The 52283-nt window shown below is 70.4% G+C and carries 68 protein-coding genes and 1 pseudogene (1 of these 69 running past the window's edge); 47 read left to right on the plus strand and 22 right to left on the minus strand.

Annotation, left to right across the window (positions count from 1 at the left end; genetic code table 11):
- Positions 1-83 precede the first annotated feature (83 nt).
- Both ACLQ2N_RS26135 and ACLQ2N_RS26140 read right to left on the minus strand, forming a co-directional pair.
- A complete protein-coding gene (locus tag ACLQ2N_RS26135) occupies positions 84-434 on the minus strand; it encodes a hypothetical protein (RefSeq protein ID WP_425816589.1) in 351 nt (116 codons plus the stop codon).
- 33 nt (positions 435-467) lie between these two features.
- On the minus strand, positions 468-1040 hold the full coding sequence (locus ACLQ2N_RS26140) for a TetR/AcrR family transcriptional regulator (protein WP_425816590.1): 573 nt from the start codon (positions 1038-1040) through the stop codon (positions 468-470).
- An 87-nt stretch (positions 1041-1127) separates the two neighbouring features.
- Here ACLQ2N_RS26140 and ACLQ2N_RS26145 point away from each other — a divergent pair, with 87 nt between their 5' ends.
- The 3 genes from ACLQ2N_RS26145 (at position 1128) to ACLQ2N_RS26155 (ending at position 3609) form a co-directional block, all read left to right on the plus strand.
- Entirely contained in the window at positions 1128-1553 is a 426-nt protein-coding gene (locus ACLQ2N_RS26145) for a nuclear transport factor 2 family protein (protein WP_425816591.1), read from the plus strand.
- 176 nt (positions 1554-1729) lie between these two features.
- A complete protein-coding gene (locus ACLQ2N_RS26150; protein ID WP_425817093.1) occupies positions 1730-2710 on the plus strand; it encodes an SGNH/GDSL hydrolase family protein in 981 nt (326 codons plus the stop codon).
- 87 nt (positions 2711-2797) lie between these two features.
- Positions 2798-3609, plus strand: a protein-coding gene (locus ACLQ2N_RS26155) for an IS5 family transposase (protein ID WP_425816592.1) whose coding sequence is annotated in 2 segments (ribosomal slippage) — positions 2798-3124 and positions 3127-3609 — 810 coding nt in all. Because the reading frame shifts where the segments join, the coding sequence is not laid out codon by codon here.
- A 9-nt stretch (positions 3610-3618) separates the two neighbouring features.
- Here ACLQ2N_RS26155 and ACLQ2N_RS26160 read toward each other — a convergent pair.
- The 3 genes from ACLQ2N_RS26160 to ACLQ2N_RS26170 form a co-directional block, all read right to left on the minus strand.
- Positions 3619-4599: a CehA/McbA family metallohydrolase gene (locus ACLQ2N_RS26160; protein WP_425816593.1), complete on the minus strand. Its 981-nt coding sequence runs from the start codon at positions 4597-4599 to the stop codon at positions 3619-3621.
- Positions 4600-4726: 127 nt separating this feature from the next.
- On the minus strand, positions 4727-5515 hold the full coding sequence (locus ACLQ2N_RS26165) for a helix-turn-helix domain-containing protein (protein WP_425816594.1): 789 nt from the start codon (positions 5513-5515) through the stop codon (positions 4727-4729).
- Between the two features lie 266 nt (positions 5516-5781).
- Positions 5782-6207, minus strand: coding sequence for an ATP-binding protein (locus ACLQ2N_RS26170; protein WP_425816595.1), 426 nt, complete (start codon positions 6205-6207; stop codon positions 5782-5784).
- Between the two features lie 162 nt (positions 6208-6369).
- Here ACLQ2N_RS26170 and ACLQ2N_RS26175 point away from each other — a divergent pair, with 162 nt between their 5' ends.
- Positions 6370-7251 carry a helix-turn-helix domain-containing protein gene (locus tag ACLQ2N_RS26175; RefSeq protein ID WP_425816596.1) on the plus strand — a complete coding sequence of 294 codons (882 nt, stop codon included), beginning with the start codon at positions 6370-6372 and terminating at the stop codon, positions 7249-7251.
- Positions 7248-7457 carry a DUF397 domain-containing protein gene (locus tag ACLQ2N_RS26180; protein WP_425816597.1) on the plus strand — a complete coding sequence of 70 codons (210 nt, stop codon included), beginning with the start codon at positions 7248-7250 and terminating at the stop codon, positions 7455-7457. Before ACLQ2N_RS26175 ends, ACLQ2N_RS26180 begins: the two co-directional genes overlap by 4 nt.
- Positions 7458-7556: 99 nt before the next feature.
- Here the strand turns inward: ACLQ2N_RS26180 and ACLQ2N_RS26185 are convergent, their stop codons facing one another.
- The gene (locus tag ACLQ2N_RS26185) at positions 7557-8582 is read right to left on the minus strand and encodes an SGNH/GDSL hydrolase family protein (RefSeq protein ID WP_425816598.1); all 1026 of its coding nucleotides are present in this window, start codon (positions 8580-8582) and stop codon (positions 7557-7559) included.
- Positions 8583-8829: 247 nt separating this feature from the next.
- A pseudogene (locus ACLQ2N_RS26190) lies at positions 8830-9054 on the minus strand (ornithine cyclodeaminase family protein); the annotation flags it as partial.
- On the opposite strand from ACLQ2N_RS26190, the gene ACLQ2N_RS26195 reads away from it, so the two are divergent.
- Positions 9007-9234, plus strand: coding sequence for a hypothetical protein (locus tag ACLQ2N_RS26195; RefSeq protein WP_425816599.1), 228 nt, complete (start codon positions 9007-9009; stop codon positions 9232-9234). The pseudogene ACLQ2N_RS26190 and the gene ACLQ2N_RS26195 overlap by 48 nt on opposite strands.
- 159 nt (positions 9235-9393) lie before the next feature.
- Here ACLQ2N_RS26195 and ACLQ2N_RS26200 read toward each other — a convergent pair whose 3' ends face one another.
- From ACLQ2N_RS26200 to ACLQ2N_RS26210, 3 genes are all read right to left on the minus strand, one after another.
- The gene (locus tag ACLQ2N_RS26200) at positions 9394-10023 is read right to left on the minus strand and encodes a hypothetical protein (RefSeq protein ID WP_425816600.1); all 630 of its coding nucleotides are present in this window, start codon (positions 10021-10023) and stop codon (positions 9394-9396) included.
- Positions 10020-10643 carry an RNA polymerase sigma factor gene (locus ACLQ2N_RS26205; protein ID WP_425816601.1) on the minus strand — a complete coding sequence of 208 codons (624 nt, stop codon included), beginning with the start codon at positions 10641-10643 and terminating at the stop codon, positions 10020-10022. The genes ACLQ2N_RS26200 and ACLQ2N_RS26205 overlap by 4 nt, the downstream gene beginning before the upstream one ends.
- Positions 10644-10761: 118 nt before the next feature.
- Positions 10762-11310 carry a helix-turn-helix domain-containing protein gene (locus ACLQ2N_RS26210; RefSeq protein WP_425816602.1) on the minus strand — a complete coding sequence of 183 codons (549 nt, stop codon included), beginning with the start codon at positions 11308-11310 and terminating at the stop codon, positions 10762-10764.
- A gap of 36 nt (positions 11311-11346) precedes the next feature.
- Here ACLQ2N_RS26210 and ACLQ2N_RS26215 point away from each other — a divergent pair, with 36 nt between their 5' ends.
- Complete coding sequence (locus ACLQ2N_RS26215; protein WP_425816603.1) at positions 11347-12609, plus strand: alpha/beta hydrolase family protein; 1263 nt, start codon at positions 11347-11349, stop codon at positions 12607-12609.
- A 9-nt stretch (positions 12610-12618) separates the two neighbouring features.
- On the opposite strand, the gene ACLQ2N_RS26220 is transcribed toward ACLQ2N_RS26215, so the two are convergent.
- A complete protein-coding gene (locus tag ACLQ2N_RS26220) occupies positions 12619-14778 on the minus strand; it encodes an RNA repair domain-containing protein (protein ID WP_425816604.1) in 2160 nt (719 codons plus the stop codon).
- Positions 14778-16457 (minus strand): RNA ligase family protein, encoded by a 1680-nt coding sequence (locus ACLQ2N_RS26225; RefSeq protein WP_425816605.1) that lies wholly within the window; start codon positions 16455-16457, stop codon positions 14778-14780. Before ACLQ2N_RS26225 ends, ACLQ2N_RS26220 begins: the two co-directional genes overlap by 1 nt.
- Positions 16458-16638: 181 nt before the next feature.
- Here ACLQ2N_RS26225 and ACLQ2N_RS26230 point away from each other — a divergent pair, with 181 nt between their 5' ends.
- Positions 16639-17355: a DNA/RNA non-specific endonuclease gene (locus ACLQ2N_RS26230; RefSeq protein ID WP_425816606.1), complete on the plus strand. Its 717-nt coding sequence runs from the start codon at positions 16639-16641 to the stop codon at positions 17353-17355.
- 42 nt (positions 17356-17397) lie between these two features.
- Here the strand turns inward: ACLQ2N_RS26230 and ACLQ2N_RS26235 are convergent, their stop codons facing one another.
- Positions 17398-17835 carry a DUF5959 family protein gene (locus ACLQ2N_RS26235; protein ID WP_425816607.1) on the minus strand — a complete coding sequence of 146 codons (438 nt, stop codon included), beginning with the start codon at positions 17833-17835 and terminating at the stop codon, positions 17398-17400.
- Positions 17836-18016: 181 nt separating this feature from the next.
- Here ACLQ2N_RS26235 and ACLQ2N_RS26240 point away from each other — a divergent pair, with 181 nt between their 5' ends.
- The 33 genes from ACLQ2N_RS26240 (at position 18017) to truA (ending at position 37024) form a co-directional block, all read left to right on the plus strand.
- Positions 18017-18226, plus strand: coding sequence for a hypothetical protein (locus tag ACLQ2N_RS26240; RefSeq protein WP_425816608.1), 210 nt, complete (start codon positions 18017-18019; stop codon positions 18224-18226).
- Positions 18220-19254, plus strand: a complete 1035-nt coding sequence (locus ACLQ2N_RS26245; RefSeq protein ID WP_425816609.1) for a hypothetical protein — start codon at positions 18220-18222, stop codon at positions 19252-19254. The genes ACLQ2N_RS26240 and ACLQ2N_RS26245 overlap by 7 nt, the downstream gene beginning before the upstream one ends.
- 426 nt (positions 19255-19680) lie before the next feature.
- On the plus strand, positions 19681-19989 hold the full coding sequence (gene rpsJ / locus ACLQ2N_RS26250) for a 30S ribosomal protein S10 (protein ID WP_003948644.1): 309 nt from the start codon (positions 19681-19683) through the stop codon (positions 19987-19989).
- Positions 19990-20002: 13 nt separating this feature from the next.
- Positions 20003-20647 (plus strand): 50S ribosomal protein L3, encoded by a 645-nt coding sequence (rplC, locus tag ACLQ2N_RS26255; protein ID WP_018101228.1) that lies wholly within the window; start codon positions 20003-20005, stop codon positions 20645-20647.
- A gap of 4 nt (positions 20648-20651) precedes the next feature.
- On the plus strand, positions 20652-21302 hold the full coding sequence (rplD, locus tag ACLQ2N_RS26260) for a 50S ribosomal protein L4 (RefSeq protein ID WP_111337409.1): 651 nt from the start codon (positions 20652-20654) through the stop codon (positions 21300-21302).
- Positions 21302-21625: a 50S ribosomal protein L23 gene (gene rplW, locus ACLQ2N_RS26265; protein ID WP_111337412.1), complete on the plus strand. Its 324-nt coding sequence runs from the start codon at positions 21302-21304 to the stop codon at positions 21623-21625. Before rplD ends, rplW begins: the two co-directional genes overlap by 1 nt.
- A gap of 38 nt (positions 21626-21663) precedes the next feature.
- Positions 21664-22500, plus strand: coding sequence for a 50S ribosomal protein L2 (rplB, locus tag ACLQ2N_RS26270; RefSeq protein ID WP_073964434.1), 837 nt, complete (start codon positions 21664-21666; stop codon positions 22498-22500).
- A 12-nt stretch (positions 22501-22512) separates the two neighbouring features.
- Complete coding sequence (rpsS, locus tag ACLQ2N_RS26275; RefSeq protein ID WP_018101224.1) at positions 22513-22794, plus strand: 30S ribosomal protein S19; 282 nt, start codon at positions 22513-22515, stop codon at positions 22792-22794.
- Positions 22795-22834: 40 nt separating this feature from the next.
- Complete coding sequence (gene rplV / locus ACLQ2N_RS26280; protein WP_004571827.1) at positions 22835-23182, plus strand: 50S ribosomal protein L22; 348 nt, start codon at positions 22835-22837, stop codon at positions 23180-23182.
- Positions 23182-24018 (plus strand): 30S ribosomal protein S3, encoded by an 837-nt coding sequence (gene rpsC / locus ACLQ2N_RS26285; protein WP_018101223.1) that lies wholly within the window; start codon positions 23182-23184, stop codon positions 24016-24018. The genes rplV and rpsC overlap by 1 nt, the downstream gene beginning before the upstream one ends.
- A gap of 5 nt (positions 24019-24023) precedes the next feature.
- Complete coding sequence (gene rplP, locus ACLQ2N_RS26290) at positions 24024-24443, plus strand: 50S ribosomal protein L16 (protein WP_018101222.1); 420 nt, start codon at positions 24024-24026, stop codon at positions 24441-24443.
- The gene (rpmC, locus tag ACLQ2N_RS26295; protein ID WP_014047786.1) at positions 24443-24667 is read left to right on the plus strand and encodes a 50S ribosomal protein L29; all 225 of its coding nucleotides are present in this window, start codon (positions 24443-24445) and stop codon (positions 24665-24667) included. Before rplP ends, rpmC begins: the two co-directional genes overlap by 1 nt.
- Positions 24667-24951 carry a 30S ribosomal protein S17 gene (rpsQ, locus tag ACLQ2N_RS26300; RefSeq protein WP_136317111.1) on the plus strand — a complete coding sequence of 95 codons (285 nt, stop codon included), beginning with the start codon at positions 24667-24669 and terminating at the stop codon, positions 24949-24951. Before rpmC ends, rpsQ begins: the two co-directional genes overlap by 1 nt.
- A 101-nt stretch (positions 24952-25052) precedes the next feature.
- Positions 25053-25421: a 50S ribosomal protein L14 gene (rplN, locus tag ACLQ2N_RS26305; RefSeq protein WP_003966950.1), complete on the plus strand. Its 369-nt coding sequence runs from the start codon at positions 25053-25055 to the stop codon at positions 25419-25421.
- Between the two features lie 2 nt (positions 25422-25423).
- On the plus strand, positions 25424-25747 hold the full coding sequence (gene rplX, locus ACLQ2N_RS26310; protein WP_003966949.1) for a 50S ribosomal protein L24: 324 nt from the start codon (positions 25424-25426) through the stop codon (positions 25745-25747).
- Entirely contained in the window at positions 25747-26304 is a 558-nt protein-coding gene (rplE, locus tag ACLQ2N_RS26315) for a 50S ribosomal protein L5 (protein WP_018101220.1), read from the plus strand. Before rplX ends, rplE begins: the two co-directional genes overlap by 1 nt.
- A gap of 2 nt (positions 26305-26306) precedes the next feature.
- A complete protein-coding gene (locus ACLQ2N_RS26320; protein ID WP_003948630.1) occupies positions 26307-26492 on the plus strand; it encodes a type Z 30S ribosomal protein S14 in 186 nt (61 codons plus the stop codon).
- Between the two features lie 224 nt (positions 26493-26716).
- Entirely contained in the window at positions 26717-27115 is a 399-nt protein-coding gene (rpsH, locus tag ACLQ2N_RS26325) for a 30S ribosomal protein S8 (protein ID WP_018101219.1), read from the plus strand.
- A 21-nt stretch (positions 27116-27136) separates the two neighbouring features.
- Positions 27137-27676 carry a 50S ribosomal protein L6 gene (gene rplF, locus ACLQ2N_RS26330; RefSeq protein WP_143621230.1) on the plus strand — a complete coding sequence of 180 codons (540 nt, stop codon included), beginning with the start codon at positions 27137-27139 and terminating at the stop codon, positions 27674-27676.
- Between the two features lie 2 nt (positions 27677-27678).
- The gene (rplR, locus tag ACLQ2N_RS26335; protein WP_018101217.1) at positions 27679-28062 is read left to right on the plus strand and encodes a 50S ribosomal protein L18; all 384 of its coding nucleotides are present in this window, start codon (positions 27679-27681) and stop codon (positions 28060-28062) included.
- Between the two features lie 46 nt (positions 28063-28108).
- Complete coding sequence (gene rpsE / locus ACLQ2N_RS26340; protein WP_018101216.1) at positions 28109-28714, plus strand: 30S ribosomal protein S5; 606 nt, start codon at positions 28109-28111, stop codon at positions 28712-28714.
- Positions 28714-28896, plus strand: a complete 183-nt coding sequence (gene rpmD, locus ACLQ2N_RS26345) for a 50S ribosomal protein L30 (protein ID WP_003966943.1) — start codon at positions 28714-28716, stop codon at positions 28894-28896. Before rpsE ends, rpmD begins: the two co-directional genes overlap by 1 nt.
- Before the next feature lies 1 nt (position 28897).
- Entirely contained in the window at positions 28898-29353 is a 456-nt protein-coding gene (gene rplO, locus ACLQ2N_RS26350) for a 50S ribosomal protein L15 (RefSeq protein ID WP_018101215.1), read from the plus strand.
- 222 nt (positions 29354-29575) lie between these two features.
- Entirely contained in the window at positions 29576-30898 is a 1323-nt protein-coding gene (secY, locus tag ACLQ2N_RS26355) for a preprotein translocase subunit SecY (protein ID WP_425816610.1), read from the plus strand.
- Positions 30898-31557, plus strand: a complete 660-nt coding sequence (locus ACLQ2N_RS26360) for an adenylate kinase (RefSeq protein WP_425816611.1) — start codon at positions 30898-30900, stop codon at positions 31555-31557. Before secY ends, ACLQ2N_RS26360 begins: the two co-directional genes overlap by 1 nt.
- 134 nt (positions 31558-31691) lie before the next feature.
- On the plus strand, positions 31692-32528 hold the full coding sequence (map, locus tag ACLQ2N_RS26365) for a type I methionyl aminopeptidase (RefSeq protein WP_425816612.1): 837 nt from the start codon (positions 31692-31694) through the stop codon (positions 32526-32528).
- 164 nt (positions 32529-32692) lie between these two features.
- Positions 32693-32914, plus strand: a complete 222-nt coding sequence (gene infA, locus ACLQ2N_RS26370) for a translation initiation factor IF-1 (RefSeq protein WP_003956442.1) — start codon at positions 32693-32695, stop codon at positions 32912-32914.
- A 60-nt stretch (positions 32915-32974) separates the two neighbouring features.
- A complete protein-coding gene (rpmJ, locus tag ACLQ2N_RS26375; RefSeq protein ID WP_003956441.1) occupies positions 32975-33088 on the plus strand; it encodes a 50S ribosomal protein L36 in 114 nt (37 codons plus the stop codon).
- A 191-nt stretch (positions 33089-33279) separates the two neighbouring features.
- Complete coding sequence (rpsM, locus tag ACLQ2N_RS26380) at positions 33280-33660, plus strand: 30S ribosomal protein S13 (RefSeq protein WP_018101211.1); 381 nt, start codon at positions 33280-33282, stop codon at positions 33658-33660.
- Between the two features lie 104 nt (positions 33661-33764).
- Positions 33765-34169, plus strand: a complete 405-nt coding sequence (gene rpsK / locus ACLQ2N_RS26385; RefSeq protein ID WP_003948617.1) for a 30S ribosomal protein S11 — start codon at positions 33765-33767, stop codon at positions 34167-34169.
- A gap of 138 nt (positions 34170-34307) precedes the next feature.
- A complete protein-coding gene (locus ACLQ2N_RS26390; RefSeq protein WP_003966937.1) occupies positions 34308-35330 on the plus strand; it encodes a DNA-directed RNA polymerase subunit alpha in 1023 nt (340 codons plus the stop codon).
- 274 nt (positions 35331-35604) lie between these two features.
- On the plus strand, positions 35605-36081 hold the full coding sequence (gene rplQ / locus ACLQ2N_RS26395) for a 50S ribosomal protein L17 (RefSeq protein ID WP_365678549.1): 477 nt from the start codon (positions 35605-35607) through the stop codon (positions 36079-36081).
- Between the two features lie 88 nt (positions 36082-36169).
- Entirely contained in the window at positions 36170-37024 is an 855-nt protein-coding gene (gene truA, locus ACLQ2N_RS26400; RefSeq protein WP_425816613.1) for a tRNA pseudouridine(38-40) synthase TruA, read from the plus strand.
- Positions 37025-37185: 161 nt separating this feature from the next.
- Here the strand turns inward: truA and ACLQ2N_RS26405 are convergent, their stop codons facing one another.
- Entirely contained in the window at positions 37186-38049 is an 864-nt protein-coding gene (locus ACLQ2N_RS26405; protein WP_425816614.1) for a hypothetical protein, read from the minus strand.
- 118 nt (positions 38050-38167) lie between these two features.
- Between ACLQ2N_RS26405 and ACLQ2N_RS26410 the strand changes: the two genes are divergently transcribed.
- The 4 genes from ACLQ2N_RS26410 (at position 38168) to glmM (ending at position 42568) form a co-directional block, all read left to right on the plus strand.
- Positions 38168-39796: an ABC-F family ATP-binding cassette domain-containing protein gene (locus ACLQ2N_RS26410; RefSeq protein WP_425817095.1), complete on the plus strand. Its 1629-nt coding sequence runs from the start codon at positions 38168-38170 to the stop codon at positions 39794-39796.
- A gap of 234 nt (positions 39797-40030) precedes the next feature.
- Positions 40031-40474, plus strand: a complete 444-nt coding sequence (gene rplM / locus ACLQ2N_RS26415) for a 50S ribosomal protein L13 (protein ID WP_328901797.1) — start codon at positions 40031-40033, stop codon at positions 40472-40474.
- Between the two features lie 45 nt (positions 40475-40519).
- A complete protein-coding gene (rpsI, locus tag ACLQ2N_RS26420; protein WP_164399959.1) occupies positions 40520-41044 on the plus strand; it encodes a 30S ribosomal protein S9 in 525 nt (174 codons plus the stop codon).
- Positions 41045-41209: 165 nt separating this feature from the next.
- On the plus strand, positions 41210-42568 hold the full coding sequence (gene glmM, locus ACLQ2N_RS26425) for a phosphoglucosamine mutase (protein WP_425816615.1): 1359 nt from the start codon (positions 41210-41212) through the stop codon (positions 42566-42568).
- A gap of 72 nt (positions 42569-42640) precedes the next feature.
- Here glmM and ACLQ2N_RS26430 read toward each other — a convergent pair whose 3' ends face one another.
- The 3 genes from ACLQ2N_RS26430 to coaA all read right to left on the minus strand — a co-directional run bounded on the left by ACLQ2N_RS26430 (position 42641) and on the right by coaA (position 46250).
- Positions 42641-44191 (minus strand): PH domain-containing protein, encoded by a 1551-nt coding sequence (locus ACLQ2N_RS26430; protein WP_425816616.1) that lies wholly within the window; start codon positions 44189-44191, stop codon positions 42641-42643.
- 64 nt (positions 44192-44255) lie between these two features.
- Positions 44256-45239 (minus strand): DUF389 domain-containing protein, encoded by a 984-nt coding sequence (locus ACLQ2N_RS26435; protein WP_425816617.1) that lies wholly within the window; start codon positions 45237-45239, stop codon positions 44256-44258.
- Between the two features lie 18 nt (positions 45240-45257).
- On the minus strand, positions 45258-46250 hold the full coding sequence (gene coaA, locus ACLQ2N_RS26440; RefSeq protein ID WP_425816618.1) for a type I pantothenate kinase: 993 nt from the start codon (positions 46248-46250) through the stop codon (positions 45258-45260).
- 136 nt (positions 46251-46386) lie between these two features.
- Here coaA and ACLQ2N_RS26445 point away from each other — a divergent pair, with 136 nt between their 5' ends.
- Entirely contained in the window at positions 46387-47241 is an 855-nt protein-coding gene (locus tag ACLQ2N_RS26445) for a hypothetical protein (RefSeq protein WP_425816619.1), read from the plus strand.
- 80 nt (positions 47242-47321) lie between these two features.
- On the opposite strand, the gene argG is transcribed toward ACLQ2N_RS26445, so the two are convergent.
- From argG to ACLQ2N_RS26465, 4 genes are all read right to left on the minus strand, one after another.
- Positions 47322-48767: an argininosuccinate synthase gene (argG, locus tag ACLQ2N_RS26450; protein ID WP_425816620.1), complete on the minus strand. Its 1446-nt coding sequence runs from the start codon at positions 48765-48767 to the stop codon at positions 47322-47324.
- A gap of 65 nt (positions 48768-48832) precedes the next feature.
- A complete protein-coding gene (locus ACLQ2N_RS26455; protein ID WP_425816621.1) occupies positions 48833-49477 on the minus strand; it encodes a dihydrofolate reductase family protein in 645 nt (214 codons plus the stop codon).
- Between the two features lie 90 nt (positions 49478-49567).
- Entirely contained in the window at positions 49568-50542 is a 975-nt protein-coding gene (locus ACLQ2N_RS26460; protein WP_425816622.1) for a zinc-binding dehydrogenase, read from the minus strand.
- An 11-nt stretch (positions 50543-50553) separates the two neighbouring features.
- The gene (locus ACLQ2N_RS26465) at positions 50554-50952 is read right to left on the minus strand and encodes a nuclear transport factor 2 family protein (RefSeq protein WP_425816623.1); all 399 of its coding nucleotides are present in this window, start codon (positions 50950-50952) and stop codon (positions 50554-50556) included.
- A 122-nt stretch (positions 50953-51074) separates the two neighbouring features.
- Between ACLQ2N_RS26465 and ACLQ2N_RS26470 the strand changes: the two genes are divergently transcribed.
- Positions 51075-51992, plus strand: coding sequence for a LysR family transcriptional regulator (locus ACLQ2N_RS26470; RefSeq protein WP_425816624.1), 918 nt, complete (start codon positions 51075-51077; stop codon positions 51990-51992).
- Between the two features lie 158 nt (positions 51993-52150).
- Here the strand turns inward: ACLQ2N_RS26470 and ACLQ2N_RS26475 are convergent, their stop codons facing one another.
- A protein-coding gene (locus ACLQ2N_RS26475; RefSeq protein ID WP_425816625.1) for an ATP-binding cassette domain-containing protein crosses the window boundary here: on the minus strand, positions 52151-52283 show its final stretch. It continues 608 nt past the right edge of the window; the window shows 133 of its 741 coding nt (coding positions 609-741); its start codon lies off the right edge, out of view; the stop codon is at positions 52151-52153.

The raw sequence follows: 52283 nt of genomic DNA on the forward strand, positions 1-52283 counted from the left end.
GGCCTTTCTCGGCCTCGCCGCAGCACTCTGCTGCTACAAACGACTCGCCCGACACGCCACATAGGACACGGTCTTAGCAAGGCTCAGCAGGGCGACCCGCAGTCGCTCGCCGCCTGCGGCTCCGCCAGGACGTCGAGGCCGTAGCCGAGGGCGGTGAGAGCGGCGACGGCCGCCGTCAGGGCGAGGGCGGTGCGCCACCGGCCGCGTACGGCGGCGAAGGCGGCCAGGGCCGTGAGGGTGCCGCCGAGCAGCAGGAGCGGGAGGCCGAGGAACAGGACGTCGGTGTTGCGCTCGCTCTCGAAGGCGCCGGAGAGGCTGCTCCGGCCGTACGGAAGCCAGACCGCGAGGCCCGCGAGGGCGCCGAGTGCCGCCGTGAGGAGCCCTGCGGCGCCGGTGAGGGCTTCGCGGCGGGGGTTTGTGTGTGCGGTGTCCATGTGGGGAAGGACGTCCGGTCGGGGCGGGAAGTTTCAATCCTCAACGATCGAGCCCGACAGGGCCTGGATCGCGGGGCGGAGCAGCGCGGCGATCCGGTCCGGGGACGCCTCACGGAGCACGGCCAGGCCGAGGAGCTGGTGGCCGATGGTCACGCCCAGCAGCGCGGTGACCATGAGCGCGGCGCGCAGTTCGGGGTCGTCGGCATCCGGGAGGGCGGCGCCGACGCTGTCGATCTGCCGGCCGAGGGCGGCATGTATGTGGTCGGCTGCCGCCTGGTCGGTGAGCATCGACCGCATCACCGCGAGCGTGCCCTCGGGCAGACCGCCGAGCTTGACGCCGAGCGAGGCCATCAGCTGATCGGCGAGCCCGTCGGCGTCCGTGGCGGTCAGCGGGGCGGGCAGCGCCTGCACGGCCTGCCCGAACAGTTCCCGCTTCGAGCCGAAGTACTGCATGACCAGAGCCGGATCGACGCCCGCCGACGTCGCCACCGCGCGGATGGTGGTGCGCTCGAAACCCTTCTCGGCGAACAGCTCCCGGGCGCTCCTGAGGATGCGTTCCTCGGTCGCTCGGCGGCGGTCGGCGCGGGACTGGTGGGGAGTGGTCACCCCATTCACTCTACAGCCGTTGACCGAACCTGCGGGCCGGGCCTACGGTAATCGGGTCAACAGTTGTTGAGCGAATGGAGCGTCACCGTGTCGCCTTCGGAAACGCCTGCCGCGCGCACGCCTCGCGAGGTGCTGACCCGCTACTACCAAGCCATGATCGACAAGTCGCCGGACGCTCTCGCCGACCTCTACGCCGTCGACGCGGTGCACGAGTTCCCGTTCGCCTCACCCGGTTTCCCGCCCCGCTTCGAAGGCCGCGAGGCCGTGCGCGCCGGATACCGGGCGGCCTGGGGTGCGAGCCCTGCCGAGGTGCGCGAGGTGCGGAGGGTCGCGGTGCACGAGGCCGCCGGCCCGGGGGTGATCGTCGCGGAGCATGTCGTGGTGGGCGCGCTGCCGGGCAAGGACGGCGAGTTCAGCGTTCCCGGTCTGCTGGTGCTGCACGTACGGGGCGGGTTGCTCACGCGCGTACGCGACTACATGGACGCCTCGGGGGTCGCCGACGCGCGGGGGTGAGGGGCCTGCCGTGCCGCGGTCGCTCCTCCCTTCAATTCGGTTGCACGCGGGCGCGGAATGCCGGACGTTCAGCCGTGATCCACCGATGCGCCACAGGTGCGGAGAGAGGGCAGCGGATGACTTCCGGAAGAGGGGGCGCGAGGCGGTCGGCCTCCGCGCGGAGTGTCTTGGAGCATGTGCACACCGCAGGGCGCGTCAAGGACTGCGGGGAGACGGTGCGGTTCAGCTGGCCCGGGGTGTACTTCGAGGGCCGCTTTCGCGGGACCGGGGTCGGGGTGGTGCTCGACTGCGCGGCCGCCGACTACGACGTCCAGATCGACGGGGCCACCGTTGCCACCCTGGTCACCCCCGGCGACACCACGTACTGGATCACCGGCCTGCGGGACGGTGAGCACGCGGTCCGGGTCGTCAAGCGGAACGACAGCCCAGGGGAGACCAGCGCGTTCGGCGGCTTCGTCGCCGCGCCCGGGGGTGCCGTGCTGGGCAGGCCGGCGCCCCGGGAGCGGCAGATCGAGTTCATCGGGGACTCCATCACGGTGGGCTACGGCAATATGGCGGGCACGGGCGTCTGCGACGCGGAGCACGTGAAGCGGAACACCAACAGCGACGTGGGCCACGGCGCCCTCACCGCGCGGCGACTGGACGCCGATTACCAGATCAACGGCTTCTCCGGCCTCGGCATGGTGCGCAACGTCGCGGGCATCTGCCCCGACCTCACGTACCGGACGTACTACGACCGCGCCCTGCCGGCCGTGGACGGGGATGTCTGGCAGGTCCCGGAGACGTGGAGACCCCAGATCGTGGTGGTCAACCTGGGCTCCAACGACTTCACCGACCTCACCCCCGGTGAGTCGTGGACGCCCGACGGCCTCGCGCTCGCCTACCGCACCGCCTACGACGCGTTCCTCCGGAAGCTGCGGACGCGCTACGGCCCCGGCACCAGCCTCGTGGCCGTCGGCTTCGACAGGAACGCCGAGCATGTGCGTCAGGTGGTCGACGCGCGCAACGACGCCGGCGACAGCGGAGTCCACTACTGGTCCCTCGATCTCTCGGGCCTGGACTTCCTCGGATGCGACGGGCACACCTCGGCCCGCGACGACCGTCTGATCGCCGACCGGCTCGTCCCGTTCCTCAGGGACCTGCCGACGGGATGGTAGGGAACGCGGACCGCTCTTACTGATCGTTTCAGAATGAGTTGAACCGCGGGTCTTGCATCTAGCGATCTTGGTCGGCAAGGTGTCCGGGTGCGTGCTGATCTTGTTCCGGATGACTTGTGGGAGCGGGTGGCTCCGCTCCTGCCACCCGCTCCTGAGCGGCGCCGCCGCCACCCCGGGCGACTGCGTGTTCCCGACCGGGCGGCCCTCACCGGAGTGATGTACGTACTGCGGACTGGCGTCGCCTGGCGTGATGTCCCGGCCGAAATGGTCGGCTGCTCCGGGGTGACGGCCTGGCGTCGCCTGCGTGACTGGACCGAGGCTGGCGTCCGGCCGCGCCTGCACGCAGCCCTGCTGACCGAACTGCGCCGCGCCGACCTGCTGGATCTTGAACACTGTGCTGTTGACGGCTCGCATGTCAGGGCCCTAGAAGGGGGGATCACGTCGGCCCCTCGCCAGTCGACCGCGCCCGGCCCGGCTCCAAGCACCACCTGATAGTCGACCGGCATGGAACCCCGCTCGCCGTCACGCTCACCGGCGGCAACCGCCACGACGTCACCCAGCTGCTGCCGCTGCTCGACGCGGTCCCGCCGATCCGGGGGCTACGAGGACGGCCTCGCCGCAAGCCGCGGCACCTGTATGCCGACCGGGGCTACGACTTCGACAAATACCGTCGCCTGCTGTGGAAGCGCGGCATCAAGCCGATGATCGCCCGACGCGGCGTCGTCCACGGCTCAGGGCTCGGCAAAGTCCGTTGGGTGGTGGAACGGGCCTTCGCCTGGCTGCACCAGTTCAAACGACTCCGGATGCGCTACGAACGACGCGCCGACCTTCATCAGGGCTTGCTCGAACTGGCATGCAGCCTCATGTGCCTCCTCCGCCGCCTGCGGACCGCGCGATGATATGAGCGGTCAGTTGAGGAAGATCGGATTGGTGAGTGCGGCGACGTGCCCGCTGGGATGGCGGACCTCGATGCGGACGAACGCTGACTGCTCCGCTGTCGTGTCCCACTGCACCGCTCCCGGCCCGTCATCGGGGAGGGGGGCTTGGTGGACCTTTCCTCGATCGGTGTGGAAGCTGACGGTCCCCGCCGGCACACCCTGTACTGCCGCATGCACTTCCACCTGCCCACCCTGAGTCGCGAGCCGCTCGCCCACCCCGGCAACGCGGCCGGCCGCATGGGAGGTGAACGACACGTCTACATCCGCCGACTCGGCGATCCAGCTGCGGCCGGCGCAGATCCCGGCCAGCACTGCCTCTGTGCTCAGTTCCTCAGCGAAGACCACGGTGTGAGGGATCCCGATCTGCCCTTCCAAGTGGGCATCACTGTTGCCCATCGCCGGCCGCCACGAGCCCGTGCGAAGGTCCGCCGCGAGGCTCCGCCCCCATTCGGCCAGGGCCGCCTCGTTGTCGGCATTCCAGGGCCGGTCCGAAGTCCACAGCCCGTTCCATACCTCCACCACGTCGAAGCCAAGGAAGGGGAACATGAAGTCGCCCGAGGGGTAGGGCGCATGCGGGTGTGCGGCCACGCACAGGCCCCCTGCTCGGTGGACCTGGTCCAGGCACTTGTCCACCAGTCCGTCCCTGACCTGGTGGTTCCAGTCGACGACCTCGCCTGGACCGAGGCCGAGCGCGAGCCAGTGCCCAGTCTTCGTGGTCACCTCCTCGCCGAGAAGGATCAAGAAGTCATCGGCGGCCAGATGCCCCCACACCCCCGGGGCCGCGGCTGAGTTGTGCTCCGTGGTCGCGATGAAGTCGAGCCTGGCCGCCCTCGCCCGGACGACCAACTCCTCGGGGGAGAGTTCCCCGTCCGAGTGGAGGGAGTGGACATGGCAGTCCCCGCGGTACCAGGCTGCCCCGCGTCCGACCGCCCGCCCCGACGGGAAGCTCACACTCGACAAGGTTCTCCTCCCAGAGTCCTCTCGAGCCAACGCGCCAACCGGGGCAACCCGTTCCATCGCCTGCTGAGCGCGATCTCGGTCGAGACGTCAGACCAAGATCTCATTCTGAAACGATCAGTTAGGCGGCTCTGTGCGATTCCGCTTCGCGGCAGTCGCGGCAGTGGCCCGGCTCCGGGGCGCGGAAGACGCGTTCGCAGCGGTCGCAGTCCTGGAGGGGGACCGTCCCGGGGGCCGTCTGTTCCGGTGCGGCGGGGAGCGGGGGCGGGAGGAGCGTGGTCAGGCGGGTCCGGAGGAGCCCGGCCGGGTGCCTGAGCGGCGTCGGGAGGTCGCTGGTCAGGGCGTGCTGGACGGTGGCGGGGCGTACGTCGCGGTCGAGCCAGGCGGTGACGGCGGGGGCCAGGTCGCTGATGTCCATGGCGGACAGCCTGAGTTGGGGTGCGTGACGGCGGAGCCCGGCGAGGAGGTCCGCGGCGGCCCGGTGTCGCGTCTCGACCGGGATGGGCGGTGGGGGCTCCCTGCGCGGGGCGACGGGCGGGGCTTGCGCAGGCGCGGTCGTGTGCGGCTGGTTGTACGACGTCGTACGGGTGACGACGCGGCCGTCCGGGAGCCGGAGGCGGCTGCGGTGCAGGTATCCGGCGGCCTCCAGTTCGCGCAGGGCGGCGGCGATGCGGGCCTCGCTCTCAGGGAAGCGGGCGGTGAGGCACTTGATGCCGACCCGTGCCCCGGCGGGCAGTGACTGGATGTGCGCGGCGAGCCCGATCGCGGTGAGTGAGAGCTCCGCGTGCTGGGCGAGGTGGTTGCCGATCACCGTAAAGCCGGAGACGTGACGGACGTTGACGTGCTGGACGCCTGCGGCGGGGGAGCCGGAGCGGGTGCGCGGGGGCGCGATAGCCTGCGGGGTAGCCATCAGGAAGCGTTCTCTTCCGTGTTGGTCAGGCCCTCGGTGGAGATTGGCGTCTCGCCGGGGGCTGTCACGTTGTGTGGTGTTGTCGCGGCGAGCATATGCCAGCGAACCCGTCCCGAATCCAGCCCAGTTGCCCGAGTTCACTCGCGCGAGTGATGCAGGTCAAGACGGGGTGGGGTGGGTTGGGTGAGGTTCTTTCCAGGGTTCTTGAAAAGCCTTTGATGTCGCGGACCACCGGGTCGCGGCCGGCCGCGACCCGGTGGAACCGGTCACGGTACGAGGTCGAGCTCGGCCCAGACCGTTTTGCGCGGCACCGGTCCGTCCTCGACGCCCCAGCGGTCCGCCAGCGCCTCGACGATGACCAGGCCGCGCCCGCTCTCGGCGTACGGGCCGGGGTGGTCCGGCACGGGCAGGCGGTCACTCCGCGTGTCCGTCACCTCGATGCGCAGCCGCTGTTCCGCGCTGACGGTGAGGCTCAGCCGGAAGTCCCGGCCCTGCACCCGCCCGTGCGTGGCCGCGTTCGCGGCCAGCTCGGCGACGATGTGCGCTGCGGCCTCGGTGGGGAGCCCCCAGTCGCCCAAATGCGCCGTGGTGAGCAGCCGGGCGAGGCGTGCGCCCCGGCGCGTGGGGGAGAGCAGCACGGCGAACTGCCGGGCGGGGGCGGAACGTTCGGTTCGGGTGATTTCTCGATTCACGTCACTCAGGGTGGCCGTGGGCGCCTGCCGTGAACAGTGACTCGGTGCTTACGTACGGTCATTGTCCCCAGCTTGTCCAGCGCTGTCCCCGCTGTACGGGGTGACGCCCGGGGGACGTACACGGTTGAGGAAGAACGGCACGCGCGCGGAAGCGGGGCACGGATGAGTGTGGACGAGATCGGTACGCAGTGGCAGCCCGACGCGGGAGCCGATGAGCCGGGCTGGGACGTGGACCCGGACGACGAGTCGGGCGTGGCGGTGGTCGCTGCGGTGGGACGCCAGCTCCGGGCGTGGCGGGAGGCGGCGGGGCTGACGGCGGCGGAGTTCGGGACGCGGCTGGGGTACGGGGAGAACCTGGTCTACAAGGTGGAGGGCGGGCGGCGGATTCCTCGGCCCGAGTTGTTGGACAGGGCGGATCAGGTGTGCGGGGCGGCGGGCAAGATCGCCGCGATGAAGCAGGACTTGGCGGCGGTGCGGTACCCGAAGAAGGTCCGGGACCTGGCGAAGCTGGAGGCCAAGGCGGTTGAATTGTCCTCGTACGGCAACCACAACATCCACGGCCTCTTGCAGACCAAGGCGTACACGGAGGCGCTGCTCGCCACGCGTCGGCCCGCGTACTCGCAGGAGGAGCTACGGCGATTGGTGGACGCGCGCATGGCCCGGCAGTCGATCTTCGGGCGTGACCCCGCTCCGGAGTTCAGCTTCGTCCAGGAAGAGGTGACGCTGCGCCGTCCGATCGGGGGTGCGGCCGTGATGCGCGAGCAGCTTGAACACCTGCTGGAGGTAGCGGAGTTGCCCAACGTCGAGATCCAGGTGATGCCGACGTGTCGTGGCGACCATCCTGGAACAGGAGGGCGGATCCAGGTGTTGAAGTTCGCAGACGGCTCGGCTGTAGGGCGTACGGACAACGAGTTCGGCGGTCGGCCGGTGTCCGACCCGAGGCATCTCCGTGTCCTGGACCTGCGGCATGGCATCATCCGGGCTCGGGCTCTCTCGCCAGAAGAGTCGAGGGCCTTCATCGAGCAAGTGCTGGGAGAGACATGATCCGCAAGACCGCTGCCGAGGAAGCCCCCCGGTTGAAGTGGTTCAAGAGTAGCTACAGCGACAGCAGTGACGGCCACGACTGCGTCGAGGTCGCGGCAGCGCCCGGCGCAGTGCACGTCCGCGACTCCAAGGACCTCTCCGTGCCGGAGCTCGCCTTCGGCGAGACCGCGTGGTCGGGCTTCGTGGCGTACGCCGCTGATTGCTAGGCCGGGTATCGGCAGCGCCACGCAGGGAGTCAGCCGGGCGAAGCCCCGGGCCGGCCGGGCCGGGGCTTCGCTACCTGGCACAGCGTGGCGATGGGATTCTCAGCGGTTGAGAACCGTCTCGATCGTGGCGGCCACGCGCTGGGCCTGGATGTCGCGGCCTTTCTCGTTGGGGTGCGCGTACCAGGGGATCGGTGTGCCGAAGAGGTCGAGCTTGGAGTTCTCCAGCAAGCCGCCGATGCCTCGGTTGGCGCCGTCGCAAGCGGTGTTGCTGCCTGTGTGGGCGTAGAGGTCCACGAAGTCGGCCTCGTTTTCCGTGGCGACCTTCTTCATGACGTCGTTCAACCGCTTCTCGGCCTGGTCCAGGACGGGCAGCGCGTCCTCGCGGATGTCGGCGAACGGCAGCTCGGTCTGGCCGGGGGCCGCGGTCAGGCACTTGTTGGTGTTCACCGGTACGAGCCGGGGGTAGCCGACCAGGACTGGCGCGGCGTCCGGGGCGAAGTAGTACGTGCTCTGAAGCGTCTGGTCCAGCTCCGCCTCGACCTGGTCGAGCTTGTAGTCCAGCCATTCCTTGCCGTCGCCCGACTCGAAGAACTCCTTGCACTCCCCGGCCGGCTTGTCCGCGTCCACCGGCTCTCCGGGCAGAAGGGAGGGCTCCCGGAGCTTGTCGGAGCACTGCTTGAGGATGCTGGCGAAGCCCAGGGTGTTCCCACCCAGCCCGCCCACGACCAGCCGGGTGTCCTGCTTGAGGGCGTCCTGTTGCGCCGGAACCGCACCGGCGCCGAAGGGGAGCTCCTGCGACTCCCAGAAGTGGTGGACGAGCGCGCCTCCGCAGGAGACGTCGGCCTGGACGTCGAGCGTGATGCCCTTGCCCTTGAGGCTCCGGGTGGCGACGGCAGGGTAGTTGTCGCTGGCCTGGAAGCACCAGCCCCTTTCGCTGTCCTGATTGTTCACGGGGGAGATGCCGAAGTTGGCGGTGTAGGAGTCGCCGAAGAAGACGGTCGGCACCGGGTCGGCGGGTGCCGCGCCGGCGGTGCCCGCCGGGACGGCGAGCGTCAGGCAGCTGCCCAGCGCGATGGCGGCGGCGGCCAGTCGCCGCGTCCTGGGGGTGGCCGTCGTAGACCGCATGGCCGAAGGCATGGCTGTGCCCTTTCGCAGGAGGTACGAGAAGAAGCGTGCGGGGGTGAGACGCTTCGCATTCATTCATGCGCGCACAGTGATGATCCAGCAGGCGCACGCCGCAACCGGGCGATCTTGGCCAACCTTCTCCGGCCGACTCATCTCGCCTGGCCGGGCGGCGTGTCGCCGGAGGGAGCCTCACCGCCACCCCGAACTCCTCGGCGGCCCGCCGGGCGAACGCCTCCGTGCGCTCCGGCCGGCGGGATGCCGCCGTGACCTCGTCCACCTGCCGCACCGAGCGGATCGCCCACAGCTGTGTCCATGCCTGCGTACCCGCTCCCGCAAGCCCGAGTTTGAGCGGTCCGGGATGCGCGGCCGCGTCCATGGCTACGGCTCCGATGGCACCGGCACGCCGGGGGCCCGACTCGTCGCTGTGCACGACGGCCCGGAGTCGGCCGTCGTCGGTGTCCCGTGCGGCCACCAGCTGCTCCGCCCCGACGAGGGTGTCGTAGACGCGGAAGCCGAACAGCTTCTCCGTACGCAGATGGCCTGCGGTGAACACCAGGTCGCCGTTCCCGAGGTCGGGCGCGTACCCGGGACGGCGCACGGAGCCGCCGTCATGGTGCGTCAGGAGCGCCTTTCGTACAGCGCGGACGGCTGACGGGGCGTCGAGCCGTGGCCATCAACGCCGACGGGCAAGTCCGTTGCTACGACGGCAATCACCACTGGGGCCCTGAATACTGCCCGCTGTTCGCCTACAAACCGGAGAGCTGAATCACGCCCCGGCCGACGGCGGGCCGGGGGCGGGCTCAGTCGTCGATCACGGGGGCGGGACGAGGCTGGACCGGGTGACGGGCCGGGGATCGCACGGGGTGGCGGCGCCCTTGATCGCGGAGAACCATGCGATCTCGTGGTCGTGCTCGATCACCAGGGTGTCGCCGGGGCGGAGGGTGGCCTGCCAGCCGGTATCGGAATCAGGGGCCTTCCCCTTGGGGACCGGCGGGGTCGGGACTCCGGGCGGGGCCTCCGCCGGCTTCCCGATGTCGATCTTCATCGAGGGGTCCGCGACGCCCGCCGGGGACTGGATGACCTCCCCCCTGGGCTGGGTGCAGGCGGTTCCGTCGGGCGGGGTGTCGATGCTCACCAGCACTCCCAGCTCGCGCACCCGTGCCACGAGTGCGCCCTGTTCTTCGGGGTCCGGTGTGAGGTCGTAGAGGGTGACGGTGACGCTGCCGTCCCCGTTCCGGTCCACGGCGTACGCCTCCGGCGCCCCGGGCGATCCGGGAAGCAGCACCGCTGCCACCGTCGCCGCGGTGGCCAGTCCGGCCGCGAGCGCGAACCGCGGGGCCGTGACCACGCGGCGCCGGCGCACCGGGGCGGGCTGTGGCCCGCGCGCTGCGATCTCCCGCTTCAGCTCTTCGAGCAACCGGTCCTCGAATGTCGCGTTCATGCTCGCTCCCCTGTTCCCGCGATGACGGTGTCCCCGGCGCGTACCGGTCCCGGCGCCGGTTCGTCCGTGACGCTGCCGGCCGCCCCGCGCAGCGTCTTGCGCGCCCGGTGCAGCCGCACCCGGGCGGTCACCTGACGGAGGCCGAGCGCCGAGGCGGCCTCCGGGAGGGTGAGCTGGTCCACGGTGATGAGCTCCAGCAGCGCGCGCTCGCCCTCGGGGAGGCCGGCGAGCGCGGCCAGCGCCCGGCGCCCGGCGGCCTCGGCGTCCAACTGCTCCTCCAGGCGCGCGATGTCGTCCGCCTCCAGCAGCCTGCGCCCGGCTATCCGGGCACCCAGGGCTGCCTGGCGGGCGGTGCGGCGGGCCTCGGCGCCGACCAGGTTGCGGGCGATGCCGTACAGCCAGGCCGTCTCGCTGCCCCGGCCCGGACGGTAGGAGCCCGCGGAGTCGATCGCGGCGAGGAAGACCTCCGCCGTCAGGTCGGCGACCGTGTGGGGATCGGCGACGCGCCGGGCGACGAACCGGGTGATCGCCTCGAAGTGGCGCCGGTAGAACTCCTCGAAGAGGTCCGGATCGCGTGCTGCCGCCGCTGGTCCTTCCTCGCCGCGGGTGTCGCTCGTCAAGGTCGTCTCCCCATCTCCCGGCCTGCCCGTCACCCGTACTTGGCTGCGGACGGGAAAGGCGTTACACGCGCATGACGCGACGGGGCGATCCCGGTGGGCGCGCGCCCGCCGGGGTTCGCTACGCCCCGGTTTCCGAGGAAGGCGCTTCCATCGGGAAGTGGATCGGGCTGAGAAGGTACTGAGTCCGCTCAGGGCCCGGCGCGTTGGCGAGCTTCGGGGCGATGGCCGCGCGCAGGCCGCCGATCAGCTCCTCCAGCTCCGCCGGGCTGAGCCAGAGCGCGTGCTGGCGGTAGCCCACCCGGTCGGCCACCGGATCGGCCCCGTCGCGGTCGAGGTAGGCGGTGAACTCGGCCAGCAGGGCCGTCATCGCGGTGGCGAAGACGCGCCGGTGGTCCTCCGGGGTGAGCGTGGAGACCGCCTCCGGGCTGATGGCGGCCCGGTCCCGGCGGAGCCGGTAGTGACGTTCCACCGCGCCGCGCACTCGGCGCTCCTCGGCCACTTCGAGGAGGCCGCCGGACGTCAGCAGGTCGATGTGCCGGTAGACCGTGGCTTTGGACGCCTCCGGGATGCGGGCGCAGAGCTGAGAGGTGGTCAGTGTGCGCGCGCCGCCCATCGCGAGAACGATCCGCAGCCGGATGGGATGGGCGAGCAGGTCCAAGGAGTCCACCCTCTTACCTTCTCATGGCTGATAGCTTTCTCAGCTATGAGAATGGTTGAGGGTGGGGTGCCGGAGGCGGCGCGTCGATTCGCCGCACTGCTGCGGACGGAGCGGTTCGAGGAGTCGGTGGAACTCTTCGCGCCCCCGCTGCGCGCGGCCGTGTCCGCGGAGCAGCTGAGGCTGGCGTGGGCGGCCGAGGTCGCCGGGCGGGGCGGCTGCGCGGCCGTCGAGGAGCCGGTGGCCGAGGCCGACTCGGTGCGCGTACGCATACCCGTGGTCTGCGCCGACGGCGGGTTCACCGTGGTCACGTCGGCCGGTGACGACGGGCTCCTGCAGGGACTGCGGTTCGACACGCAGGGCGGTGCCACGTGGGAGCCGCCGGGGTACGTGGACGAGGACCGGTTCACCGAGTGCGACGTCGTCGTGGGCACCGGGCCGCTCGCGGTCCCCGGCACACTCAGCCTCCCCGTGGGCGACGGCCCCTGGCCCGCCGTGGTGCTGCTCGGCGGCGGCGGCGCGTTCGACCGGGACGAGAGCAGCGGCGCGAACAAGCCGCTGAAGGACCTTGCGTGGGGCCTCGCCTCCCGGCAGGTGGCGGTGCTGCGCTTCGACAAGGTGACCTTCGCCCACCCGGACCGTCTGCGGCCGGACTTCACGATGGCCGACGAGTACGTGCCCCACGCCCTGGCCGCCGTCCGGCTGCTGCGGCAGCGGCCCGAGGTGGCCCCGGACCGGATCCACCTGCTGGGGCACAGCATGGGCGGCAAGGCGGCGCCCCGGATCGCCGCGGCCGACCCCTCGATCGCGGGCCTGGTGCTGCTCGCCGCGGACACGCAGCCGATGCACGAGGCGGCCGTCCGGGTGGCGCGCCATCTGGCGGCGTCGGCGCCGGGCCCGGGGGCCGACGCGATGGTGTCGGCCCTGGTCCGGCAGGCCGCCGTGGTGGCGGACCCGGGTCTCACGCCCGACGCGGCCCCGGAGTCGCTGCCGCTGGGGTTCTCCGCCTCGTACTGGCTCGACCTGCGCGCCTACGACCCGGCGGCCACGGCGGCCGGGCTGGAGTGCCCGATGCTGATCCTCCAGGGCGGCCGGGACTACCAGGTGACCGTCGCCGACGATCTCGGGGGCTGGCGGCGCGCCCTGGCGGGCCGGCCGGAGGTGTCCATCCGGGTCCACGAACACCTGGACCACCTCTTCTTCGCCGGGAGCGGCCCGTCCACCCCCGCCGACTATGCACGGCCCGGCCATGTGGACCCCGTGGTGGTGGACGAGATCGCGAGCTGGCTGACGCGGTACGAGACCCCGTAGTGCCTGCTCTCAGGCGCTACGGGGACGCGGCCCGGGGCGCAGCGACGCCCTCCTGATCCCGCGCAGCACCTCCGCCCCGATCTCCGCCAGCCGGTGCGGCTCCGGGGGCGTCGTGCCCAGGCCGATCGCGTAACCCGTGTGGTCGGGGGTCGTGATCGGGCGGGGCCAGACGCGGCAGTCCGGGGCGCCCGCCTCCGCCAGGGCGGCGGTCAGGGCCAGGAGGCGTCCGCGGAGGCGGCCCTCCTCGGCGGGGTCCGCCGAGGCCAGGGCCCACGCGGTGTGTTCCGTGAGCGCCGGCGGGGCGCAGAGCGCGTCCGGCTCGGCGTCCAGGACGTCCCACGCCCGGAACAGCTCCGCCGTCAGCAGGTCCCGGCCTGCGGGGGAGACCTGCGTCGTGCACGAGCGGACCGGGGGAGTCGGGGTGTACACCGTGACCGGGTCGCCCGTCGCCGGGCCCTGGCCCACCGGCTCGCGCCAGTCCCATGCCGCCCAGGTCGCGAAGAAGTCCCGGAGGCCGCCGCCCTCGTGGGCCGTGCGGGCCGCGAGGGTCGCCCACGCGATGCCCGGGAGGCCGCCGCACGGGGCGGAGTCCAGGCCCCTGGCCGCCGCCCACTCCTTGACGTCCCGCGCCAGCGCGGTGAACGCCTCCGGATGCGGCGATGCCGCCGCCAGGACCGCCTCCGCGTCGCTCACCGCGCTCAGCGCGACCGCCGCCGCCTCTCCCAGCTCCGCGCGGCGGGCGACCGCTTCGGCCGGCGGTACGGTCCCCGTCGCCACGGTGACCAGGTCGACCCGCAGGCCATCCACGTACCACCGGAGGCCGGGGACCCGGGCGCCCGCCACCTCGTGGAGGTCCCGCGTCTCCGGGAAGGCGGCCGCGAGCCGGTTCCGTACGCCCGTGACGTCGGGGAGCGCCGCCACCAGGTCCAGGTCGGCGCCTGGGCGCGCGCAGCCCATGCGCCGGGAGCCCACGAGGTGGACGCACGCCTCGGGGAGGGCGGCGGCGACGCGGGCGGTTGCGGCCTCGGCCGCCTGGGTAGAGCGGGCGGTTTCGGCGGCCGCCCTCCGGGAAGCCGTGCCGAGCCCCACCCGTACCCCGTAGTGATCCGACACATGCAGTCCACCCGGCCCGGGCTCTTCCCCGAGCAGGGTCGCCCCACACGCCCGCAGCCGGTCCGTCCGCAGCAGCACCCGGTCCAGTCGCGACACCCGCCCCGACAGGGACGAGATCGCGGCCAGCGGATTGGCCGACGGGTCGAAGGTCGGGGTGTCGTCGGCGGGGCCGTGCACCTCCGTCCACGCGTCCGTCATCGCCAGGCGGGTCTGCGGGTGGTCGCCGCCGTCGTTGAAGTCGCCGACGAGGACCAGCTCGCCCGACACCGCCGCCAAACCCGTTGCCAGGTCCGTCAGTTCGGCGTCACGGCGGGCCGCGCCCTCGGGGGAGTGGTCGCTGCTGAGATGCGTGACGGCCACCGTGACCGGGCCCTCCGCCGTCTCCACGACCGCCGCCGCGACCGCCTTGTGCGGACCCAGCACGTGCACCGCCGCCTCGCTCACCGGCAGGCGGCTGAGCAGCAGCAGGCCGTGGTCCGGCACGTCGTGGCCGGCGGGGTCGGTCGCGAGTGTGTAGTGGGCACGTACCCAGGCGCAGCCCAGCAGCAGCGTGAGCAGCGCGGGCTCCACCTCCTGGAGCGCGATCACGTCCGCGTCCGCCGCGCGCAGCGCCCCGGCCAGCAGGGGGCGGCGGCGCGCGGTGTCGATGCGGTCGCTGTCGTAGCGGTCCCAGAGGGTGTTCCAGGTGAGGACCGTCAGCGGACCCGCCGGTCCCTTCGCGCCGGTCGGCGCAGGATCCCAGGTGCCCGTCGCCGGGGAGTACGCGTGCGGGGTCCGGGCCGTGAAGTACGGGGAAGGCAGGCGGCGCGCCTCCCGTATCCGGCCGGCGTCCGTCGCGTCGATGCGGTCCGTGCCCGTGGCCCGGTCCCAGACCACCTCGCCGTCCGCCTCGAAGAACAGCACCCGGTGCCAGGGGATGTCGCCGCCCGGCGTGAACCGGTCCAGCGGCACCCGCTTCGGCTCCCGGCCGCGCTGCGCCACGCCCAGCACGAAGCGCGCCGGGTCGAAGCGGGCGTCCCAGCGGACCCGGTGGTAGATCTCCTCGCTCGTGCGCATCAGGCCCGGTCCTCCACGGTGCCGCTGGTGCCGATGTACCAGGTGCGGTGCGCCTGGCCGGGGTACGGGGGGACGAACCGGTGCAGCTGCGACGCCAGCACCGGTGGTGGTACGGGGTGCTCCCGGCGCCCGTTGCGCGCGGCCAGCTCCGCCTCGCCGATCCAGGCCACGGCGTGCGTGACCAGGGCGTCGCGGCGCCGGGCGACCGCGTGGACCAGGGAGCGCTGGTGCGGGTTGAGCGAGGTGGCGTCCCAGACCACCGTCGCGCCGGGGACGAGGGCCGCGTCCAGCCGGTCCAGGCCCTCCCGCAGCACGTCCCCGTTGGCGCTCTGGTCGGCCCGCGAGCCCCGGGCCAGGCGGAGATCGTCCAGCGAGATGTACGTGGCGACCCCCGGCAGGCCCCGGCCGAAGGTGCTCTTGCCGCTGCCCGAGGGGCCGGCCAGCTGGACCAGGCGCGGGAAGCCCCCGGACCGCCACCGCCAGGTCGCGGCGACGGCCTCCTCGGCGGTGGCGACGCGCCCGGCCGCGTACGCCTCGCGGGCCTGCGCCAGGCAGCGCGCGGCGGCCTCCGGCCCGAGGTCCGTGAACGCCCCGGCCAGCCCGTCCGGCTCCCGCACCTCCTCCGCGTGCAGGGCCGACCACTCGACCTGCTCCCGCGCCTCGGGGGAGTCCGCCAGCGCCCCGGACACCGCGTGCAGCACGGGCAGGTCGGCGGCGAGCGCCATCCGGGCCAGCCCGGCGCGCCGCTCCCCGTCGGGGTAGGGGCGGTGCAGCCCGGGGGCCAGCCCGACGAGGTCCGCGACGCGGCGGGCCTGCGGCATGCCGAGGGCGGGGGCCAGCAGCGGGGCGAGGGCGGTGCGGCGGGTGGTGTGCAGCAGGGCGGCGAGGACGCCGGTGAGGCGGTCGTCGCCGGTGCGGCCGAGGGCGTCGAGGGCGTCGGCGGCGGCGCGGGCGTGCTTCGGCCCGTCATGTGGGGGCCCGTCCGCCGGGCCGGCGCCCACCGCCGCGCGCAGCGCCCCCGCGTCCACCGGCGCTCCGCTCCGTACCGCCCACAGCGGCGCCGCAGGCCCCAGCCCGTTCTCCACGACCTCCGCGTGCATCCAGTGCGTATCGGTCACCACGTGCCCCGGCCGCACCCACTTGCCGACGACGCGCCCGAACAGCGCGGCCGGGAAGGAGGCGGCCGGCCGGACGACGTACCCCTCCTGCCGCCCCGTGTCCGGCTTCAGCGCGCGCAGCGCCTTCGCGTCGAAGACCCCGCGCCACAGCACCGGCGGCGCCGGGATGCCCAGGGAGCGCAGGAACTCCGCGGTCCGGTCCCAGCCCAGGCAGCGGTCGCCGTCCCACACGGAGAACCCGTAGAAGTGGCTCTCCAGCGCGTCGTACGCGAGGGAGTGCCGCGCGAACATGTTCTCCCCGCAGATCCGCCACCCCGCGGGGATGCGGGGGCCGACGCGGGCCTGGAGGGCCTTCACCCAGGTCCGGGACGGATGGTGCGCCGAGTCCAGCGAACGGGCGTGCAGCCCGTCCGCGTACAGCGTGGTGTTCTCGCCGTCCAGCTTCTCGGTGACGACGACCTCGGTCCCGGCCAGCGCGGCGAGGTCAGTCATCCGCACGTCGTCGGAGGTGGCGCCGGGCGACCAGGGCAGATGAGGGGTCCGTGGATAGTGCGTCCGCATGGTCTTCCGCCCCCGTACCGTCGTCGTGCCCGGCCGGAAACTTTAGGGGTGGGGGCTTTCGCGTACGAACGAATTACGCGGGTGGGTCAGTGCGGCAGCGCGGCCCCGAACGCGTCACCGTCGCTGCCCGCCGAGAAGCCGAGGTCCGCCCCCGCCGCCCCCGCCGCCGCCGTGGGCCCAGATGATCAAGGCCGTCCTGCGCGTGGTCCACGCCCGGCCGACGGGCAGCACGGACACGGACACGGAGCACCAGCGCTTCGTGGACGACGCCTTCACCCGCGCCCAGAAGGACCTCGGCCTCACCGAGGAGCAGTTGCGCGGCTACTTCAAGATGTTCCCGCGTCCCGCTGCGGGCTCGTCCTACGAGCAGGAGTTCGGCAAGTTCGTTGCGAACTGGGATGATCAGGAGAAGGACTGCACCCAGGGCGAGCAGAGCTGGATCTACTACCAGCCGCTCGATGCCAAGGACCGGGCGACCGGCGCGTTCGGCTGCCTCCAGAAGGACGCCATCAAGCTGACCGGGCGCGGAGCGAAGCCGGACAGCAAGGACACCGACCTCGTGGGCAGTGACACCCGCCGCGACGGCAAGCACGACCCGACCGGCTATCAAAAGGGCAAGGGACTCGCGCGAGGCCATCTGATCGGCCGGCAGCTCGGTGGCAGCGGTACCGAGGTGCGCAATCTCGTCCCGCAGTACACGAGGCCCAATTCCGTTATCCAGAAGGGATTCGAGGACAGAATCGCCGCACGTATCTCGGGCGGGGAACGGATTTACTACCTGGCCGTGCCTCGATATCACGGCGGTTCCCCCATCCCGTACGAGACCAGGCTGTATGCCATCGGCAGCGGGGGGACGAACGAGTCAGCTGTCGTGAAGAACACGCCCACCGGTAGGTAGCCGAAGGCCGGAGAGGAGGAACTCCTCTCCGGCCCGCGCGGCTCACCGGGTCAGAGGGAATCGGCTCCTGGCCTCCGCGAGCAGTTCACGGTGGCGTGCGATCCAGTCGGCTTCCGTGGCGACGGGCACGGTGACGAAGACCTGTGAACCCACGACGTCGTAGACACTCACCTCCGTGCACCCGCTTTCTGTCCGCTCCTGCGGCGAGACCATGAGGCGGGGGGAGCGGCCGCTCTCCAGCCAGGTCACCTTCCGGCCTGTCGCGAGAGCGTCCAGGGCCTCGCTCCAGGCATCGAGATCGTAGGAATTGAGGTACGCCTCGACGCGGCCGTGCAGAAAGTTGGTGCTGACCAGTACCTCGGCGTAGAGCGCGTCATAGTCTTCGGAGCCCGAGAAGTGCATCCCCTCGATGACACGAAGGGTGACGTTCTGCTCTTCATCCGAGATTTTAATGAGATCAAAAGGAATGAAATCGGGCACGAGGTGCTGCCTTCCCGGTTCGATGACCGAATAAATCCGGCCACCAGGGTCGCACGAGAGGAAACGATGCTCGGCGCACTCGAAGAGGCCCTTCCCGACGGACCTCCGGGGGACACGGCGATCGTCGAGACCGGCTGACTAAGCCCCCGCCCCTACCAACCTCCCGCGAAAGAGCCTGCCCATGAGCACCGTCATACCCCCCGAGCACCCGGACGGCAGACCCGGCGAGGACCGGGGCGCCTCCGCCGTCGCCGACGAACAGGGGGAGACGTTCCAGTGCGAGGCCGCGGAGGGCGGCCGCGGGAAGGCGCCGGAGGAGCCGTCCGCGCGGGCGCGGAGGGCGGCCGCGGGAAGGCGCCGGAGGAGCCGTCCGCGCGGGCGCGGATGGTGACGCGCAGGCTGCGGGAGCAGGACGCGGCGGCGGCCGGCGGGCGGTGGTGGCAGCGGAAGAAGCGGGCGCCGGAGCCGGTGCTTCCGCCCGGGTGGCGCACCGGTCCCGCCTGGCAGGAGCTGAACGGGCGGCGGGGCCGGCTCCGGACGGTGCGGACGGTGTCCGTACTGGCGTTGGTGGCGGGGGTCGCCCTGGTCGTCGTACGGCCGGCGTTGCTGCTCGACCGGCTGCCCGGGCATCACGCCGACGCCTCGCCGCTGCCCGCCGAGACCGCGCGGCCGGACGCCGCCCCGGCGGCCCGGGTGGGCCTGCCCGACCGCGCGCACCCGTTCCGGGGGTCGCCCGCCGAGCGGTGGGCCTCCGGGGCCGACGCGATCGTGCTGCCGGAGGCGAAGGCGGTGGGCGGGATGAGCGAGGCGGACGTGGCGCTCGCGCTGCGCCTGACCAAGGAGTTCCTGGTCGGCACCAATCTGGACCCGGCCGTGCTGCGCGGCGAGGAGCCCACGGCCGCGATGGCTCTGCTCGACCCGAAGGACTGGGACACGCTGCCGGAGCTGCGGCGCTCCCTGCGCGACCCGGACGAGAGGCACGACCCGCTGGGCCTGGTCACCCGCTTCGACCCGGACGAGGTGGCGCCGGCCGGTGACGTGGTCCGGGTACGGGGGCGGATGACGTTCGGCGCGGGGAAGCGCGGCGAGGTGCGGGTGCACGCGGACTACACGTTCGTCTACCCGCTGGCACGGGCCGGCGGGGGCGGCTCCGTGACGCGGACGATCGTCCGCCGGGACGTGAAGGCCTCCCTGATGGACCCGGCCCGGTGGCTGGTGACCCGGGGCAGGCTCAACCTGGGCCTGTACGCCAGTGAGGTCGGGAACACCGCGTGCGAGGTGTACGACGGGTACTACCACCCGGAATTCGATGGCGACGCGGACTCCGGCGCCTCCGCCGACGGCCCCGCCGTGGACCCGTACGACCGGCATCGGTCCGTGGCGAACAGCGGTCGTTGCGGAACGACCACCCGCACCTGAGCCGAGGGCGCCGCGAGGCCTTCGATCCGTGCCCGCGTTTGAGCATCCACTCGGCCGGGGTAAGATCCTCGGCCCGATTGGCCAGGCTCACAGCCCGTATGGCACACTAGCCAGGTTGCTCGGTTGAGTGTCAATGCTGCGCGCCTCCCGCCGGGAGGACCGGAAGCGAGTCCCACAGTACTCGTCGGCCCCATGCGGGCCGGACGTACGGGAATCTTCCGGGAAGCGTAAGTGGGGCACCGGCCAGGCACCCGGTGGGGTTTCACCCCCGGCAGCGCGGTCATCGGCCCGCACCCCCTTGGTTGGGAAATCCTTCGGGACTTCTGCGTAGAGGGGATGCGACACGCCCGACCGCGTGGGTCGGAGGCGGAGGTACCGAACCCCGGGTTCCAGAGCGTTAAACGAGAGACAGGACTACTAGTAGCCATGGCGGGACAGAAGATCCGCATCCGGCTCAAGGCCTACGACCACGAGGTCATCGACTCCTCGGCGAAGAAGATCGTCGAGACGGTGACCCGCACTGGTGCGTCGGTCGCGGGCCCGGTGCCGCTGCCCACTGAGAAGAACGTGTACTGCGTCATCAAGTCGCCGCACAAGTACAAGGACTCTCGCGAGCACTTCGAGATGCGCACGCACAAGCGCCTCATCGACATCCTCGACCCCACGCCGAAGACGGTTGACTCGCTGATGCGCCTCGACCTGCCGGCGGGCGTCGACATCGAGATCAAGCTCTGAGGGGACGGCCGAGATGAGCAAGAACATCAAGGGCGTCCTGGGCGAGAAGCTCGGCATGACCCAGGTCTGGGACGAGAACAACCGGGTCGTCCCGGTGACCGTCGTCAAGGCCGGTCCGTGCGTCGTGACGCAGGTCCGTACGAACGACAGCGACGGCTACGAGTCGGTGCAGATCGCCTTCGGCGAGATCGACCCGCGCAAGGTGAACAAGCCCCTCAAGGGTCACTTCGCCAAGGCCGACGTCACCCCGCGCCGCCACCTGGTGGAGATCCGCACTCCTGACGCCAGCGAGTACACGCTCGGCCAGGAGATCAATGCCGAGGTGTTCGAGTCCGGCGTCAAGGTCGACGTCACGGGCAAGAGCAAGGGCAAGGGCTTCGCCGGTGTCATGAAGCGTCACAACTTCCGGGGCCTCGGCGCCGGTCACGGCGTGCAGCGCAAGCACCGTTCCCCCGGTTCGATCGGTGGCTGCGCCACCCCTGGGCGTGTCTTCAAGGGCATGCGCATGGCCGGTCGCATGGGTAACGAGCGCGTCACCACCCAGAACCTGACCATCCACGCGGTTGACGCGGAGAAGGGTCTGCTCCTCATCAAGGGCGCGGTCCCCGGTCCGAACGGCGGCCTCGTCCTGGTCCGTACCGCGGCCAAGGGGGCTTGAGGTAATGAGCACCATTGACATCCTTTCGCCGGCAGGCGACAAGGCCGGTACCGTCGAGCTCCCCGCGGAGATCTTCGACGCGAAGACCAGCGTTCCGCTGATCCACCAGGTCGTCGTCGCACAGCTGGCAGCTGCCCGTCAGGGCACGCACAAGACCAAGTCCCGTGGCGAGGTCCGCGGTGGTGGGCGCAAGCCGTACCGCCAGAAGGGCACCGGCCGCGCGCGCCAGGGTTCGACCCGCGCGCCGCAGTTCGTCGGCGGTGGCGTCGTCCACGGCCCGCAGCCGCGTGACTACTCGCAGCGCACCCCGAAGAAGATGAAGGCCGCCGCCCTCCGCGGTGCCCTCTCCGACCGGGCGCGTCACTCCCGCATCCACGTCGTCACCGGCGTGGTCGAGGGTGGGATCTCCACGAAGGCCGCCAAGACGCTGTTCGGCAAGATCTCGGAGCGCAAGAACCTGCTCCTGGTCGTCGACCGCAACGACGAGGCCGCGTGGCTCTCCGCACGCAACCTGCCCCAGGTGCACATCCTGGAGCCGGGCCAGCTGAACACGTACGACGTGATCGTCTCTGACGACGTGGTCTTCACCCAGGCCGCCTTCGAGTCCTTCGTGTCTGGCCCCCAGACCGCTGAGACCGAAGGGAGCGACGCCTGATGAGCGAGGCGACCGTTACCAGCAAGACCTACGACGACCCGCGCGACGTTCTCGTCAAGCCGGTTGTCTCGGAGAAGAGCTACGCGCTGCTCGACGAGAACAAGTACACGTTCATCGTCGCGCCGGGCTCCAACAAGACCCAGATCAAGCAGGCCGTCGAGGCGGTCTTCTCGGTCAAGGTCACCGGGGTCAACACGATCAACCGCCAGGGCAAGCGCAAGCGCACCCGCACCGGTTTCGGCAAGCGCGCCGACACCAAGCGCGCCATCGTGACCCTCGCTGAGGGCGACCGTATCGACATCTTCGGCGGCCCGACCTCCTAGTGAGGCCGAGTCGTCCGGAATCGGACGAGGACTGAGAAATGGGTATCCGCAAGTACAAGCCGACGACCCCGGGCCGTCGTGGCTCCAGCGTCGCCGACTTTGTCGAGATCACGCGGTCCACGCCGGAGAAGTCGCTGGTCCGCCCCCTGCACAACAAGGGCGGCCGTAACAACACCGGTCGTGTGACCGTTCGCCACCAGGGTGGTGGCCACAAGCGCGCCTACCGCGTGATCGACTTCCGTCGTCACGACAAGGACGGCGTGCCGGCCAAGGTCGCGCACATCGAGTACGACCCCAACCGCACCGCGCGCATCGCGCTCCTGCACTACGCGGACGGCGAGAAGCGCTACATCATCGCGCCGCGTGGCCTGACGCAGGGCGACCGTGTCGAGAACGGCCCGGCCGCCGACATCAAGCCCGGCAACAACCTGGCGCTGCGCAACATCCCGGTCGGTACGACCATCCACGCCATCGAGCTGCGGCCCGGCGGCGGCGCGAAGTTCGCCCGCTCCGCGGGTGCCTCCGTGCAGCTGCTGGCGAAGGAGGGCACCATGGCCCACCTTCGTATGCCGTCGGGTGAGATCCGCCTGGTCGACGCCCGCTGCCGCGCCACCATCGGCGAGGTCGGCAACGCCGAGCAGTCGAACATCAACTGGGGCAAGGCCGGCCGCATGCGGTGGAAGGGCGTCCGCCCGACCGTCCGTGGTGTCGTGATGAACCCGGTCGACCACCCGCACGGTGGTGGTGAGGGTAAGACCTCCGGTGGCCGTCACCCGGTTTCGCCGTGGGGTAAGAAGGAAGGTCGTACTCGTTCGCCCAAGAAGGCGTCGAACAAGTACATCGTCCGCCGCCGCAAGACGAACAAGAAGCGCTAGGAGCGGGTTTAGATGCCGCGCAGTCTCAAGAAGGGGCCCTTCGTCGACGGCCACCTCGCCAAGAAGGTGGACGTACAGAACGAGGCCGGCACCAAGAACGTCATCAAGACCTGGTCCCGTCGCTCGATGATCGTCCCGGCCATGCTGGGTCACACCATCGCGGTGCACAACGGCAAGATCCACGTCCCGGTGTTCGTCACCGAGTCGATGGTCGGCCACAAGCTCGGCGAGTTCTCGCCGACTCGCACCTTCCGCGGCCACGTCAAGGACGACCGGAAGTCGAAGCGCCGCTAACGCGGGGTGACTGACTATGACTTACACCGAAGGGACAACCATGGAAGCCAGGGCCCAGGCGCGGTACATCCGCGTCACGCCCATGAAGGCCCGCCGCGTGGTGGACCTCATCCGTGGCATGGACGCCACGGAGGCTCAGGCGGTCCTGCGTTTCGCCCCGCAGGCCGCGAGCGTGCCGGTCGGCAAGGTGCTGGACAGCGCCATTGCCAACGCCGCACACAACTACGACCACACCGACGCCTCTTCGCTGGTCATCAGCGAGGCGTATGTGGATGAGGGCCCGACCCTGAAGCGGTTCCGTCCGCGTGCTCAGGGCCGTGCCTACCGGATCCGTAAGCGGACCAGCCACATCACCGTGGTCGTCAGCAGCAAGGAAGGAACCCGGTAATGGGCCAGAAGGTAAACCCGCACGGGTTCCGGCTCGGCATCACCACGGACTTCAAGTCCCGCTGGTACGCCGACAAGCTGTACAAGGACTACGTCAAGGAAGACGTCGCCATTCGTCGCATGATGACGAAGGGCATGGAGCGCGCCGGCATCTCGAAGGTTGAGATCGAGCGCACCCGCGACCGCGTCCGCGTCGACATCCACACCGCTCGCCCGGGCATCGTCATCGGCCGCCGCGGCGCCGAGGCCGACCGCATCCGCGGCGAGCTGGAGAAGCTGACCGGCAAGCAGGTCCAGCTGAACATCCTCGAGGTCAAGAACCCCGAGGTGGACGCTCAGCTGGTGGCCCAGGCCGTCGCCGAGCAGCTCTCCTCCCGCGTCTCCTTCCGTCGTGCCATGCGCAAGAGCATGCAGAGCACGATGAAGGCCGGCGCCAAGGGCATCAAGGTCCAGTGCGGCGGTCGCCTCGGCGGCGCCGAGATGTCCCGCTCGGAGTTCTACCGCGAGGGCCGTGTGCCCCTGCACACGCTCCGCGCGAACGTCGACTACGGCTTCTTCGAGGCCAAGACGACCTTCGGCCGCATCGGCGTGAAGGTCTGGATCTACAAGGGCGACGTCAAGAACATCGCCGAGGTCCGCGCCGAGAACGCTGCTGCCCGTGCGGGCAACCGCCCGGCCCGTGGCGGCGCTGACCGCCCGGCCGGCCGCGGTGGCCGCGGTGGCGAGCGTGGCGGCCGCGGCCGCAAGCCGCAGCAGTCGGCTCCGGCCGCCGAGGCCCCCAAGGCCGAGGCGACCGCCGCTGCTCCGGCTGCTGAGAGCACCGGAACGGAGGCCTGACCGAAATGCTGATCCCCCGTAGGGTCAAGCACCGCAAGCAGCACCACCCGAAGCGCAGCGGCATGTCCAAGGGTGGCACGCAGGTTGCGTTCGGCGAGTACGGCATCCAGGCGCTGACCCCGGCGTACGTGACGAACCGTCAGATCGAGTCCGCTCGTATCGCCATGACGCGTCACATCAAGCGTGGCGGCAAGGTCTGGATCAACATCTACCCGGACCGTCCCCTCACCAAGAAGCCTGCCGAGACCCGCATGGGTTCCGGTAAGGGTTCCCCGGAGTGGTGGATCGCCAACGTCAAGCCCGGACGCGTCATGTTCGAGCTGTCGTACCCCAACGAGAAGATCGCCCGTGAGGCGCTGACTCGTGCGGCCCACAAGCTGCCGATGAAGTGCCGGATCGTCAAGCGCGAGGCAGGTGAAGCGTGATGTCGGCCGGTACCAAGGCGTCCGAGCTGCGCGAGCTGGGCAACGAGGAGCTCCTCAACAAGCTCCGCGAGGCCAAGGAAGAGCTGTTCAACCTCCGTTTCCAGGCGGCGACCGGGCAGCTCGAGAACCACGGTCGGCTCAAGTCCGTCCGTAAGGACATCGCCCGGATCTACACCCTGATGCGCGAGCGCGAGCTGGGCATCGAAACGGTGGAGAGCGTCTGATGAGCGAGAACACTGTGACTGAGACCAAGACCGAGCGCGGCTTCCGCAAGACCCGCGAGGGCCTCGTCGTCAGCGACAAGATGGACAAGACCGTCGTCGTCGCCGTCGAGGACCGCGTGAAGCACGCGCTGTACGGCAAGGTCATCCGCCGTACGAACAAGCTCAAGGCCCACGACGAGCAGAACTCCGCCGGTGTCGGCGACCGCGTCCTCCTGATGGAGACCCGGCCGCTGTCCGCCACCAAGCGGTGGCGCATCGTCGAGATCCTCGAGAAGGCCAAGTAATTCCTGAGGGGACTTCCCCTCAGGTCAGTTCCGCCAGGCTCGGCAGGGGCACCCGTTAGCGGGGCCCCTGCCGGGAACCGGCAGACGATCAGGAGATAGACGTGATCCAGCAGGAGTCGCGACTGCGCGTCGCCGACAACACGGGTGCGAAGGAAATTCTCACCATCCGTGTTCTCGGTGGCTCGGGTCGCCGCTACGCGGGCATCGGTGACGTCATCGTCGCCACCGTCAAGGACGCGATCCCCGGTGGCAACGTGAAGAAGGGTGACGTCGTCAAGGCGGTCATCGTTCGCACCGTCAAGGAGCGTCGTCGCCAGGATGGCTCGTACATCCGCTTCGACGAGAACGCCGCCGTCATTCTGAAGAACGACGGCGACCCCCGCGGCACCCGTATCTTCGGCCCGGTGGGCCGTGAGCTGCGCGAGAAGAAGTTCATGAAGATCATCTCGCTCGCGCCGGAGGTGCTGTAAGCATGAAGATCAAGAAGGGCGACCTGGTACAGGTCATCACCGGTAAGGACAAGGGCAAGCAGGGCAAGGTCATCGTGGCCTACCCCGCTCAGGACCGCGTCCTCGTCGAGGGTGTCAACCGGGTCAAGAAGCACACCAAGGCCGGCCAGACCGCTCGCGGTTCGCAGACCGGTGGCATTGTGACGACCGAGGCCCCGATCCACGTCAGCAACGTGCAGCTGGTTGTTGAGAAGGACGGCAACAAGGTCGTTACTCGCGTCGGCTACCGCTTTGACGACGAGGGCAACAAGATCCGTGTTGCCAAGCGCACCGGTGAGGACATCTGATGACTACCACCACCGCGCCGCGTCTCAAGACGCGCTACCGCGAGGAAATCGCCGGCAAGCTGCGTGAGGAGTTCTCCTACGAGAACGTCATGCAGATCCCCGGTCTGGTCAAGATCGTGGTCAACATGGGTGTGGGCGACGCCGCCCGCGACTCCAAGCTGATCGACGGTGCCGTCAAGGACCTCACCACGATCACCGGTCAGAAGCCGGCCGTCACCAAGGCCCGCAAGTCGATCGCGCAGTTCAAGCTGCGCGAGGGGCAGCCGATCGGCTGCCACGTCACCCTCCGCGGTGACCGCATGTGGGAGTTCCTGGACCGTACGCTGTCGCTCGCGCTGCCGCGTATCCGTGACTTCCGCGGCCTGTCGCCCAAGCAGTTCGACGGCCGTGGCAACTACACCTTCGGTCTCACGGAGCAGGTCATGTTCCACGAGATCGACCAGGACAAGATCGACCGGGTCCGGGGCATGGACATCACCGTGGTCACCACGGCGACCAATGACGACGAGGGTCGTGCCCTCCTTCGTCACCTCGGCTTCCCGTTCAAGGAGAACTGACCGTGGCGAAGAAGGCTCTGATCGCTAAGGCCGCCCGTAAGCCGAAGTTCGGCGTCCGGGGTTACACCCGGTGCCAGCGCTGCGGCCGGCCCCACTCCGTCTACCGCAAGTTCGGCCTGTGCCGCGTGTGCCTTCGTGAGATGGCTCACCGTGGCGAGCTGCCGGGCGTGACCAAGAGCTCCTGGTAATTCTCCTTCGCCCTCTGGGCGTTGGGAATCACCGGAGACTCTCGGTAAGCATCTGGTCGGCAGGAGTCCGGCCCCGCATGCCGTAGGCTTGCAGGGTTGGGCGCCTGCCGCCCATGACCGACTTACTACGCCGTAGGTCCCCGCACCGCACCCGTCCCGCCTCTGAGCGGGGAGAGGGATGGCGCATACAGGAAACCCCGGCGAGAGAGGCCGAAGGCCAACTCATGACCATGACTGATCCCATCGCAGACATGCTCACGCGTCTGCGCAACGCGAACTCGGCGTATCACGACGACGTCGTGATGCCGCACAGCAAGATCAAGTCGCACATCGCGGAGATCCTCCAGCAGGAGGGCTTCATCACCGGCTGGAAGGTCGAGGACGCCGAGGTCGGCAAGAACCTCGTCCTCCAGCTGAAGTTCGGCCCGAACCGCGAGCGCTCGATCGCCGGCATCAAGCGCATTTCGAAGCCGGGTCTGCGTGTCTACGCAAAGTCCACCAACCTGCCGAAGGTCCTCGGCGGCCTGGGCGTGGCGATCATCTCCACGTCCCACGGTCTCCTGACCGGCCAGCAGGCTCAGAAGAAGGGCGTAGGTGGGGAAGTCCTCGCCTACGTCTGGTAGTCGGGAACGGAGGAATAGCTCATGTCGCGAATCGGCAAGCTCCCCATCCAGGTTCCCGCCGGTGTGGACGTCACCATCGATGGCCGGACGGTCAACGTGAAGGGCCCCAAGGGCACCCTCACGCACACCGTTGCGGCGCCCATCGAGGTCACCAAGGGTGAGGACGGCGTCCTGAACGTCGTCCGCCCGAACGACGAGCGTCAGAACAAGGCCCTGCACGGCCTGTCCCGCACGCTGGTGGCGAACATGATCACCGGTGTGACCCAGGGGTACATCAAGGCGCTCGAGATCAGCGGTGTCGGTTACCGCGTCCAGGCGAAGGGCTCCAACCTGGAGTTCGCCCTGGGCTACAGCCACCCGATCCTGATCGAGGCCCCGGAGGGCATCACCTTCAAGGTGGAGACCCCCACGAAGTTCACCGTCGAGGGCATCGACAAGCAGAAGGTCGGCGAGACCGCGGCCAAGATCCGCAAGCTGCGGAAGCCTGACCCGTACAAGGCCAAGGGCGTCAAGTACGCCGGCGAGGTCATCCGCCGCAAGGTCGGAAAGGCTGGTAAGTAGCCATGGCATACGGCGTGAAGATCGCCAAGGGCGACGCGTACAAGCGCGCGGCTCGCAAGCGGCGCCACATCCGCGTCCGCAAGCACATCTCCGGTTCGCCGGAGCGTCCGCGCCTGGTCGTGACCCGCTCCAACCGTCACATGGTCGCCCAGATCATCGACGACATCGCGGGCCACACGCTCGCGTCGGCGTCGACCCTGGACGTCTCCATCCGTGGTGGCGAGGGCGACAAGAGCAGCCAGGCCAAGCAGGTCGGCGCCCTGGTCGCCGAGCGTGCCAAGGCCGCAGGCGTCGAGGCCGTCGTGTTTGACCGCGGTGGTAACCAGTACGCCGGGCGGATTGCCGCTCTGGCTGACGCCGCCCGTGAAGCCGGGCTGAAGTTCTAGCCCCGGTTCCTACGCACAGCGGACGTAACAGAGAGAGGTAAATCCAATGGCTGGACCCCAGCGCCGCGGAAGCGGTGCCGGTGGCGGCGAGCGGCGGGACCGGAAGGGCCGTGACGGCGGCGCTGCCGCCGCCGAGAAGACCGCGTACGTCGAGCGTGTCGTCGCGATCAACCGAGTCGCCAAGGTTGTGAAGGGTGGTCGTCGCTTCAGCTTCACCGCGCTGGTCGTGGTGGGCGATGGTGACGGCACCGTCGGTGTCGGTTACGGCAAGGCCAAGGAAGTTCCCGCGGCCATCGCCAAGGGCGTGGAAGAGGCCAAGAAGAACTTCTTCAAGGTCCCGCGTATCCAGGGCACCATCCCTCACCCGATCCAGGGTGAGAAGGCCGCGGGCGTCGTCCTGCTCAAGCCGGCTTCCCCCGGTACCGGTGTGATCGCCGGTGGCCCGGTGCGCGCCGTTCTCGAGTGCGCCGGCGTCCACGACATCCTGTCGAAGTCGCTCGGGTCCTCGAACCCGATCAACATCGTGCACGCGACCGTGGCGGCCCTCCAGGGCCTGCAGCGTCCCGAGGAGATCGCGGCCCGCCGCGGTCTGCCCCTCGAGGACGTCGCCCCCGCGGCTCTGCTTCGTGCGCGTGCGGGAGCGGGTGCGTAATGGCTCGCCTCAAGATCACGCAGACGAAGTCGTACATCGGCAGCAAGCAGAACCACCGCGACACCCTGCGTTCGCTCGGGCTCAAGCGCCTGAACGACTCGGTTGTCAAGGAGGACCGCCCCGAGTTCCGCGGCATGGTGCACACCGTCCGCCACCTCGTGACGGTTGAGGAGGTCGACTGACATGGCGGAGAACAAGCCGCTGAAGGCCCATGACCTCCGGCCTGCCCCGGGCGCCAAGACCGCCAAGACCCGTGTGGGTCGTGGTGAGGCGTCCAAGGGTAAGACCGCTGGTCGTGGCACCAAGGGCACCAAGGCCCGCTACCAGGTTCCGCAGCGCTTCGAGGGTGGGCAGATGCCCCTCCACATGCGTCTGCCGAAGCTCAAGGGCTTCAAGAACCCGTTCCGCACGGAGTACCAGGTCGTGAACCTGGACAAGCTCGCGACGCTCTACCCCGAGGGTGGAGAGGTCACGGTGGCCGACCTGGTCGCCAAGGGTGCCGTGCGCAACAACCACCTCGTCAAGGTCCTCGGACAGGGCGAGATCTCCGTGGCGCTGCAGGTTTCGGTTGACGCCGTCTCCGGCTCCGCCAAGGAGAAGATCACCGCCGCCGGCGGTACCGTCACCGAACTGGTCTGAGACAACTCGGACACTTCGGTGACCTGAACATCCGACCGGGGATGCCTCTCAAATGGGGCATCCCCGGTTGGTCGTTCCTAGGGGGGCATGTACGCCGGTAAGGTGGCGTCCGTTGCTGTGGTATCCCCTGGGCGCACGCGTCCGGGCTCCTTGGCTTTTTCGTATCCGTCGATCCTCAAGACCGTCACCTCTACGCTCTGCGCGGGGGTCGCAGGAGGCACCGTGCTCACCGGCTTCGCCCGGGCGTTCAAGACGCCCGACCTGCGCAAGAAGCTGCTCTTCACTCTCGGCATCATCGTGCTCTACCGGCTCGGGGCCCACATCCCGGTACCGGGCGTGAGCTACGAGAACGTCCAGACCTGTGTTGATCAGGCCAGCAAGGGCAACAACAGCCTCTTCGGCCTGGTGAACATGTTCAGCGGTGGTGCGCTGCTGCAGATCACGATCTTCGCGCTCGGCATCATGCCGTACATCACGGCCAGCATCATTCTCCAGCTGCTGACCGTGGTCATCCCCCGACTCGAGGCGCTCAAGAAGGAGGGGCAGTCCGGCACGGCGAAGATCACGCAGTACACGCGTTATCTGACGGTCGCGCTCGCCATCCTCCAGGGCACCGGCCTGGTCGCCACCGCCCGTAGCGGCGCCCTGTTCAGCGGCTGCCCGGTCGCCGACCAGATCGTCCCGAACGACTCGCTGTTCACGACCATCACGATGGTCATCACGATGACCGCCGGCACCGCCGCCGTCATGTGGCTCGGTGAGCTCATCACCGACCGCGGCATCGGCAACGGCATGTCGATCCTGATGTTCATCTCGATCGCCGCGACCTTCCCGTCGGCCATGTGGGCCATCAAGACGAGCGGCAAGCTGGCGGACGGCTGGATCGAGTTCGCCGCCGTCATCCTCATCGGCTTCGTCATGGTGGCCCTCGTCGTCTTCGTCGAGCAGGCCCAGCGCCGCGTCCCGGTGCAGTACGCGAAGCGCATGATCGGACGCCGCTCGTACGGTGGCACCTCCACCTACATCCCGCTGAAGGTGAACCAGGCGGGTGTGATCCCCGTCATCTTCGCTTCGTCGCTGCTCTACATCCCGGCCCTGATCGTCCAGTTCTCCAACTCCAAGGCGGGCTGGGCGATCTGGATCCAGGACAACCTGACCAAGGGCGACCACCCCATCTACATGACGGTCTACTTCCTGCTGATCGTGTTCTTCGCCTTCTTCTACGTGGCGATCTCGTTCAACCCCGAGGAAGTGGCCGACAACATGAAGAAGTATGGTGGCTTCATCCCGGGTATCCGGGCTGGTCGACCTACTGCCGAGTATCTGAGCTATGTGCTCAACAGGATCACTTGGCCGGGCTCGCTGTACCTGGGTCTGATCGCTCTGGTGCCGACGATGGCGTTGGCAAGCTTCGGCGGTGGCGCCAACCAGAACTTCCCGTTCGGCGGGACGAGCATCCTCATCATCGTGGGTGTGGGTCTGGAGACCGTGAAGCAGATCGAGAGTCAGCTCCAGCAGCGCAATTACGAAGGGTTCCTCCGCTGATGCGAATCGTCCTCGTCGGCCCGCCGGGTGCCGGCAAGGGAACGCAGGCCGCGTACCTTGCCAAGAACCTGTCGATTCCGCACATCTCCACGGGCGACCTCTTCCGCGCCAACATCAGCCAGGGCACCGACCTTGGCAAGCAGGCCCGCGCCTACATGGACGCCGGGCAGCTGGTGCCGGACGAGGTGACGAACGGGATGGCCAAGGACCGCATGTCCCAGCCGGACGCGGTCGACGGCTTCCTGCTCGACGGCTTCCCGCGCAACGTGGGCCAGGCCGAAGCCCTGGACGTGATGCTGAAGGACGAGGGCGTGAAGCTGGACGCCGTGCTCGACCTGGAGGTCCCCGAGGACGAGGTCGTGAAGCGGATCGCGGGTCGCCGCATCTGCCGCAACGACAGCGCGCACGTCTTCCACGTCACGTACAACCCGCCGAAGGCCGAGGGCGTCTGCGACGCCTGCGGCGGCGAGCTGTACCAGCGCGACGACGACACCGAGGAGACGGTGCGTACCCGGCTGGAGGTCTACCACACGCAGACCGAGCCGATCATCGACTACTACCGGGCGCAGGGCCTGGTGGTCACCATCTCCGCACTCGGGAAGGTCACCGACGTGACCGACCGGGCCATGGCGGCGCTGAAGAAGTCCGCGGAGGACTGAGCGCAGCTCCGACCCTGTCGTAAGCGCAGTACAAGCCGGCCGCGGCGTCCTCGGACGCCGCGGCCGACTGCTTGCCGCGGCGTATCGTGGAAGCCCTCCCCCCGTCACCCGTCCCACCGGAAAGGCGCCGCAGCATGGTGCAGATCAAGACCCCCGAGCAGATCGCGAAGATGCGTGAGGCGGGGCTGGTGGTCGCTGCCATCCACGCGGCCACCCGTGAGGCGGCGGTGCCCGGCGCCACCACCCGCGACCTGGACCAGGTCGCCCGCAAGGTGATCGCCGACCACGGCGCGAAGTCGAACTTCCTCGGGTACGGCGGGTTCCCCGCCACCATCTGCACCTCCGTGAACGAGGTCGTCGTCCACGGCATCCCGGACGACAAGACGGTCCTCAAGGACGGCGACATCATCTCCATCGACGCCGGGGCGATCGTGGACGGCTGGCACGGCGACGCCGCGTACACCGCCTTCGTGGGCACGGGGCACGCTCCGGAGCTGGTCGAGCTCTCCCGGGTGACCGAGGAGTCGATGTGGGCCGGCATCGCCGCGATGAAGGTCAACAACCGCCTCGTCGACATCTCGAAGGCGATCGAGTCCTACATCCGCCGCCAGCCCCGCCCGGCCACCGGCAAGTACGGGATCATCGAGGACTACGGCGGGCACGGCATCGGCACCGAGATGCACATGGACCCGCACCTGCTGAACTACGTCTCCCGCAAGCGCGGCAAGGGCATCAAGCTGGTTCCGGGCCTCTGCCTGGCCATCGAGCCCATGGTCTCGCTGGGCACCCCGCACACGGAGGTGCTGGAGGACGAGTGGACCGTCATCACCACGGACGGCACCTGGTCCTCGCACTGGGAGCACTCCATCGCCCTGACGGAGCAGGGCCCCCTGGTCCTCACCGCCCCGGACTGCGGCCGCGCGAAGCTGGCGCAGTACGGCGTGGAGGCGGCTCCCGATCCCCTGGGCTGATTGGGGTCCGCGGGGAGGTCTAAGGATCTCCCAGGCTGGGCAAACTTGACGGATTCGCATTCGGGGGTTCGCTGACGTAGACTGACTCGTCGGCTCTCGTGCATCCGTGTGCCCGCATACGAAGAACGAAAGTCGATCAAGGTAGCCGATTCGAAGGGCGAAGCGTGGCCAAGAAGCAAGGTGCCATCGAAATTGAGGGCACCGTGATCGAGTCCCTCCCGAACGCCATGTTCAAGGTGGAACTCCAGAACGGTCACAAGGTCCTCGCGCACATCAGCGGCAAGATGCGTATGCACTACATCCGCATCCTCCCGGATGACCGGGTCGTCGTGGAGCTCTCTCCGTACGACCTGACGCGTGGCCGGATCGTCTACCGCTACAAGTAGATCTTGCCGCCGTCCGCTTCCGTGCGGACGTGGGCACTGACCCGGAGAACCTGACATCCCATGAAGGTCAAGCCGAGCGTCAAGAAGATCTGCGACAAGTGCAAGGTGATCCGCCGTCACGGCCGGGTCATGGTCATCTGCGACAACCTGCGCCACAAGCAGCGCCAGGGCTGACGCACGACCCCCTGCATCTCGCAGTTCGCGCGACGCACGTAACACGTACATACGCAGAACCCGTCCAAGCCACGGCTGACGGCACCTCCGGCGGGGGCCGGGGACCCGGGCGTACCACCTCTCCCAGCGAGGGGTCGGCGGTCGGGAGTGGTTCTGCGGAAGACCCCCGACTTAACAACTGGAGCCATTGAATGGCACGCGTTTCAGGTGTTGACATCCCGCGCGAAAAGCGCGTGGAGGTTGCCCTCACCTACGTCTTCGGCATCGGGCGCACCCGGTCCAAGGAGATCCTCGCCGCCTCCGGCGTGAACCCGAACACCCGCGTTCGCGACCTGGCCGAAGAGGACCTGGTCAAGATCCGCGAGTACGTGGACGCCAACCTCCGCACCGAGGGTGACCTCCGCCGCGAGATCCAGGCCGACATCCGCCGCAAGGTCGAGATCGGCTGCTACCAGGGTCTCCGTCACCGTCGCGGTCTGCCGGTCCACGGCCAGCGCACCAGCACCAACGCCCGTACCCGCAAGGGTCCGCGTCGCGCGATCGCCGGCAAGAAGAAGCCCGGCAAGAAGTAGTCCTCAGCGGACGCACTGCGGGCGACCGGCTTCCCGGCCACCGCAGCAACCAGCGGTCTTCGCTGTAGGACCGATCACCTCCCCTCTCCATCTGGAGTCAAGACATGCCCCCCAAGGGTCGTCAGGGCGCAGCCAAGAAGGTGCGCCGCAAGGAAAAGAAGAACGTCGCTCACGGCCACGCGCACATCAAGAGCACGTTCAACAACACGATCGTCTCGATCACGGACCCCACGGGCAACGTGATCTCCTGGGCCTCCGCCGGCCACGTCGGCTTCAAGGGCTCGCGCAAGTCCACCCCCTTCGCCGCGCAGATGGCCGCCGAGTCGGCCGCCCGCCGCGCGCAGGAGCACGGCATGCGCAAGGTCGACGTCTTCGTGAAGGGTCCGGGCTCCGGCCGCGAGACCGCGATCCGCTCCCTCCAGGCCACCGGCCTCGAGGTCGGCTCGATCCAGGACGTCACCCCGACGCCGCACAACGGCTGCCGTCCGCCGAAGCGTCGCCGCGTCTGAGCCGTCACGGCCGGTGACGGCCGTGCGTCAGTAGCGCCGGGTCCGGGCGGTACACCTCTTCCGAGGCGTACCGCCCGTACCCTTGTTACATCTGTCGGGCATCAAATAGTGGGTGCCCACGACTGAAGGACTCACATCATGCTGATCGCTCAGCGTCCGTCGCTGACCGAAGAGGTCGTCGACGAGTTCCGCTCGCGGTTCGTCATCGAGCCGCTGGAGCCCGGCTTCGGCTACACGCTCGGCAACTCCCTGCGCCGCACGCTCCTCTCCTCGATCCCGGGTGCCGCTGTCACCAGCATCCGCATCGACGGTGTCCTGCACGAGTTCACCACCGTGCCGGGCGTCAAGGAGGACGTGACCGACCTCATCCTCAACATCAAGCAGCTGGTCGTCTCCTCGGAGCACGACGAGCCCGTCGTGATGTACCTGCGCAAGCAGGGCCCCGGCCTGGTCACCGCCGCGGACATCGCCCCGCCGGCCGGTGTCGAGGTGCACAACCCGGACCTCGTCCTCGCCACGCTGAACGGCAAGGGCAAGCTGGAGATGGAGCTGACCGTCGAGCGCGGTCGCGGCTACGTCTCCGCCGTCCAGAACAAGCAGGTCGGCCAGGAGATCGGCCGCATTCCGGTCGACTCCATCTACTCGCCGGTGCTCAAGGTCACGTACAAGGTCGAGGCGACCCGTGTCGAGCAGCGCACCGACTTCGACAAGCTGATCGTCGACGTCGAGACCAAGCAGGCCATGCGTCCGCGTGACGCGATGGCGTCGGCCGGTAAGACCCTGGTCGAGCTGTTCGGTCTGGCGCGCGAGCTCAACATCGACGCCGAGGGCATCGACATGGGCCCGTCGCCGACGGACGCCGCGCTCGCGGCGGACCTGGCGCTGCCGATCGAGGAGCTGGAGCTCACGGTCCGCTCGTACAACTGCCTGAAGCGCGAGGGCATCCACTCGGTGGGCGAGCTGGTGGCCCGCTCCGAGGCGGACCTGCTCGACATCCGCAACTTCGGTGCGAAGTCGATCGACGAGGTCAAGGCGAAGCTGGCCGGTATGGGCCTGGCGCTGAAGGACTCGCCTCCCGGCTTCGACCCGACCGCCGCGGCCGACGCCTTCGGCGCGGACGACGACGCGGACGCCGGTTTCGTGGAGACCGAGCAGTACTAGTACGCCTTCCGGCCGGGCGCCCGGTTCTGCTGGGTGCCCCGGTCCGGGCGAGGGCTTTTGTCCTCAATCGCCGGACGGGCTGGATTTTCGGGCTGAGGCCCGGATTTCGGGTGCCGACGCGCTCGGTCTTCGGGGTGATGCCCGGATCTCGGGTGCGGACGCCGACTCGCAGTGATGTCGGTGCGGCGACAGCACACACTTCCGCGTGACGACCGTCGCGTGGGAACTGACACCGGTACCTGATACGGCCGGTGCAGCACACAAGGAGAAACCCATGCCGAAGCCCGCCAAGGGTGCCCGTCTGGGCGGCAGCGCCGCGCACGAGAAGCTTCTTCTCAACAACCTCGCGAAGTCGCTGTTCGAGCACGGCCGCATCACCACGACCGAGGCCAAGGCCCGCCGCCTGCGTCCGGTCGCGGAGCGTTTCATCACCAAGGCGAAGAAGGGCGACATCCACAACCGTCGCCTGGTGCTGGAGTCGATCACGGACAAGGGCGTCGTCCACACGCTCTTCACCGAGATCGCCCCGCGGTACGAGAACCGCCCCGGTGGTTACACCCGCATCACCAAGATCGGCAACCGTCGTGGCGACAACGCCCCGATGGCCGTCATCGAGCTGGTCGAGGCGCTGACCGTGGCGCAGCAGGCCACCGGTGAGGCCGAGGCCGCCACCAAGCGTGCGGTCAAGGAAGACGCGGCCAAGAAGGACGAGACCCCGGTCGAGTCCGTCGAGGACGCGCAGGACGCCTGAGCGTTCCGGAACCACTGAACGGGTCCGCATCACCCTCCGGGGCGGTGCGGGCCCGTTCGGCTGTGCGGGATCTTGAGAGGATGCGCTGGTGAGTGACGAGGTGGAGCCCGGCTTCGTACGGGTACGGCTGGACCTGGCCTACGACGGCAAGGACTTCTCGGGCTGGGCGAAGCAGACCGCGCGGCGGACCGTCCAGGGCGAGATCGAGGACGCGCTGCGGACCGTGACCCGCTCCTCGCGCACGTACGACCTCACGGTGGCCGGCCGTACCGACGCCGGGGTGCACGCCCGGGGCCAGGTCGCCCATGTCGATCTGCCGGACGAGGTGTGGGCCGAGCACGAGGAGAAGCTGCTGAGGCGGCTCGCCGGGCGGATGGCCCCCGATGTGCGGGTCTGGCGGGTCAAGGAGGCGCCGCCCGGGTTCAACGCCCGGTTCTCCGCCCTGTGGCGCCGGTACGCGTACCGCGTCGCCGACCGCCCCGGCGGCGTCGACCCCCTGGTCCGGGGCCACGTGCTCTGGCACGACCGGCCGCTGGACGTGGCCGTGATGAACGCCGCCGCGGCCCGGATGACCGGGGAGCACGACTTCGCGGCGTACTGCAAGAAGCGCGAGGGCGCGACGACCATCCGGACGCTCCAGAAGCTGCACTGGGTGCGGGACCGGGAGACCGGGATCATCACCGGGACGGTGCAGGCGGACGCGTTCTGCCACAACATGGTGCGCGCCCTCGTCGGCGCGATGCTCTTCGTGGGCGACGGGCGGCGCCCCGACCCGTGGCCGGCCGAGGTGCTCGCGGCCGGGGTGCGCGACCCCGGGGTGCACGTGGTACGCCCGCACGGGCTGACGCTGGAGGAGGTCGCGTACCCGGCCGACGAGCTGCTGGCGGCGCGCGCGGTGGAGGCACGCAACGTGCGGACGCTGCCCGGGGCGGGCTGCTGTTAGTGCCGCGTCAGCCAAGGTTCGCCCCGTCGCGACGCCATGCACGCACTCTCGCCGCACCGGCCGGAAGCCCGAGTACGTCCCGTACGAGGGCTTTCGGCCGGCACGCCGAGAGCACGCACCTGACGCCGCTCCTCACCGGGCAAACCTTGGCTGACGCGGCACTACGTGGTCGTGATGTCGGCGGCGGCCGACGCCTGGACCTCGCCGCGGTGGCGGATCCGGCGGAACGTGTAGTCGGTGAGGTCGTCGCCGGTCGTGTACACGTCCTTGTCGGCCTTGGTGGCGTTGCGGCCGTCCGTGAAGCCGCCGACCGTGAAGTACGCGTAGCGGCCGTAGGAATTCGCGGTGCGGCGGCAGATCACGCCGTCGCGGCAGAAGACCGGGACGCCCGGCCCGCTCAGCGAGGCCAGGCCGCCGGTCGCCAGCCGCGCGGTGCGTTTCGCCTGGGCCTCCGTGTCGAAGACCGCGATGCCGACGGTGACCGCCACGCCGTTGCGGCTGTACGTGGCCCGGATGACCTGGTCGCAGCCGTTGGCGGTGAGGATCGCGCCCAGCGCGCCCTGAGCGGTCGCCGCGCACTGCTTGGTGCGGTGGGTCGCGCCCCTGGCGTACGTACGGCCTTCGGCGGTCAGCCGGTCGCCGGGGAAGAAGGCGTCGACGTCGACCGGCAGCCGGTCCTTCTCCACATCGGCTATGTAGTCCCGGGGGTCCGGCGGGGGCGGGGGCGCCATGGAGGAGAAGGACGGTTCGGGGGCGGGGAGCTCGGTGGGCAGGTCGTCCGCCGTGGGGAGCTCACTCGCGTGCTTCCCCGTGTCGCGGCGGGAGCCGTCGCCGTTCACCGAGACCACCGCCGTCGCCACGGCCGCGGCGACGGCCGCCGTGGCGAGGGCGCCGCCGCCGATCAGCAGCCACTTCTTGCGCCTGGCGCGGGCCGCGGAGGCGTCGGCGAGCGCCTCCCAGTCGGGAGTACTGCCGTTCCCCGGCCCCTCGGGCCCCTGGAAGGGCCCCCCGTCCCCAAAGCTCATGCCGCGCATCCTAGGGCCTTTCGTTCGGGTCAGGCCGGATCAGGGAGCGGGCCTGATCCGGACGACAGGCCCTGACCGACCGTAATCCGGTTGGGCCGAGCCTTCGCCGCCCGTGACAATGCTCTGCATGGGACATCTCGAAGCGGGCCACCTTGAGTACTACCTTCCGGACGGGCGGGTGCTGCTCGGCGATGCCTCGTTCCGGGTGGCCGACGGTGCCGTCGTCGCCCTCGTCGGGGCGAACGGGGCCGGCAAGACCACCCTGCTGCGGCTGCTCGCCGGCGAGCTCCAGCCGCACGGCGGCTCGGTGTCGGTGAGCGGCGGGCTCGGCGTGATGCGCCAGTTCGTCGGCTCGGTCCGCGACGAGCGCACCGTGCGCGACCTGCTGGTCTCCGTCGCGCAGCCCCGTATCCGGGAGGCCGCGCTCGCCGTCGACCGGGCCGAGGAGCGCATCCTCAGCGTGGACGACGAGGCCGCGCAGATGGCGTACGCGCAGGCGCTGAGCGACTGGGCGGAGGCGCGCGGGTACGAGGCCGAGACGGTCTGGGACATGTGCACGATGGCCGCGCTCGGCGTCCCGTACGAGAAGGCGCAGTGGCGCGAGGTGCGCACGCTGTCCGGCGGTGAGCAGAAGCGGCTGGTCCTGGAGGCCCTGCTGCGGGGCCCCGACGAGGTGCTGCTCCTGGACGAGCCGGACAACTACCTGGACGTCCCCGGCAAGCGGTGGCTGGAGGAGCGGCTGAGGGAGACCCGTAAGACGGTGCTCTTCGTCTCCCACGACCGGGAGCTGCTGTCCCGCGCCGCGCAGAAGATCGTCAGCGTGGAGCCGGGCCCGGCCGGGAGCGACGTCTGGGTGCACGGCGGTGGCTTCGACACGTACCACCAGGCCCGCAAGGAGCGGTTCGCCCGCTTCGAGGAGCTGCTGCGGCGCTGGGAGGAGGAGCACAAGCGGCTGAAGGCGCTCGTGCACCGGCTGCGCCAGCAGGCGGCGATCAGCCCCGACATGGCGAGCCGCTACCACGCGATGCAGACCCGGTTCCGGAAGTTCGAGGAGGCGGGCCCGCCGCCGGAGCCGCCGCGCGAGCAGGACATCCGGATGCGGCTGCGCGGCGGCCGGACCGGGGTGCGGGCGGTGACCTGCGAGGGCCTGGAGCTGACGGGCCTGATGAAACCGTTCGACCTGGAGGTCTTCTACGGGGAACGGGTCGCGGTCCTCGGCTCCAACGGGTCCGGCAAGTCCCACTTCCTGCGGCTGCTGGCGGGCGAACCCGTCGCGCACACGGGGACGTGGAAGCTCGGTGCGCGGGTGGTGCCCGGCCACTTCGCGCAGACCCACGCGCACCCGGAGCTGCTGAACCGCACGCTGGTCGACATCCTGTGGACCGAGCACGCGAAGGACCGGGGCGGGGCGATGTCCGTGCTGCGCCGCTACGAGCTGGAGCGGCAGGGGGACCAGCCGTTCGAGAAGCTGTCCGGCGGGCAGCAGGCCCGGTTCCAGATCCTGCTCCTGGAGCTGTCCGGCACGACCGCGCTGCTGCTGGACGAGCCGACGGACAACCTGGACCTGGAGTCGGCGGAGGCGTTGCAGGACGGTCTGGAGGCGTACGAGGGCACGGTGCTCGCGGTGACGCACGACCGGTGGTTCGCGAAGAGCTTCGACCGCTACCTGGTCTTCGGCTCGGACGGGGTCGTTCGGGAGACGTCGGAGCCGGTGTGGGACGAGCGGCGGGTCGAGCGGGCCCGGTAGGACCTGGCGCCGGGCGCGTTTTGACCCGTCCGGGGCCGGACGGGTAGTCTCGACGTTTGTTATGCGTATGGGTTGCGTCTGCACGACGCGCAGAGCCCGTGCGCAGGTTCTCTGGAGCAGTTACCAGTGGCTCGCATACGGGCGTCGTCCCGGCATTGTGTGCCCCAGCTGCATGATCGCTTCAGAGGTGTCGTGTGTCTGGACCCCATCCACTGAAGAAGCGAAGGCTACGAAGTGCGTACGTACAGCCCCAAGCCCGGCGATGTGACTCGCCAGTGGCACATCATTGACGCGCAGGACGTCGTCCTGGGCCGTCTCGCCACCACGGCTGCGAACCTCCTGCGAGGCAAGCACAAGGCGATCTACGCCCCCCACATGGACATGGGCGACTTCGTCATCATCATCAACGCCGACAAGGTTCACCTGTCCGGCAACAAGCGGACCCAGAAGATGGCGTACCGCCACTCCGGGTTCCCGGGCGGTCTGCGCTCCGTGCGCTACGACGACCTGCTCGCGAACAACCCCGAGAAGGCCGTCGAGAAGGCCATCAAGGGCATGATCCCCAAGAACACCCTGGGCCGTCAGATGATCTCGAAGCTGAAGGTCTACGCGGGCGACCAGCACCCGCACGCTGCGCAGCAGCCGGTCCCGTACGAGATCACCCAGGTCGCGCAGTAGTTCCGGCCTCCCCCCAAAGACATAAAGAAAGATCTGAGGAGAATCGTGGCCGAGACCACTGTTGAGACCGCCGAGGGCACCGAGGGCGAGGAGACCTTCGCCGAGGTGACCACCTTCGAGTCCGAGGTCCCCGTCGAGGGTGAGTACACCTCCGAGTCGCTCGCCGGCCGCTTCGGCGACCCGCAGCCCGCCGCCGGCCTGGGCCGTCGCAAGAACGCGATCGCCCGCGTCCGGATCGTTCCGGGCACCGGCAAGTGGAAGATCAACGGTCGCACCCTCGAGAGCTACTTCCCGAACAAGGTGCACCAGCAGGAAGTCAACGAGCCCTTCAAGGTGCTCGAGCTCGACGGCCGCTACGACGTCATCGCCCGCATCGCGGGTGGCGGCGTCTCGGGTCAGGCCGGCGCCCTGCGCCTGGGCGTGGCCCGCGCGCTGAACGAGGCGGACGTGGACAACAACCGCGCGACCCTGAAGAAGGCCGGCTTCCTCTCCCGCGACGACCGTGCGGTCGAGCGCAAGAAGGCCGGTCTCAAGAAGGCCCGCAAGGCCCCGCAGTACAGCAAGCGCTAAACCGCCTGCTCATCCGCGTTACACGTTCGCCCCGGCGGCACTTCTTCGTGCTGCCGGGGCGTTCGTTTATCGACATCCTCGGGCATATAACGACATAAGGCGTTCATAGGCTTGTTGGTTGCGTGATCTGACTTTTGCGTTTCGGAGCACTTTCGGAGGACACCAGTGGGACGACTCTTCGGCACGGACGGCGTGCGCGGTGTCGCCAATGCGGACCTGACGGCCGAGCTCGCGCTCGGCCTCTCGGTGGCCGCGGCGCACGTACTGGCCGAGGCGGGCACCTTCGCGGGCCATCGGCCGACGGCCGTGGTGGGCCGCGATCCACGCGCCTCCGGAGAGTTCCTGGAGGCGGCCGTCGTGGCCGGCCTGGCGAGCGCCGGCGTCGACGTCCTGCGCGTCGGCGTGCTGCCGACCCCGGCCGTCGCCTACCTCACCGGTGCCCTGGGCGCCGACATCGGGGTCATGCTCTCCGCCAGCCACAACGCCATGCCGGACAACGGTGTCAAGTTCTTCGCCCGGGGCGGCCACAAGCTGGCCGACGAGCTGGAGGACCGCATCGAGACGGTGTACGAGCAGCACCGCACCGGTGAGCCGTGGAACCGCCCCACCGGCGCCGGCGTCGGCCGCGTCACGGACTACGTGGAGGGCTTCGACCGGTACGTCGCCCACCTCATCGGCGTCCTGCCGAACCGGCTCGACGGACTCAAGGTCGTCCTGGACGAGGCGCACGGCGCCGCCGCCCACGTCTCGCCCGAGGCGTTCGCCCGTGCCGGGGCCGAGGTCGTCACGATCGGCGCCGAGCCGGACGGGCTGAACATCAACGACGGCTGCGGCTCCACCCACCTGGCGCTGCTGCGCGCCGCCGTCGTGGAGCACGGCGCGGACCTGGGCATCGCGCACGACGGCGACGCCGACCGCTGCCTGGCCGTGGACGCGGCGGGCGAGGAGGTCGACGGCGACCAGATCCTCGCCGTGCTGGCCCTCGCCATGCGCGAGGCCGGACAGCTGCGCCGGGACACCGTGGTCGGCACCGTGATGTCGAACCTCGGCTTCAAGCTGGCCATGGAGCGCGAGGGCATCCAGCTCGTCCAGACGGCCGTCGGCGACCGCTACGTCCTGGAGTCCATGAAGGCCGAGGGCTACGCGCTGGGCGGCGAGCAGTCCGGCCACGTCATCGTCCTGGACCACGCCACGACCGGCGACGGCACCCTGACCGGCCTGATGCTCGCGGCCCGGGTCGCCGCGACGGGCCGTCCGCTCGCCGAGCTGGCCGGGGTCATGGAGCGCCTGCCGCAGGTCCTCGTCAACGTCCCGGACGTCGACAAGTCCCGCGTGCACACCGCGCAGGAGGTGGCCGCCGCCGTCGCGGAGGCCGAACGCGAGCTGGGCGCCACCGGCCGCGTGCTGCTGCGCCCCTCGGGCACGGAGCCGCTGGTACGGGTCATGGTCGAGGCGGCGGACATCGAGCAGGCCCGCACGGTGGCGGGGCAGCTGGCGGACGTCGTGAAGTCGGCGCTGGGCTGACCGGCTCGCGCTTTCAGGGAGGGCCCGGCTCGCGAGCCGGGCCCTCCTGGCGTTTCCGCGGCCGACCCGGTGTCACGGCCGGGGCGTCGCCGTGTCCGGAGCCCGCCCGCCGTCACGGCGTTCCCGCTCCAGCGCGTCGACGATCCGGGCCAGGTCCGCGGGCGCGGCGGCCAGCCGGACCGGTGCGCCGGCGTCGTCCAGCTCCGCGATGTGCCAGTCCCGGGGGACGGTGTCGCCGTCGCTGCCCCGGGCCCGGCGCACGGCCGTGACGGTGAGCCGTGCCGCGGGGATGCGGCGGGCGGCGAAGCGGCCGGGGCCCGAGTGGGGCGTCACGGCCGGCGGGCCGCCGCCGACGACCACGTGGGTGCCGAAGTGGTTCGGGTTGTACGCGGTGGCTTCCAGGAACCGGGCGGCCAGGAAGTGGTCGCGCCCGTCCGGGGCGGCGGCCCTGGTCTCGCCCGGGACACGGACGCGGGTGGCGCGCCGGGCGAGGGTGAGCCCGGCCGCGGTGACCGCCGTGCCCGCCGCCGCCCAGACGGCCCTCAGCGGCGAGCCCAGCGGGTCCGTGGAGTGCAGGTAGAGCAGGGGCAGCAGCCATCCGGCCGTCACGCCGAGCGCGCCTGCGAACGGAAGGGCGGAGGGCAGCAGCTCGTCGTCCCGCAGCCCGCGCCCGCGCCTGCGGACCAGCAGCCGGGCACCCGCGTATCCCGCGCCCAGCAGGCAGAGCGCGGAGAAGACGGCGAGTTCCCCGGGGCTGACGAGGTGGTCGTGCCAGACCCGGTGCTCGCCGGTGACCGTCCTGGCCGAGCCGTGCCAGAAGACCAGCTCCACCCTCTCCCCGGCGCGGAAGGCGGCGGCGTCGTCCCGGGAGACCCCGAGCCGGTGGACCGGGCGGTCGCCGGTGAAGTACAGCCAGCTGGTGCCCTTGCCGTGATTGACGTCGGTCCGCTCGATCACCCCGTGGAACGTGGTCAGGCAGTCGCGGCGCTCGGCGGCCGGGGTGGCGGCGGTGCAGGGCACGGCCGCCCGCCACGCCCGCTGCTCCGACGCGGCGTCCGTCACGTACGACGCGGCCACGGCCGAGGCGGTGAGCAGCACCGCGCACACGATCCAGGTGGTGACGGGCCGGCGCCCCGCCGACCGGTACGTGATGACGGGGGCCTCGCCGTCCGACGCGGGGCTCCCGTAACGGCGGTGCAGCGCGCGCAGCGCCGCCAGGTCGGCGTCGAACTCCGTGGTGCCGTCCCCGCTCACCGGCAGCGGCAGCCGCCACGCGCGCCCGTCGTCCAGCAGCACGCTGACGCGGTGGACGTCCTGGTTCCGGCCCCTCTGGATGTACCGGCGCAGATCCACGATCCGGGACCACGGCACCGTACGGCGGCGCAACAGGGTCCGGGAGCACAGTCCGTACGCCCCCGCGCTGAGCCGCGCGGTGGCCGCGTACAGGAAGAACAGCCCCACCAGGGCGACCAGCACCCCCACCGCGAACCACGGGTCGAGCGGGCCGCCGAGGTGCCCCGCGCGCAGGGCGGCCACGACCGCTCCGGCCGCGCCCACCCCGACGCCCCACCACATCGCACGCCGTGACGGAACGCGGCAGATCACTTCCCCGGTTTCGGCCATGGCCGAAGACTGCCATCAGCTCGCCGCCGGGCACGTGTGGGGGTTACGGAAGACTTGGCGGCCCTCACCCTGCCGGTCCGTCACCGGCCGTGTCCTTCGCCGCCGGGGGCTCCTGGACGCGCTGGCGGCGCTGGGCCGCGCGCCACAGCCCCTTCTGGGCGATGAGCGTCAGCGTGCCGGCGAGGACGATGCCGCCGAGGTTCTCCGCGAGCTGGCGCGCGGACCCGGACATCTGGGTGTAGTCGCTGTAGCTGAAGGCCACCGCCGCGTTGGCGGCGGCCGGGACGGTCGTCACCGAGATGGCGACGCCGATCAGCGCACCCGACTTCGCCGAAGTGAGCGAGAGCGTCCCGGCGATGCCCGCGAGGAACGCGACGACGAACGACAGCCAGTCCGGCTGCCAGACGAACGAGGTGTTGGGCCGGTCGGCCTCGATCATGCTCTCCTCGAACAGCCCGAGCAGGTCCATCAGCCAGGAGAAGCCGGCGGTCAGCACCATGGCCGCCGCGAAGCCGCCGACCAGCGCCCACAGCGAGCGCCACACCAGACGCGGGGCGCGCTGCACCAGCGCCGTCGAGATCCCGGCCAGCGGTCCGAACTCCGGTCCCACCGCCATCGCGCCCACGATGAGGATCGCGTTGTCGAGCATCACACCGCAGGCCGCGAGCATCGTGGCGACGGCGAGGAACGCCAGGTAGGTGACGCTGAACGTGGACTCCTCGTGGGTCGCCTCGGACAGCTCCTCCCACAGCACCGCGTCCGCGCCCTCGCCGGGCGCCGCCTCCTCGGCCCGCTCGGCGCGCGCGGAGAGCGTGAGGTCCACGTCGTCCACGGAGATCGCCCCGAACCGGTCGACCCCCAGCCGCCGCAGCGCCCCGATCAGCTCGTCGCCCGCCTCGCGTGCCACGTCGCACAGCACGATGTCGCCCACGGGGTCACGCGCGACCCCCGGCAGTACCGCGAGGTGGGCGGTGCCGACGGTGCGCTCCAGCAGGTCCGTCACCTCGTCCGTGCGGTCTTCGGGCACGAGCAGGCGCAGATGCAGCACGGTGCACCCTTTCCGGGATCAGAGCTTGCGCAGCGAAAGCCGCTGCACCTTGTGGTCGGGCCCCTTGCGCAGCACCAGCGTGGCACGTCCACGGGTCGGCGCCACGTTCTCCGTGAGATTCGGCCGGTTGATGGTCCGCCACATGGTGGCCGCGTACTCCATCGCCTCCGCCTCGGAGACCTGGGTGTACTTCCGGAAGTACGAGGACGGGTCCTGGAACGCCGTCTCGCGCAGCTTGCGGAAGCGGTTGAGGTACCAGGTCTCGATGTCCTCCGTGCGGGCGTCCACGTACACGCTGAAGTCGAAGTAGTCGGCGAGTCCGACCCTGGTGCGGCCGTCCTTGCCGGGCAGGGCGGGCTGGAGGACGTTCAGCCCCTCCACGATCAGGATGTCCGGACGGCGCACGGTGAGCCGTTCGCCGGGCACGATGTCGTAGATCAGGTGGGAGTAGACGGGGGCGGTGACCTCGTCCTTGCCGGCCTTGATGTCGGCGACGAAACGGGTGAGGGCGCGCCGGTCGTACGACTCCGGGAACCCCTTGCGCGACATCAGGCCGCGCGCGTGCAGCTCCTTCATCGGCAGCAGAAACCCGTCGGTGGTGACCAGTTCGACCCGGGGGTGCTCCGGCCAGCGGGCCAGCAGCGCCCGGAGGATGCGCGCGGTGGTGGACTTGCCCACGGCGACGCTGCCCGCGACGCCTATGACGAACGGGGTGCCGCGCTGCGCGCCCTGCCCGTTGCCCGCGTCCCCGAGGAAGGTGTTGAGGGCGCCGCGCAGCCCGGAGGTGGCCTGCACGTACAGGTTCAGCAACCGCGAGAGCGGCAGGTAGACGTCCCGCACCTCGTCGAGGTCGATGACGTCGCCGAGCCCGCGCAGCCGCTCGACCTCCTCGGCGGTCAGCGGCAGCGGAGTCCTGTCGCGCAGCGCGCTCCACTCCGCCCGGGAGAGGTCGACGTACGGCGTCGCCGCGTGCTCGGCGCGTCGGGGGCTCCGTGCGGGTGAAGTGATCACGTCTTCATTGTCGCGGGAGACGGCCGGGCGTGGAGGGTGGGCTCGGTCACGTGGGGGAGCGGGTGGACCGGTGCGGGCCCGGTTCCGGCGCGCTGGTAGCCTGCCCGCCTTTCTCCTACGCAGCAACGAGGTGCGCATGCAAGCAGGCAGAACCGGGGCCGTGGCCGCGCTCGCGGGGGCGCTGGCCCTCTCGGCGTTCACGGCTCCGACGGCGCGGGCCGCCGACACCGGGATCACCGTGTCGCGGGTCGTCGTCAACGGGGGGAAGCCCATCGTGGTGGGCACCACGGAGGTGAAGAGGCCCTCGGTCACGTTCCGGATCACCCTCCCCCCGGGGCAGAACACGGCCGACTACGCCTCCTACGACGCGGAACCGTTTCTCTACCACGGGACCACGCCGGCGAAGGGCGCCGACAGCGGCGGGCTCCAGATGGGGATCTACACCTGCTACGAGAAGAGCGACCTGATCGCGGACTGCGAGGGGTCCCTCTACATCGACCCGTACTACCGGCTCGACTCCAACAACGACGCGACCACCTGGAAGATCGGCTTCGTGGGGCGGCTCTTCGAGAAGGACTACCACCTCGTGGCCGAGGACTACGGCACCGCCTCGGGCGGCGTGCCGATCCGGCGCTATGCCAAGGCCACCGTCAACGCCGCGCCCGAGCCGGTGGCGAAGGGCAAGCCGGTCACGGTGACCGGCACCCTCAAGCGGGCGGACTGGGCGAAGCACGCGTACACCGGGGTGGCGGACGCGTCCGTCCGGTTGCAGTTCCGGCCCAGGGGCACGTCCTCGTACACCACCGTGAAGACCGTGCGGTCCAGCTCCACGGGCGCGCTGAAGGCGACGGTCACCGCGACCCTCGACGGCGACTGGCGGTGGAACTTCGGGGGCTGGTCCACCACGGGCGGCGCGGTGTCGTCCGGTGACTACGTCGACGTCAGCGGAGCGGGCGGGCTCGTCAGGGAGATGCACAAGCGGCCCAGGTGACCCGGACCGCTGCTCGATGGAACAGCGCCGGCCGGGCACCCCGAGGGGTGTCCGGCCGGTCGTCGTCCGTGCGGGGCGGGTCAGTCCGTGCCGGACTCCATCGCCGCGCGGTCCAGCATCTCGTCCTGGTCCGAGACCTCGCCGCGCGAGGCGATGGCCTCGGCGCCGCCCTCGGGGAGCTGGCCGATCAGGCCGGTCGCGGCGGCCTGGGCCGCGCCGATGGCCGGGTTGGCGGTGCCGATCATGCCGAGGCCCGCGTACTGCTCCAGCTTGGCGCGGGAGTCCGCGATGTCCAGGTTCCGCATGGTGAGCTGGCCGATGCGGTCCACCGGGCCGAAGGCGGAGTCCTCGGTGCGCTCCATGGACAGCTTGTCCGGGTGGTAGCTGAACGCCGGGCCCGTGGTGTCGAGGATCGAGTAGTCCTCGCCGCGCCGCAGCCGCAGGGTGACCTCGCCGGTGACGGCCGTGCCGACCCAGCGCTGGATCGACTCGCGGACCATCAGCGCCTGCGGGTCCAGCCACCGGCCCTCGTACATCAGACGGCCGAGGCGGCGGCCCTCGTTGTGGTACTGGGCGAGGGTGTCCTCGTTGTGGATGGCGTTGACCAGGCGCTCGTACGCGGCGTGCAGCAGGGCCATGCCGGGGGCCTCGTAGATGCCCCGGCTCTTGGCCTCGATGATCCGGTTCTCGATCTGGTCGGACATGCCCATGCCGTGGCGGCCGCCGATGGCGTTCGCCTTCAGGACCAGGTCGACGGCGGTGTCGAACTTCTCGCCGTTGATCGTGACCGGCCGGCCCTGGTCGAAGCCGACCGTGACGTCCTCGGTCTCGATCTCGACCGACGGGTCCCAGAACCGCACGCCCATGATCGGCTCGACGGTCTCCACGCCCGTGTTCAGGTGCTCCAGCGTCTTGGCCTCGTGGGTGGCGCCCCAGATGTTGGCGTCGGTGGAGTACGCCTTCTCGGTGCTGTCCCGGTAGGGCAGGCCGTGGGCGACCAGCCACTCCGACATCTCCTTGCGGCCGCCGAGCTCCGTGACGAACTCGGCGTCCAGCCAGGGCTTGTAGATGCGCAGGTGCGGGTTGGCCAGCAGGCCGTAGCGGTAGAACCGCTCGATGTCGTTGCCCTTGAACGTGGAGCCGTCGCCCCAGATCTGGACGTCGTCCTCCAGCATCGCCCGGACCAGGAGCGTGCCGGTGACCGCGCGGCCCAGCGGCGTCGTGTTGAAGTACGCCCGGCCGCCGGAGCGGATGTGGAACGCCCCGCACGTCAGCGCGGCCAGGCCCTCCTCGACGAGTGCGGCGCGGCAGTCGACCAGGCGGGCGAGCTCGGCGCCGTACGTCTTGGCGCGGCCCGGGACCGAGGCGATGTCGGGCTCGTCGTACTGGCCGATGTCGGCGGTGTAGGTGCACGGGACGGCACCCTTGTCGCGCATCCACGCGACCGCGACCGAGGTGTCGAGGCCGCCCGAGAAGGCGATGCCGACGCGTTCGCCGGTGGGCAGGGAGGTGAGGACCTTGGACATAGGAAGATTATGCATCATCTCGCATGATCATGCAACGCCCTTCCTCCCCGCCCGGTCCGGGCGGGCTACTTCCGCCAGAACAGGTGGTGCGTCATCCCGCTCGGGCTGGGCACGACGTCCAGGTGGAACCGGTCGCGCAGCTCGTCCGGCGAGTCCCACAGCCGCAGGCCCGACCCCAGCTTCTGCGGCGCCACCGCGATGTGCAGGGTGTCGACCAGGTCGGCGTCCAGGAACTCCCGGACGGTCGTCACCCCGCCGCCGAGGCGGACGTCCTTGCCCTGCGCTGCCTCCCGGGCCCGCGCCAGGACCTCGGCGGGCTCGCCGGCCACGAAGTGGAACGTGGTGTCGGAGAGCGTGAAGGAGGGCCGCTCGTGGTGCGTCATCACGAACACGGGCGTGTGGAACGGCGGCTCGTCGCCCCACCAGCCCTGCCACTCGTGGTCCTCCCAGGGCCCGCGCTGCGGACCGAACTTGTTGCGGCCCATGATCTCGGCGCCGATGTTGTGCGAGAAGTCCCGGGTCAGATAGTCGTCCAGGCCCCGGCTGCCGCCCGGGTCGGTCCGGTTCGGCCAGCTCGCCGTCGCCCCGGCCCAGGCGAACAGCTGCCCCGGGTCGACATGGCCGAAGGGCCGCTCCAGGGTCTGGTTCTCCCCGCAGGCGACGCCGTCGGCGGAGACGGTGAAGTTCTGGACCTTCAGCAGTTGAGCCATGGGTGCTCTTCTCCCGGTGATGGGTGACAACGCAAGGGGTGACTCCCCGGACGGCCCGGACTCATCGCCGTACACCGCCCCGACTTCTCATCACACCGTAACGACCTCACCCGCGATGGTGAGCGACGTCGCGGGTGAGGCCGTAAGCACCGCGTTCCCCCGCACCCGGCGCGCCCGGATGTCCGCGACGGTGTCCCCGGTGCGCGCCCAGTCGCGGACCGAGCCGATCTCCGGGTGCAGCCGCCCACCCGCCACCAGCCTTACCAGGGTGGCGAGTTCGGACGCGTACGTGGTGTCGGCGCGGGTGTAGTCGAAGTGGGCGATACGTGCTTGGGCGGGGCCGCCGAAGAAATCGAAGAAGTCCAGCGTGACGGGGGTGCGGCTCGCCTGGCCGAACCAGACCAGCAGGCCGCCCGGGGCCAGCCGGGCCAGCGCGGCCGGCAGCGAGTCGCCGCCCACCGACTCCAGGACCACGTCGTAGGGCCCCTCCGCGTCCTGCGGCGAGGTCACCACCGCCTCGGCCCCCAGCTCCAGCAGCCGCGCCCCGCGCTCCCGGGTCGCGCTGACCGCCGTCACCTCCGCGCCGGAGGAGGCGGCGAGCTCGGTGACGTAGTGGCCGACGCCCCCGCTCGCCCCGGTGAGCAGGACCCGCCGCCCCGCCACCGGGCCCGCCGCGCGCAGCAGGCGCAGCGCGGTGATCCCGGCCAGCGGGAGGGCCGCCGCCGTCACCGCGTCGACGCCGTCGGGGAGCGGGGCCAGGCTGTGCGCCGGGACGGCGACGCGCTCGGCCCAGCCGTACGCGGGCGGGTGGGCGACGACGCGGGTGCCGGCGGCCGGGCCGGTGCCGTCGGCCGCCGCCCGCACGACCGTGCCGGCCACGTCCTTGCCGGGCCGCCAGCCGGGCCACCGGCGGTCGAGGCGCCCGTCGAGCTGGAAGGTCTCGCCGCGGTTGACCGAGTACGCCTCGACGGCGACCAGGGCCTCGTCGTCGGCGGGGACGGGCTCGGGGGCCTCGCCGATACGGACGGTGCCGCCCGCATCGGCGACGGGGAGTTGCGCGCGCATCCCTGGGCTCCTCAGGCGAAGACGACGTTGTGGGCGTGGAGGGTGTCGAAGTGCTCCCGGACGGCGGCGATGCGGCCGCCGCGCACGGTGAACACGGCCAGGCAGTGCTGGTCGTAGCGGGCGCCCTTCCGGGTCAGCCCGCGCGTCCGCCACTCCGCGAGCACTCGCTCGCCCTCCGCGAGGACGCCGAGGAACTCGATCTCCACCGTCTCCGGCACCAGCCGGGCGGTCATCGCCGCCACGAACCGGCCGAAGATCTCGTCCGGCCCGGTCCAGGTGCCCGAGACCGGGAGGTCACCGGCGAGCGTCCAGGTGGCATCGGCGTCGAAGAACGCCCTCAGCCGGTCCGTGTCGCCCGCGGCGAGGGTCTTCATGTAGTCGAGGACGACGTCCTTGGGGGTGCTGTGCATGAGCGTGATTCCCTTCCTCCGTGTTGCCCCGACGCTACGAACACCGGGGCCGCGCAGGGAAAGACCTGTTTCCGATCGCTCCAGACCCGCCCGGCATCACCGCAGGTCATATGCTGTTCGGCATGTCGGACCTACGGCGCCTGCGCTATTTCCTGGCCGTGGCCGGGGAACGCAACTTCACCCGCGCCGCCGAGCGCCTGCACATCGCGCAGCCCGCGCTCAGCCGCCAGATACGGGAGCTGGAGCGGGAGTTGGGCGTCCGGCTCCTGGACCGCACCACCCACTCGGTCGAACCCACGGAGGCCGGGCGGCTGTTGATGGAGCGCGGCGCGGCCCTCTGCGAGGAGGCGGACCGCCTCTGGCGCGACGTGCGCGGCTTCGCCGGGGGCGAGAGCGGCACCCTGGTGCTCGGCTACAGCATGAGTACGAGTTACGAGACGGCCCCCGCGCTGCTCGCCGCCCTGGCGGACCGGCTGCCCGGCGTCACCGCCGACACCCGGCTGCTGTCCACCGCCGAGATCCTGTCCGGTGTCGCCGACGGCACCCTCGACGCGGGCCTGGTCCGCTGCCCGCCGCCGACGCCGGAGCTGGTGCGGACCCTCGTACGGCTGGAACCGCAGGGCGTCCTGATGTCCGCCGCCCACCGGCTCGCGGCGCGGCCCGCCGTGGACCCGGCCGAGCTGGCCGCCGAGACCGTCCTGATCCACCCGCGCGAGGCCAACCCGGGCCACTACGACGCGATCACCGCCCTCCTGGCCGAGGCGGGCGCCGGCCCCGAACTCCTCCTGCGGCCCCTGACGTTCGACGCCGGCCACACCCCGGTGGCCCGGGGCGAGGCGGTCTCGGTCGTCGGCGACTCCGCCGCCCCCACCCTCCCCGCCGGCCTCGTCTGGCGCCCCCTGACCGGGGGAGCGGCCATCGAACTCCACCTCCTCACCCGGGGCCGGGGCGGCCGCCCGGTGACCGCCCAACTCCTGCGTGTCGCAGGGGAGCTGGCGCGGGACCGGGGGTGGCTGCGGTCGCCGGGGGCGATGGGGTGAGCGAGGACGGGAGCTGGAGCCCGGAAGCCTCGGTGGGTTCGCCGTGCCGCTGGGTCCACGCGGTCCGGCTCGGCAGACTCGTGATCGGCAACGCAAAGATTCATGCGATGCGCAACGACTTGGTCAGGCCCGTGCGCTTACGTTTCGGCCCTCGCGCGTCAGACCAAGCCGTGCCCGGTGAGCAGCGCGGTGTAGGCACCTTCCGCTACCCGGCCGGAGGCCGTGCCCGTGGGGGCGTGGTCCAGGAAGTCGCTCGTGACGCCGTCGAACAGAATGCGGCCGCTGTGGAGA

This window comes from Streptomyces sp. DT224 (assembly GCF_049844595.1).
GTDB lineage: Bacteria > Actinomycetota > Actinomycetes > Streptomycetales > Streptomycetaceae > Streptomyces.

Coding starts and splice junctions, on each gene's coding strand:
- ACLQ2N_RS26135 (WP_425816589.1), bottom strand. CDS start 434: ATGGACACCGCACACACAAACCCCCGCCGCGAAGCCCTCACCGGCGCC.
- ACLQ2N_RS26165 (WP_425816594.1), bottom strand. CDS start 5,515: ATGGCTACCCCGCAGGCTATCGCGCCCCCGCGCACCCGCTCCGGCTCC.
- ACLQ2N_RS26175 (WP_425816596.1), top strand. CDS start 6,370: ATGAGTGTGGACGAGATCGGTACGCAGTGGCAGCCCGACGCGGGAGCC.
- ACLQ2N_RS26180 (WP_425816597.1), top strand. CDS start 7,248: ATGATCCGCAAGACCGCTGCCGAGGAAGCCCCCCGGTTGAAGTGGTTC.
- ACLQ2N_RS26185 (WP_425816598.1), bottom strand. CDS start 8,582: ATGCGGTCTACGACGGCCACCCCCAGGACGCGGCGACTGGCCGCCGCC.
- ACLQ2N_RS26200 (WP_425816600.1), bottom strand. CDS start 10,023: ATGAACGCGACATTCGAGGACCGGTTGCTCGAAGAGCTGAAGCGGGAG.
- ACLQ2N_RS26215 (WP_425816603.1), top strand. CDS start 11,347: ATGAGAATGGTTGAGGGTGGGGTGCCGGAGGCGGCGCGTCGATTCGCC.
- ACLQ2N_RS26220 (WP_425816604.1), bottom strand. CDS start 14,778: ATGCGCACGAGCGAGGAGATCTACCACCGGGTCCGCTGGGACGCCCGC.
- ACLQ2N_RS26225 (WP_425816605.1), bottom strand. CDS start 16,457: ATGCGGACGCACTATCCACGGACCCCTCATCTGCCCTGGTCGCCCGGC.
- ACLQ2N_RS26230 (WP_425816606.1), top strand. CDS start 16,639: ATGATCAAGGCCGTCCTGCGCGTGGTCCACGCCCGGCCGACGGGCAGC.
- ACLQ2N_RS26240 (WP_425816608.1), top strand. CDS start 18,017: ATGAGCACCGTCATACCCCCCGAGCACCCGGACGGCAGACCCGGCGAG.
- ACLQ2N_RS26245 (WP_425816609.1), top strand. CDS start 18,220: ATGGTGACGCGCAGGCTGCGGGAGCAGGACGCGGCGGCGGCCGGCGGG.
- rpsJ (WP_003948644.1), top strand. CDS start 19,681: ATGGCGGGACAGAAGATCCGCATCCGGCTCAAGGCCTACGACCACGAG.
- rplC (WP_018101228.1), top strand. CDS start 20,003: ATGAGCAAGAACATCAAGGGCGTCCTGGGCGAGAAGCTCGGCATGACC.
- rplD (WP_111337409.1), top strand. CDS start 20,652: ATGAGCACCATTGACATCCTTTCGCCGGCAGGCGACAAGGCCGGTACC.
- rplW (WP_111337412.1), top strand. CDS start 21,302: ATGAGCGAGGCGACCGTTACCAGCAAGACCTACGACGACCCGCGCGAC.
- rplB (WP_073964434.1), top strand. CDS start 21,664: ATGGGTATCCGCAAGTACAAGCCGACGACCCCGGGCCGTCGTGGCTCC.
- rpsS (WP_018101224.1), top strand. CDS start 22,513: ATGCCGCGCAGTCTCAAGAAGGGGCCCTTCGTCGACGGCCACCTCGCC.
- rplV (WP_004571827.1), top strand. CDS start 22,835: ATGGAAGCCAGGGCCCAGGCGCGGTACATCCGCGTCACGCCCATGAAG.
- rpsC (WP_018101223.1), top strand. CDS start 23,182: ATGGGCCAGAAGGTAAACCCGCACGGGTTCCGGCTCGGCATCACCACG.
- rplP (WP_018101222.1), top strand. CDS start 24,024: ATGCTGATCCCCCGTAGGGTCAAGCACCGCAAGCAGCACCACCCGAAG.
- rpmC (WP_014047786.1), top strand. CDS start 24,443: ATGTCGGCCGGTACCAAGGCGTCCGAGCTGCGCGAGCTGGGCAACGAG.
- rpsQ (WP_136317111.1), top strand. CDS start 24,667: ATGAGCGAGAACACTGTGACTGAGACCAAGACCGAGCGCGGCTTCCGC.
- rplX (WP_003966949.1), top strand. CDS start 25,424: ATGAAGATCAAGAAGGGCGACCTGGTACAGGTCATCACCGGTAAGGAC.
- rplE (WP_018101220.1), top strand. CDS start 25,747: ATGACTACCACCACCGCGCCGCGTCTCAAGACGCGCTACCGCGAGGAA.
- rpsH (WP_018101219.1), top strand. CDS start 26,717: ATGACCATGACTGATCCCATCGCAGACATGCTCACGCGTCTGCGCAAC.
- rplF (WP_143621230.1), top strand. CDS start 27,137: ATGTCGCGAATCGGCAAGCTCCCCATCCAGGTTCCCGCCGGTGTGGAC.
- rplR (WP_018101217.1), top strand. CDS start 27,679: ATGGCATACGGCGTGAAGATCGCCAAGGGCGACGCGTACAAGCGCGCG.
- rpsE (WP_018101216.1), top strand. CDS start 28,109: ATGGCTGGACCCCAGCGCCGCGGAAGCGGTGCCGGTGGCGGCGAGCGG.
- rpmD (WP_003966943.1), top strand. CDS start 28,714: ATGGCTCGCCTCAAGATCACGCAGACGAAGTCGTACATCGGCAGCAAG.
- rplO (WP_018101215.1), top strand. CDS start 28,898: ATGGCGGAGAACAAGCCGCTGAAGGCCCATGACCTCCGGCCTGCCCCG.
- ACLQ2N_RS26360 (WP_425816611.1), top strand. CDS start 30,898: ATGCGAATCGTCCTCGTCGGCCCGCCGGGTGCCGGCAAGGGAACGCAG.
- map (WP_425816612.1), top strand. CDS start 31,692: ATGGTGCAGATCAAGACCCCCGAGCAGATCGCGAAGATGCGTGAGGCG.
- rpmJ (WP_003956441.1), top strand. CDS start 32,975: ATGAAGGTCAAGCCGAGCGTCAAGAAGATCTGCGACAAGTGCAAGGTG.
- rpsM (WP_018101211.1), top strand. CDS start 33,280: ATGGCACGCGTTTCAGGTGTTGACATCCCGCGCGAAAAGCGCGTGGAG.
- rpsK (WP_003948617.1), top strand. CDS start 33,765: ATGCCCCCCAAGGGTCGTCAGGGCGCAGCCAAGAAGGTGCGCCGCAAG.
- ACLQ2N_RS26390 (WP_003966937.1), top strand. CDS start 34,308: ATGCTGATCGCTCAGCGTCCGTCGCTGACCGAAGAGGTCGTCGACGAG.
- rplQ (WP_365678549.1), top strand. CDS start 35,605: ATGCCGAAGCCCGCCAAGGGTGCCCGTCTGGGCGGCAGCGCCGCGCAC.
- ACLQ2N_RS26405 (WP_425816614.1), bottom strand. CDS start 38,049: ATGAGCTTTGGGGACGGGGGGCCCTTCCAGGGGCCCGAGGGGCCGGGG.
- ACLQ2N_RS26410 (WP_425817095.1), top strand. CDS start 38,168: ATGCTCTGCATGGGACATCTCGAAGCGGGCCACCTTGAGTACTACCTT.
- ACLQ2N_RS26430 (WP_425816616.1), bottom strand. CDS start 44,191: ATGGCCGAAACCGGGGAAGTGATCTGCCGCGTTCCGTCACGGCGTGCG.
- ACLQ2N_RS26445 (WP_425816619.1), top strand. CDS start 46,387: ATGCAAGCAGGCAGAACCGGGGCCGTGGCCGCGCTCGCGGGGGCGCTG.
- argG (WP_425816620.1), bottom strand. CDS start 48,767: ATGTCCAAGGTCCTCACCTCCCTGCCCACCGGCGAACGCGTCGGCATC.
- ACLQ2N_RS26455 (WP_425816621.1), bottom strand. CDS start 49,477: ATGGCTCAACTGCTGAAGGTCCAGAACTTCACCGTCTCCGCCGACGGC.
- ACLQ2N_RS26460 (WP_425816622.1), bottom strand. CDS start 50,542: ATGCGCGCGCAACTCCCCGTCGCCGATGCGGGCGGCACCGTCCGTATC.
- ACLQ2N_RS26465 (WP_425816623.1), bottom strand. CDS start 50,952: ATGCACAGCACCCCCAAGGACGTCGTCCTCGACTACATGAAGACCCTC.
- ACLQ2N_RS26470 (WP_425816624.1), top strand. CDS start 51,075: ATGTCGGACCTACGGCGCCTGCGCTATTTCCTGGCCGTGGCCGGGGAA.